The 57,671-nt window shown below is 35.3% G+C and carries 46 protein-coding genes (2 of these 46 running past the window's edge); 17 read left to right on the top strand and 29 right to left on the bottom strand.

Annotated elements, in window-relative coordinates; translation table 11 throughout:
* The 6 genes from SOM12_RS13580 to SOM12_RS13555 form a co-directional block, all read right to left on the bottom strand.
* Positions 1-2,531, bottom strand: partial view of a glycosyl hydrolase gene (locus tag SOM12_RS13580; RefSeq protein ID WP_320493805.1) — the 5' portion only. It extends 865 nt beyond the left edge of the window; only the first 2,531 of its 3,396 coding nucleotides appear in the window; it begins with the start codon at positions 2,529-2,531; the stop codon falls past the left edge of the window.
* A gap of 206 nt (positions 2,532-2,737) precedes the next feature.
* Positions 2,738-6,061 (bottom strand): glycoside hydrolase family 2 TIM barrel-domain containing protein, encoded by a 3,324-nt coding sequence (locus SOM12_RS13575; RefSeq protein ID WP_320493804.1) that lies wholly within the window; start codon positions 6,059-6,061, stop codon positions 2,738-2,740.
* Positions 6,062-6,273: 212 nt separating this feature from the next.
* Positions 6,274-7,398, bottom strand: a complete 1,125-nt coding sequence (locus tag SOM12_RS13570; protein WP_320493803.1) for a glycosylase — start codon at positions 7,396-7,398, stop codon at positions 6,274-6,276.
* Positions 7,399-7,519: 121 nt separating this feature from the next.
* The gene (locus SOM12_RS13565) at positions 7,520-9,196 is read right to left on the bottom strand and encodes a hypothetical protein (RefSeq protein WP_320493802.1); all 1,677 of its coding nucleotides are present in this window, start codon (positions 9,194-9,196) and stop codon (positions 7,520-7,522) included.
* 260 nt (positions 9,197-9,456) lie between these two features.
* On the bottom strand, positions 9,457-11,643 hold the full coding sequence (locus SOM12_RS13560; protein WP_320493801.1) for an alpha-rhamnosidase: 2,187 nt from the start codon (positions 11,641-11,643) through the stop codon (positions 9,457-9,459).
* Between the two features lie 367 nt (positions 11,644-12,010).
* Entirely contained in the window at positions 12,011-12,802 is a 792-nt protein-coding gene (locus SOM12_RS13555; RefSeq protein ID WP_320493800.1) for a helix-turn-helix transcriptional regulator, read from the bottom strand.
* Positions 12,803-12,930: 128 nt separating this feature from the next.
* On the opposite strand from SOM12_RS13555, the gene SOM12_RS13550 reads away from it, so the two are divergent.
* Positions 12,931-14,145 carry an MFS transporter gene (locus SOM12_RS13550; protein ID WP_320493799.1) on the top strand — a complete coding sequence of 405 codons (1,215 nt, stop codon included), beginning with the start codon at positions 12,931-12,933 and terminating at the stop codon, positions 14,143-14,145.
* 367 nt (positions 14,146-14,512) lie between these two features.
* On the opposite strand, the gene SOM12_RS13545 is transcribed toward SOM12_RS13550, so the two are convergent.
* From SOM12_RS13545 to SOM12_RS13535, 3 genes are all read right to left on the bottom strand, one after another.
* Complete coding sequence (locus tag SOM12_RS13545) at positions 14,513-16,093, bottom strand: sodium:solute symporter (RefSeq protein ID WP_320493798.1); 1,581 nt, start codon at positions 16,091-16,093, stop codon at positions 14,513-14,515.
* Positions 16,090-17,154: a Gfo/Idh/MocA family oxidoreductase gene (locus SOM12_RS13540; protein WP_320493797.1), complete on the bottom strand. Its 1,065-nt coding sequence runs from the start codon at positions 17,152-17,154 to the stop codon at positions 16,090-16,092. The genes SOM12_RS13545 and SOM12_RS13540 overlap by 4 nt, the downstream gene beginning before the upstream one ends.
* A 169-nt stretch (positions 17,155-17,323) precedes the next feature.
* Positions 17,324-19,840, bottom strand: coding sequence for a right-handed parallel beta-helix repeat-containing protein (locus tag SOM12_RS13535; RefSeq protein ID WP_320493796.1), 2,517 nt, complete (start codon positions 19,838-19,840; stop codon positions 17,324-17,326).
* Between the two features lie 501 nt (positions 19,841-20,341).
* Between SOM12_RS13535 and SOM12_RS13530 the strand changes: the two genes are divergently transcribed.
* On the top strand, positions 20,342-22,018 hold the full coding sequence (locus SOM12_RS13530) for a glycoside hydrolase family 28 protein (RefSeq protein WP_320493795.1): 1,677 nt from the start codon (positions 20,342-20,344) through the stop codon (positions 22,016-22,018).
* A 240-nt stretch (positions 22,019-22,258) separates the two neighbouring features.
* Here SOM12_RS13530 and SOM12_RS13525 read toward each other — a convergent pair whose 3' ends face one another.
* From SOM12_RS13525 to SOM12_RS13510, 4 genes are all read right to left on the bottom strand, one after another.
* On the bottom strand, positions 22,259-23,089 hold the full coding sequence (locus SOM12_RS13525; protein ID WP_320493794.1) for an amidohydrolase family protein: 831 nt from the start codon (positions 23,087-23,089) through the stop codon (positions 22,259-22,261).
* 6 nt (positions 23,090-23,095) lie between these two features.
* Positions 23,096-23,893, bottom strand: coding sequence for an SDR family oxidoreductase (locus SOM12_RS13520; RefSeq protein ID WP_320493793.1), 798 nt, complete (start codon positions 23,891-23,893; stop codon positions 23,096-23,098).
* A gap of 64 nt (positions 23,894-23,957) precedes the next feature.
* Positions 23,958-24,971: a zinc-binding alcohol dehydrogenase family protein gene (locus SOM12_RS13515; RefSeq protein ID WP_320493792.1), complete on the bottom strand. Its 1,014-nt coding sequence runs from the start codon at positions 24,969-24,971 to the stop codon at positions 23,958-23,960.
* 18 nt (positions 24,972-24,989) lie between these two features.
* Complete coding sequence (locus SOM12_RS13510; RefSeq protein WP_320493791.1) at positions 24,990-25,844, bottom strand: fumarylacetoacetate hydrolase family protein; 855 nt, start codon at positions 25,842-25,844, stop codon at positions 24,990-24,992.
* A gap of 364 nt (positions 25,845-26,208) precedes the next feature.
* Between SOM12_RS13510 and SOM12_RS13505 the strand changes: the two genes are divergently transcribed.
* The 7 genes from SOM12_RS13505 (at position 26,209) to fucP (ending at position 34,240) form a co-directional block, all read left to right on the top strand.
* A complete protein-coding gene (locus tag SOM12_RS13505; RefSeq protein ID WP_320493790.1) occupies positions 26,209-27,357 on the top strand; it encodes an ABC transporter substrate-binding protein in 1,149 nt (382 codons plus the stop codon).
* Positions 27,354-28,502, top strand: a complete 1,149-nt coding sequence (locus SOM12_RS13500; protein WP_095930706.1) for a CaiB/BaiF CoA transferase family protein — start codon at positions 27,354-27,356, stop codon at positions 28,500-28,502. Before SOM12_RS13505 ends, SOM12_RS13500 begins: the two co-directional genes overlap by 4 nt.
* 187 nt (positions 28,503-28,689) lie before the next feature.
* A complete protein-coding gene (locus tag SOM12_RS13495; RefSeq protein WP_320493789.1) occupies positions 28,690-29,829 on the top strand; it encodes a CaiB/BaiF CoA-transferase family protein in 1,140 nt (379 codons plus the stop codon).
* Positions 29,829-31,085, top strand: a complete 1,257-nt coding sequence (locus tag SOM12_RS13490) for an extracellular solute-binding protein (RefSeq protein WP_320493788.1) — start codon at positions 29,829-29,831, stop codon at positions 31,083-31,085. Before SOM12_RS13495 ends, SOM12_RS13490 begins: the two co-directional genes overlap by 1 nt.
* A 33-nt stretch (positions 31,086-31,118) precedes the next feature.
* Positions 31,119-32,192: a Gfo/Idh/MocA family oxidoreductase gene (locus tag SOM12_RS13485; RefSeq protein ID WP_320493787.1), complete on the top strand. Its 1,074-nt coding sequence runs from the start codon at positions 31,119-31,121 to the stop codon at positions 32,190-32,192.
* Between the two features lie 107 nt (positions 32,193-32,299).
* Entirely contained in the window at positions 32,300-32,740 is a 441-nt protein-coding gene (locus tag SOM12_RS13480; protein ID WP_320493786.1) for a MaoC/PaaZ C-terminal domain-containing protein, read from the top strand.
* 195 nt (positions 32,741-32,935) lie between these two features.
* Positions 32,936-34,240 carry an L-fucose:H+ symporter permease gene (fucP, locus tag SOM12_RS13475; protein WP_320493785.1) on the top strand — a complete coding sequence of 435 codons (1,305 nt, stop codon included), beginning with the start codon at positions 32,936-32,938 and terminating at the stop codon, positions 34,238-34,240.
* 436 nt (positions 34,241-34,676) lie between these two features.
* Here the strand turns inward: fucP and SOM12_RS13470 are convergent, their stop codons facing one another.
* The 4 genes from SOM12_RS13470 to SOM12_RS13455 form a co-directional block, all read right to left on the bottom strand.
* Positions 34,677-35,177, bottom strand: coding sequence for a hypothetical protein (locus SOM12_RS13470; protein WP_095930713.1), 501 nt, complete (start codon positions 35,175-35,177; stop codon positions 34,677-34,679).
* A gap of 180 nt (positions 35,178-35,357) precedes the next feature.
* A complete protein-coding gene (locus tag SOM12_RS13465; protein WP_095930714.1) occupies positions 35,358-36,764 on the bottom strand; it encodes an efflux transporter outer membrane subunit in 1,407 nt (468 codons plus the stop codon).
* Positions 36,765-36,782: 18 nt separating this feature from the next.
* A complete protein-coding gene (locus SOM12_RS13460; protein ID WP_320493784.1) occupies positions 36,783-39,953 on the bottom strand; it encodes an efflux RND transporter permease subunit in 3,171 nt (1,056 codons plus the stop codon).
* Positions 39,954-39,958: 5 nt separating this feature from the next.
* Complete coding sequence (locus SOM12_RS13455; RefSeq protein ID WP_320493783.1) at positions 39,959-41,113, bottom strand: efflux RND transporter periplasmic adaptor subunit; 1,155 nt, start codon at positions 41,111-41,113, stop codon at positions 39,959-39,961.
* A gap of 266 nt (positions 41,114-41,379) precedes the next feature.
* Between SOM12_RS13455 and SOM12_RS13450 the strand changes: the two genes are divergently transcribed.
* From SOM12_RS13450 to SOM12_RS13435, 4 genes are all read left to right on the top strand, one after another.
* Positions 41,380-42,429, top strand: coding sequence for a sensor histidine kinase (locus SOM12_RS13450; protein ID WP_095930717.1), 1,050 nt, complete (start codon positions 41,380-41,382; stop codon positions 42,427-42,429).
* Positions 42,426-43,157 (top strand): LytR/AlgR family response regulator transcription factor, encoded by a 732-nt coding sequence (locus SOM12_RS13445; RefSeq protein WP_095930718.1) that lies wholly within the window; start codon positions 42,426-42,428, stop codon positions 43,155-43,157. Before SOM12_RS13450 ends, SOM12_RS13445 begins: the two co-directional genes overlap by 4 nt.
* Positions 43,158-43,176: 19 nt before the next feature.
* Positions 43,177-43,470 (top strand): DUF3861 domain-containing protein, encoded by a 294-nt coding sequence (locus tag SOM12_RS13440; RefSeq protein WP_095930719.1) that lies wholly within the window; start codon positions 43,177-43,179, stop codon positions 43,468-43,470.
* A 346-nt stretch (positions 43,471-43,816) separates the two neighbouring features.
* Positions 43,817-45,046 carry a PQQ-dependent sugar dehydrogenase gene (locus SOM12_RS13435; RefSeq protein WP_095930720.1) on the top strand — a complete coding sequence of 410 codons (1,230 nt, stop codon included), beginning with the start codon at positions 43,817-43,819 and terminating at the stop codon, positions 45,044-45,046.
* A 145-nt stretch (positions 45,047-45,191) separates the two neighbouring features.
* Here the strand turns inward: SOM12_RS13435 and SOM12_RS13430 are convergent, their stop codons facing one another.
* The 7 genes from SOM12_RS13430 to SOM12_RS13400 form a co-directional block, all read right to left on the bottom strand.
* Positions 45,192-45,806 carry a thioredoxin family protein gene (locus tag SOM12_RS13430; protein ID WP_095930721.1) on the bottom strand — a complete coding sequence of 205 codons (615 nt, stop codon included), beginning with the start codon at positions 45,804-45,806 and terminating at the stop codon, positions 45,192-45,194.
* Positions 45,807-45,812: 6 nt separating this feature from the next.
* Positions 45,813-46,292 (bottom strand): TlpA disulfide reductase family protein, encoded by a 480-nt coding sequence (locus SOM12_RS13425; protein WP_095930722.1) that lies wholly within the window; start codon positions 46,290-46,292, stop codon positions 45,813-45,815.
* A gap of 104 nt (positions 46,293-46,396) precedes the next feature.
* On the bottom strand, positions 46,397-47,059 hold the full coding sequence (locus SOM12_RS13420; RefSeq protein ID WP_320493782.1) for an Imm19 family immunity protein: 663 nt from the start codon (positions 47,057-47,059) through the stop codon (positions 46,397-46,399).
* A gap of 2 nt (positions 47,060-47,061) precedes the next feature.
* A complete protein-coding gene (locus SOM12_RS13415) occupies positions 47,062-47,373 on the bottom strand; it encodes a hypothetical protein (RefSeq protein ID WP_253251847.1) in 312 nt (103 codons plus the stop codon).
* Between the two features lie 101 nt (positions 47,374-47,474).
* Entirely contained in the window at positions 47,475-48,824 is a 1,350-nt protein-coding gene (locus tag SOM12_RS13410; protein ID WP_320493781.1) for a DUF6138 family protein, read from the bottom strand.
* Positions 48,825-48,843: 19 nt separating this feature from the next.
* The gene (locus SOM12_RS13405) at positions 48,844-49,509 is read right to left on the bottom strand and encodes an SMI1/KNR4 family protein (protein ID WP_095930725.1); all 666 of its coding nucleotides are present in this window, start codon (positions 49,507-49,509) and stop codon (positions 48,844-48,846) included.
* 2 nt (positions 49,510-49,511) lie between these two features.
* The gene (locus SOM12_RS13400; protein WP_320493780.1) at positions 49,512-50,213 is read right to left on the bottom strand and encodes an SMI1/KNR4 family protein; all 702 of its coding nucleotides are present in this window, start codon (positions 50,211-50,213) and stop codon (positions 49,512-49,514) included.
* Positions 50,214-50,495: 282 nt separating this feature from the next.
* Between SOM12_RS13400 and SOM12_RS13395 the strand changes: the two genes are divergently transcribed.
* Positions 50,496-51,413 (top strand): DsbA family protein, encoded by a 918-nt coding sequence (locus SOM12_RS13395; RefSeq protein WP_320493779.1) that lies wholly within the window; start codon positions 50,496-50,498, stop codon positions 51,411-51,413.
* 261 nt (positions 51,414-51,674) lie between these two features.
* Here the strand turns inward: SOM12_RS13395 and tnpA are convergent, their stop codons facing one another.
* Entirely contained in the window at positions 51,675-52,136 is a 462-nt protein-coding gene (tnpA, locus tag SOM12_RS13390) for an IS200/IS605 family transposase (protein WP_320493778.1), read from the bottom strand.
* A gap of 325 nt (positions 52,137-52,461) precedes the next feature.
* Positions 52,462-52,935 carry a CinA family protein gene (locus SOM12_RS13385; RefSeq protein WP_320493777.1) on the bottom strand — a complete coding sequence of 158 codons (474 nt, stop codon included), beginning with the start codon at positions 52,933-52,935 and terminating at the stop codon, positions 52,462-52,464.
* A 349-nt stretch (positions 52,936-53,284) separates the two neighbouring features.
* Between SOM12_RS13385 and SOM12_RS13380 the strand changes: the two genes are divergently transcribed.
* The 3 genes from SOM12_RS13380 to SOM12_RS13370 are packed head-to-tail and all read left to right on the top strand — an operon-like array spanning position 53,285 to position 54,520.
* Positions 53,285-53,770: a hypothetical protein gene (locus tag SOM12_RS13380; protein WP_320493776.1), complete on the top strand. Its 486-nt coding sequence runs from the start codon at positions 53,285-53,287 to the stop codon at positions 53,768-53,770.
* A gap of 33 nt (positions 53,771-53,803) precedes the next feature.
* On the top strand, positions 53,804-54,202 hold the full coding sequence (locus SOM12_RS13375; RefSeq protein WP_320493775.1) for a hypothetical protein: 399 nt from the start codon (positions 53,804-53,806) through the stop codon (positions 54,200-54,202).
* Between the two features lie 45 nt (positions 54,203-54,247).
* Complete coding sequence (locus tag SOM12_RS13370; RefSeq protein ID WP_320493774.1) at positions 54,248-54,520, top strand: PrgI family protein; 273 nt, start codon at positions 54,248-54,250, stop codon at positions 54,518-54,520.
* Between the two features lie 75 nt (positions 54,521-54,595).
* On the opposite strand, the gene SOM12_RS13365 is transcribed toward SOM12_RS13370, so the two are convergent.
* The 3 genes from SOM12_RS13365 to SOM12_RS13355 form a co-directional block, all read right to left on the bottom strand.
* Positions 54,596-54,964 carry an STAS/SEC14 domain-containing protein gene (locus SOM12_RS13365; protein WP_095930732.1) on the bottom strand — a complete coding sequence of 123 codons (369 nt, stop codon included), beginning with the start codon at positions 54,962-54,964 and terminating at the stop codon, positions 54,596-54,598.
* Between the two features lie 328 nt (positions 54,965-55,292).
* Positions 55,293-57,062: a RagB/SusD family nutrient uptake outer membrane protein gene (locus tag SOM12_RS13360; RefSeq protein ID WP_320493773.1), complete on the bottom strand. Its 1,770-nt coding sequence runs from the start codon at positions 57,060-57,062 to the stop codon at positions 55,293-55,295.
* Between the two features lie 5 nt (positions 57,063-57,067).
* A protein-coding gene (locus SOM12_RS13355) for a SusC/RagA family TonB-linked outer membrane protein (protein ID WP_320493772.1) crosses the window boundary here: on the bottom strand, positions 57,068-57,671 show its 3' portion. The gene runs 2,678 nt beyond the window's last position; 604 of the gene's 3,282 nt are visible here — the last part of the coding sequence; the start codon falls outside the window, past its right edge — the gene reads right to left on this strand; its stop codon occupies positions 57,068-57,070.

The raw sequence follows: 57,671 nt of genomic DNA, 5'->3' as shown, positions 1-57,671 counted from the left end.
CCATTTCCGATTTTCCATGAAGAAGAATTGGCATTATTCCAGATTTCATCAATTACATTCTGCCATTTCTTTTGATCGGCTTCTGATTGAATTCCCGGTTGAAGATTCGGTTTTTCATCTACAAAAATGGTTGCGCCGTCTTTTAGCAACTGCAGGATTTTTTCGGCGGAAGCCAAAGATAAAATCTTATTCGGTGCCATTTTATGAATTCCAGGAAAGAATAAAGCACCGTATTCAATTCCACCTTCAAAAGTTACTTTTCCGTTTTGAACTTTCGCTCTGTTGATTAAAACATCGGCATTAAATGAATCATATTGATAGCCATTTAACGGATTAATCCATTGTGATAAATCGGTTATGTTTTTAGAATAAGTCACTTCTTTTGGCATTTTAGCCGTTGGCTGACCTTCATTTTCTAAACGGATTTTCTCGCTTTCGAGTCTTGCTGTACCAAATACATTCGGAATAAACGGAACCAAACGATCCGGCACGAAAGAACGGGAAGGAAAATCTTCACCAATAAAAACAGCCAAGTCAATTACAGGTTTTCCTTTTTGCAACTGAAATTGTACTCTTTGACAATAATCAAACCAAGCTTTTCCGGGTTTCCACCAAGTTTGGTCTCTTTGGAAAAAAGTTCCGATATCGTCTAAAGTCATTCCCGGTTTTCTATCCGTCCAAGGATTATGGACAAAAACGTGATAGAATAAACGGTTAATTCCTAAAGCATAATTTCGGTCAGCTATTGTTTTTAGATTTCCGGGATGTTCGTCCCAATCCATACGCAGAGCCGTAAAAGATTCTGCCTGAATAATATCTTTTCCGTAAATATGTCCGCCCGAAATAGCATCGACCATATCAAAAGGTTTGTCGTGTGTGGGGCTTTTCAGCCAAAATTCACCGCCCGGATAATCGACATATTTATAATGTAGCAAAGCATCACTCATCATTGTTGGCGCGACGTTTTCTGAACTTAACTTAACGTTATATTCTTTGGCAATTTCAGCGACAGTTCCATAGAAATTATCAGCTACTAAATCGGCAATTGTTTTTCGAACATCGTATAAAACTTTCTCTGAAAAATCGGCATTTTCTATCGGAATTCCCGCCATAACTGGAAGATAATCGACAAGATCGTAGCCACGTCTCTTTTTAAATTCAGCCTGAAAAACCGAAGACCAGTTTTGACTTCCACATTCCCAGCTGTCGAAATGCAGGATTTCTAAAACTTTTGAAGCCAATTCTGGACCAGCCGAACGAACTGCTTTTCCAAACCAATGATCTAGCTGAAAACGAATTAATTCTGGATTAAATTTATCTACTTCCAGTCCTTTTCCTGCTCCGCCAGTTGCATTTTCATGTCCAGTCGAAGTGTGTCCCATTCGGATAATTTTCCATTTACCTTTTGGCGCTTTCCAATTCAAGTTTCCATCAGCATCAACAAAATTCGAAATATTGATAATTTCTGATTTTTTAAATGCGTCAGAACTTGGAATTTCTTTTTCAGTAGTCTGCGGAGTCAAACGCCAAATTGCTCCAGATTTTCCTTCGTAATTATTAATCAACGATTGATTCGAAAGTATAATTTTACTGACTTTCAGATTCTGTTTCCACTTCGCAAAATCCAAATCTTCTGCTCCAGGTTCTGTTCCTTTTGGATCATAAACGAATCTGAAATATTTTGCTGTAACTGGCGTAATCGTATGCGTATTTGGGAAATCCATGTCTTGCCAGCCGTGGCGTGGTGCAATCAATCTTTCATGGAATCTAAAATTGATTCCATTATCACTCACTTCCACAATCAGACGTTGTGCTTGAAAATCTCTTCCTTTGGTTTCTATTACAATAGATTTGCAGGTAAAAGGCTGTGCAAATTCGTACTGAATCCAACCTGCATCGGCAAACTTGAAGTTTTCGTCCTTTTTAGGATCAACTAAAAAAGAAGCATCGGTATTGTTTGATGTGGTCACTTTTGGCAGTTGCATCTGCGAAGTAATTTGGTATTCTTTTATCGGAATAGCAAAAGTGGCAATGTCTTTATAATAATCTTTATAGTGTTCTGGAACTGGCAATTTTAGCGCAACTTTCTTTCCACCTAAAATTTCAGTTGAAGACCAAACAACTTTCTGCATTGACATTTCTGGTGTAATCCAAGGCCCGCCAGCAACGGCAAATCCGTCTGCTCCGTGAAAAGCCAATTTCAAACCTAAACGATTCGCTTCTTTGAAAGCCCAATGAATCATATCCCAAAATTCAGGCGACAACTGTAAAACTGGCGGATCTATCAATGGCGGATTGGCTGGTCCTTTAATCGTCATTAAATAAGCGCCCGCAATTCCGGCTTGTTTCATGGCTTCTAAATCGGCTGTAATTCCAACTTTAGAATATGCTGATTTCATCCAATACCAATACACCCAAGGTCTTGAGGATTCTAATGTTGGCTGAAAAGTGGTTTCTTTTTTATAGACTTCCTGTGCAGAGACAATGCTTGCTAAAAGGAGTATAAAAAAGAGGTGTTTTTTTTGAAACATTTTTACTGTTTTATTTTCGTTTGTAAACCCGACAGGTTTTTATTCGTTTGTTTTGTCATTTCTCCTTTCGTCGAAATGACAAACTGTATCTTTAACTTCTAATTGATTTTACAAATCTGCAAAATCTACAAAATCTGCGGGAAAAATTTACTCTCGCAGATTTGGCTGATTTAGCAGATTCCTTTTTAATTCTAAATTCTCAATTACTAATATTTAAACTTCTTCAAACTATTTTCCAATTGATTTTTTGAACCGTTAAAAGGCATCAAATAAAAACTATACTCATAATTTCCAGACTTAATCTGATATTGTTCTAATGGCTGTGCAACAATCGTCCAACTATCATTTCCTCCCACTCCCATTTGGATTAAATCGATGTTTACCGTCAAAAATCCTGGATCTTTCAAATCATATGTATGTCCTGATGCACTTAGATTTTCCTGTGTGTACGGCCATGCGCTAATACTTAGAACTTTGGTATCGTTTACTACTAAAAATCCGTTGTTTTTCTGCGGAGTGCTTAGCGCCATCCATCTGACATCGCATCTGTTTCCGTTTTCCTGTGGTTTTGGATAATGTTCGATAAAATCATTTATTGGAAGTGAATATTTACCAACAAATGAACCAAAACTTCTATCGCTGTAATTTTCCAATTCTCCTTTTCCGTACCATGAAATCTGATCGAATTTTCTTTGAACTCCCATCTGCATTCCGATTTTTGGAATGTTTGGTAATTTGTTTGATGCTTTTAAACTGTAATCTACTTTTATTAATCCGTTTGGTAAAATATTATAGATCACTTTTACGCTCGCACTATCTTTTATAACTTCGTAATCGCTTGTTATTTTAACTTCAGAAGCTGATTTATCAATTGAAATGTTAACCAATTTTGGTTTTGCTTTATACCATTGTTTCAATAACTTTTGCGATTTCCATCCACGTTTATCGTTATCTGTAAGCGGTCTTACGAAGTTTGGCAATAGCGGTGCAAAAACCTGCTCTTCTCCATTAAAAATATAAGAACTCAAAGCTCCGTTTGTTTTTCCAATTGTAATATCAAAAGTTTTTCCTTTGATTTTGAAATCTGAATCTGATTCAGAAACGTTTAGGGTTTCTTTTTTAGATTCTGGAGAAACGGCTTCTTTCTTTTTCAATACAAACTGATCTTCCGCGACAGCGTAACCTTTTGAAGCCCATAATTCATCCTTTGAAAGCTGGAATTCTATATTTAAAATATATTCGGCATCAGCTTTCATTTTTGGAAGATAAGAACTGATATCTAAGGTTGTTGATTGTCCTGCTGCTACTTTTAATGGTTTTAAAATCTGAGTTTTGATTACGTTTCCGTTTTCCAACACTTTTAAAACCGGAATATAACCTTCTAATGATTTAACCGACTGACGATTTTTAATTTCTAATTGACTTCCGTTTAAAGTCGAAATAGCTGGCTGATATACCCATTTGTTTTCAAAAATAGATCCTTTTGGTTTTCCATTAGAATCTACAATTCCTTTTGTATTGAAATTTCCATCATGGTATTTTTCGCCAAAATCTCCTCCGTGAGCAAAATAATTTTGTCCTGATCTGGAATCATATTTCACAATTCCCTGATCTTTAAATTCCCAAATACACCCGCCAATAACTCTTGGAAGCGAACGGAATTCATCCCATAATTCTTTTAAATTTCCAACTGAATTCCCCATTGCATGAGAATATTCAACAAAAATAATCGGGCGAGTATCTTTCTTTTGATCGACTAAAAATTTCGGTGTGAAAACGCCCGGATAAAAACGGCTGACCATATCAACATACGAATCATCTTGCGGATTTTCGAAACGGTATGCGTGATCAATTGTTTTGGGATATCTTGGATCAAGCGGATCGATGTAACCGTCTAATTTTGCATTTCCCTGTGCTGGTTCATAATGCACAGGACGCGTAATGTCGAAATCGTGAACCCAACCCGACATTGCAGCATGATTTGGTCCTTTTCCGCCTTCGTTACCCAAACTCCACATTACGACCGATGGATGGTTTTTGTCTCTTTCAACCATTCGAATCATTCGTTCCATATAAGCATTTGTCCAAAGCGGATCGTTGCTTAGTTTCCCTCCGATTCCGTGTGTTTCCTGATTGGCTTCATCCATTACCATGATACCGTATTGATCGCATAATTCGTAGAAATAAGGATCATTTGGATAATGACTTGTACGTATAAAGTTGAAATTAAACTTTTTAATCGTGGTAATATCTTGTTTGATATCTTCTCTCGTAACCGCTTTTCCTCTTGTTGGATGATGATCATGACGATTTACGCCATAAACGTAAGTTTCTTTTCCGTTGATGAGCATTTTTCCGTTTTCTTTTGAGAATTCAATCGAACGGAAACCAACTTTACAGCTTTTGGCTTCTGTAACATTGCCGTTTTTATCTTTTATAGAAATGACCATCGTGTATAAATTCGGCTCCTCTGAACTCCATTTTTTTGGATTTTTGATGGTTTCTTGGAAGAATCCGAAACGAACATTATCCAAACGAGGGTAACTTTCATTAATCAAATCAATCACAGGTCTTTGAAGCGGTTCTTTAAACATTGCCGTATTATTGGCATCGTACAATTGAACATTCATTGTATAATCTTTTATTTTTTCACCTGTAAGATTTTCTACTTTTGGACGCAGTTTAAAAATCGCATCTGTGTATTGTTTGTCTAATTTGGTCTGAACAAAGAAATCCTGAATACGCAGTTTCGGCTCGGCCATAATGAAAACTTCACGCTGGATTCCGCTCATACGCCAGTGATCCTGATCTTCTAAATAAGAACCATCTGTCCAACGAATTACACGAACAGAAACTACATTTTCTCCTGCTTTTAAATAAGGCGAAATATCAAATTCTGATGGTAAAAAACTATCTTCTCCGTAGCCTAAAAACTCTCCGTTTAACCAAACTTCAAAACCTGAACTTACGGCTCCGAAATGCAAAGTCACGGTCATATCTTTCCAGTTTTCTGGAACGGTAAAACTGCGTTGGTACGAACCGACTCCGTTATAATCTTTAGGTATATAAGGCGGATTTATGGGTCTAAACGGATAAACGGCACTTTTGTAAATTGGATTATCGTATCCTTTCATTTCCCAGTTCGAAGGTACTTCAATTTTATCCCAACCTGAAACGGTATTTTTATAGAAATCTTTTGAAGCTTCTTTCAAATTTACAGCATATTTAAAATCCCAATCGCCGTTTAGCATTTGGATTCGGCTTTTGGTTCTGTCTCCTTTTAAAGCGTCTTCTACACTTGCGTATGAATAAGAAGTTGCTCTTGATGGTTGTCTGTTGATACTTGTTATCGTTGGATCTTCCCAAGGAGCAAATTCGTATTTTTTATGCAATTCTGGGATTCCCGCTGGTTCTCCTGTTACGGATTGGGCGTTTATTGCGTAAGGTGTGAATAGTAAAATTACAGTCAAAAAATCGAAAGCCGAAAGTCGAAAGTTGAAAAATTGCTGAATATGATTGGTTTTAAACATTATTTTATTTTTAGTTCTTTTGTCATTTCGAGGAACGAGAAATCTTCGCACGATATTCTACAAAGATTGGCAGCCATCCTGTGCGTAGCTACTTGTGGAGATTTCTCCTTCGTCGAAATGACAAAACTGTGTCTTTATTTATTTTTGCGTAATTAAACCTGTCAGGTTTAAAACGTACTGTATCTTAATTCTTTGTACTTTGTACTTTGTACTTAATTCTTCTTCTTTTTCTCCGGCGGTGCCACAAAATTCAATTTACTTTTTCCTAAATCTTTAGACGTTGCAATGGCAATTCCTCTTTGTTCTGCTTTATTAACGGCACAGTAAAAATGATAGACAACGCCATCATGTTTTACCACAAATGATTTATGAGCAAACATATCATCGTAAGATTCAGATGATTTAACTAAATCGTCGCCTTTCCAGTCCGTCCAGTTTACTAAATCGTTCGAAACGGCAAAACGGTTAAATGCACCTTGATTCCATCCCGTCCAAAAAGCTCCAAAATAGAACATTACCCAAGTATCATTAATACGTTGAATATAGGCATCGCCCGAGATTCCTTTATGGTGATTGATTAATGGTTTTTCGCCATAACGTTTCCATGTTTTCATGTCGTTTGATACTGCCATAGCAATGCGCTCAGCACCTTTAGCAGGATTTATACTGTCGCCACGGGCATTGTAATACATGATAAAATTGTGTCCCGTCACTTTATCTTTATCACGAATCACACTGTTTTTGTACATCGTACTATTGTCCCACCATTTGGTATCTTTGTCTTTTGGAGTCAAAACTGGATTTTCTAATCTTTGAAACTCATGTGGTTTTGTCGGCGCTTCTTTGGTATATGCCATCCCGATTGATAAAACGCCCGCTTCATAACCTTTACTGTCTCCTCCAAAATAACTCATCCAGTATTTGTCATCGTATTTCTCCCATTCGTAGCTTCCGCCCCAAGTTGGATCTTGTAACGAAATATATCCTGCTTTTTGGTTGACATCCCAGTGTTTTTCGTTTTCTGAAAATGACATTACTTTTCCTAGATATTTCCAGTCCAGAAGATTGTCGCTTTCTGCCAACCAAGTTTCGTAACCTCGTCCGTCGTAAATTAAATAGGTCATATACCATTTTCCGTCTTTTCTAAATACACTCGGACAATCCATTTTGTATGAGTTGTCAGTAGGAACCATCACCAAACCGTATTTATAAGGCGTTTTGATTTCTTCGTAAATCTCCTGCATTACGCTGTCGGTAATTTCTCTTTTTTTGTATTTAGTTGCACAGCTTGTTAGGACAAGTACTGAAATGGCAATTAGTAGATATTTAATTTTCATTTTTTGGTTATATTTTGGTACGCTGATAACACGGATTTCATTTTGTTTCTCTCGCAGATTTTGCAGATTTAGCTGATTTTTTTTATCTGCTTGATCTGCCAAATCTGCGGGAAACTTTAATTTATTTTTTCAATTCTTTTAATTTAGAATCCATTACGTCTTTATTCAGTTTTACTTTTACCATTCCTGTTGGATGAAATCTTCTTTTCAAATCGATTGCATTATAGACTATTGTGTAAACGTCGTTTCCTTCTGGGATTAAACACAAAGGCGTTCTCATAATATCCCACCATTTATCAACTTTAGTTTCTATTGGTAAATAATGTGCTTCTGCCCAATTAACACCATCTGCTGATAATGAATACGCAATCATATTCGGTAAATGATGCCCCCAGCCATCTGGACCTCCGTCGAAAATAGCGATATACATTCCGTTTGGTAATTGACTCACGATTGGATTTTCTACAAACTGCGGATGCATAGTTTTAATTGGTTCCAAACCTTTGTTCATTCTTAACCAAGGCCCTTCTAAACTTTTAGATTCGGCTAAAGCTACAAACCAGCCTTTTCCTGATTTCTTTGGATAATCAGCCCATGAATTGAAAGGATACGCACCGCTGTAAAAGCCGAAGTATTTATCTCCAACTTGGTATGGAAAAAATGAAGCAACACCCTGACGTCCTTCCCAAGGCTGAGAATCTAGTCCTGGTTCCATAATAATTCCCATATCTTTATACGGTCCGCCAATTCCGTTGATTCCTTCTACAGTTGATTCACAACGCCAGATTCTTCCAAATGAATGATTTGGTTCAATTTCTTTACTAACAGTATATGCCAAATAATAGCCATACCATTTGTTTGCTTTTTCATTAAAAATTGGCATATAAGACCAAATAGCTGCACGACGATCATTCATCGGATTATCATCTTCTGTAATGGCATAAGTTCCGCTTGCTTGATAAATGGTTGATTCTCTTTTCCAGTGAATGGCATCTTTACTTGTCCAATGTCCAATTTTAGTTTTTACACGATCATAATAATAATCAACACCTTTTTCTCCTGCTCTTTCTGTTGGAAACATATGATACGTATCGCCGACTTTCACCACACGTCCGCCTTCAAAACCTCCCTGAATTCCTTCTGTTCCCGACATTCCTTCATCAATAACCGGTTTATTTTCTCCGCCGATAATTTCGAAAAGCGGTTTTTCATCTGAAAATCCTTCAACAATAAAAGTTGGATTCCAAAGTTTTCCGTCTGGAAAATTGGCGTTTCTTTGTTCTAGTTTTTCAGAAGCTTTTACAACTCCTAAAAAGGCAAATAATCCTTTTCCAAAATTTAATGTTTGTGTTCCTTTGGAGAAAGAAACCGCATAAACATTTACTGGAGGTAAACCTGTTATAGTAACCCCACTTTCTAAAATTAATTTGGCATTTTGAAGTTTATCAGCTTGAAGATATTCTGAATTTTTATCTTGAAAAACACCAACTAAAACAGTTACTGGTTCTTTAAATTTTAATTGTAATGGAGCGTTAGTTCCGTTTTTATATTTTTCTAAAGGAAGTTCAATCCCAGTCAAACCTTGCAATTCTGGAGCTAAACGAACGATATTGTGTTTGCTTCCTGAAAATACATGAGCGTATTGAGTAGTTTTGAAAGTTTTGTAATTAGATTTTACAATTTCAAATGATGCTGGTTTCCATGCAGAGGTTTGTGCTGTGGCTTGAATGCAGATTACAAGCAGCATTAGGAAAGCGGTTTTTAATTTGAAGTTGTGTATTTTATTTTTTGAAAACATTGGTTTTATTTTTTTGTTTTTTTGTCATTCCGACGAAGGAGGAATCACACTAGGAATTCCGCAACAATAGTCGACAATCTTTGCGGAGCTACTTGTGGAGATTTCTCGTCCCTCGAAATGACAAAACTGGTGTGACAATCTTTGTGGCTACAAGTGTGATTTGCTTCGCCTATTCGCTATCGCTCGGGTCTCCTTTCGGTCGGAATGACAAACTGGGTTAAGAACTAATTACTAGGCACTTATAACTAATAACTCATAACTTACAAAGCCTTATAAATTACTTTATACTCCACATTCGGTTTTACAATCAATTGATATTTATTTTTTGCTAATTCTGTAATTGTTCCAGAGTTTGTTTTAGGTTTGCTGGCACTTTCAAAAATCAATTTTCCTTCTCCTTCGCCTGCTTTTACTTTGATTTCTTTGGTACTGCAATACACGGCAACTTCTCCGTTTAGTGTTGGCACTTTTCCTTCCATCCATTTTAAACCGCCTAAGTTTGGTTTGATTTCGTATTGAGAATAACCTGGAGCAGTTGGTTTTACACCCAAATAATATTTTCCTAATAAATAAATCGGACTTGCGCCCCAAGCATGGCAAAGACTTTTCCCGTAAGGACGACCGTACATTGTTAAATGTTCCGTTCCCTTTTTGTTTGGATTGTATTCTTCCCAGAAAGAGGTTGCGCCTTCATTCAGCATTCCGCCCCAATAATCTTTCATTTCTTTTAAAACATAATCCTGTTCGCCCATCGCACACAACGCTTCCAACTCGTAAAAACGCATGTATGGTGTTGTGATTTGGAGAACTTCTTTATTGAGCAACACTTTGTTTTTTACGCTTTGTTTTTGTTCTTCATTAAAATAATTGAAGAAAATACCGAACATATTAGCATATCTGGTTACAATATTTTGCATTTTACCGTCGATACGCTGGTGTTTCATGACGTTTTCTTTTTTATCCCAAAACACATCAAATAATTTGGTTTTTAAATCATTCCCTAGTTTTTGATATTGTTTTTGGTCTTCACTTTTACCAGCGATTTCAGCGCTTACTGCCATGGCTTCCAAACTTCTTGCCAAAAGCATCTGTTCAAAACTAACCTCTCCTGTTTTTGGTAATCCGTCTGCCCAATCGATAAAAACCCAATCGCCTTCTAATGGTTCGAGGAATCCGTTTTTGTTTCTTCTTTCTAAACAGAAATCCATCAGTGATTTCATTCTTGGATAAAAAGTTTTGATGAATTTCGTATCGCCTGTGTGCAAATAGTAATCGTAAACACCTACAAACCAATACAACGAGTAATCCATTATGATATTGACGTGAGCGGTTACGGGATCTTTTCCACGAAGAGCTAACAGCGTTCGTTCTACAGAAGCCGAATCAAAGAATAAATAATAATTCATTAAATAACTTTGATAAGCGTCACCAGACCAAACCCAACGGTCGCGTTTGATTCCGTCAATAAAAAATTCACGAGATGTTAAATGCATCGTATATGCCGACACGTCCCAAATTTTATTCAATTGTTCGTCCGAAGATTTAAATGCACCACGATAATCTAATGGCAAATATTCATAAAGCATCGAAATAGAATCATATTTTACACCTGCATCTGCTTGAACCTGAACATAGCGGAATGCTTTCGATCCATCATGTGTGTAAGTTTCAGATTGTTTTCCATCAAAAGATAAATGATCTAAGGTTTCGCATTTAGCAGAATCCAACGCTTCTTCACGAGATTCACCGTAATAAAGTGCTAGTTTGCCTTTCCCTTTTAAACCGTGAATTTTAATATATCCAAAAGTTTCTTTGCCAAAATCTACTAACTGACCCACTCCAATTTTCTCTGTTTTCTTTGCACTTAAAGGTTTGGTTGTTAATTTAAATCCCGAAGGTTTATTTTCTGGCGAATTAAAATTCCAAGAACCAACAGGAACCCATGGCGTACCAGATTGTTGTGCTTTTCCAGTTTCATCGATCCAAAGTTTATCTTCGTTGGTTACTTTCCACGAAGCATCAGATTTAACGTATTGACCTGAAATATAAATAGCAGGCAATACTTCCTGATTGTAAACTTTAAAGGAAATTTTATGTTTTCCAGCAGGAACTATGATTGATTTTGGCTGTCCGTAAATTTGAACACCATCTAAAAGTAATTGAAAAGGTCCTTCTGAGAAGATTTTCACTTCGTCTGGTTGTGGAATATCTACTTCTGTTTGAAAAGTGACCAAAGCATAAGGACTATAATATTGCCAAAGTGGCGGAAATACTGCTTCGCGTTCTGTGCGTCTTACCTGCATTTTATTGCTTAACCAAACTTCAAAATCACCTGGATACCAGATCCATGTCGCTTCTTTTGGCTTTTCCTGCGCTGATGATAAAGAACAAGAAAAAAGGGCAACAAAAAGAAGTAAAGTCTTAAAAATGAAAAAGCGGTTTAGCATAGTTAGTGTATTTTGGGACTAAAGATAAGTGTTATCTTTACATTTCACAACCTGCACTATCCTGCTATTTCATAAAAAACAGTACTTTTTGATAATTTTTTAAGGGAAAAATTACGGCTTATCACTTTTTTAGTACTAAAAAAAATGATGTTAGAATTTTATGGGACGATGATGAGACGGATTCGCTATCGCAAAGACGGGGATGAAAAACGGATTTTAATTATTTACCCTTTTTTGTCATTTCGACGGAGGAGAAATCTTCGCAAGTAACTCCGTAACTAAAGTCCAATCTTTGTAGAGCTTCTCACGAAGATTTCTCCTCCGTCGAAATGACAATGATTGTGGTTATTTTTGTATAAATTATAATCTAAGCAATCATTCTCTCAGATTCATTTTCATCTTCTAAAATATAATTAGAAGGCGTTTTGCCCAAATGCTTCTTAAACATATAAATAAAAGCACTTGTAGTTTCATAACCTAAATTGAAGGCTATTTCTTTGATGGATTGTTTTTCGCCCAAACGTTTTATGGCTTCTAATAATTTTAAACGGGTACGCCAGTCGCTGAAATTCATCCCTAATTCTTTGATGAATAAACGGGATAAAGTTCTCGTACTCATAAAAGAAATTTCGGCGTAATATTCAATCGTGTTTTTACTGGCAATATCATCCATTAAAAGCTCTACAACTTTTTGAAGTCTTTCGTGATTGGTTGTTGGCAAGAAAGTCGCACTTGGTTCGATTAAAGCCAATTCATCCAAGAAAACAGAAATGATTCTTTTTTGTGGTGGAGTCAGATTTCCTTCGATTCCAAAAGAAATGATTTTAAAAACCAACTGCTTTAAAAACATCGGAATATCAAACGAAAAACTATTTGTTGGCAATCCTTCCATTGCAGACGGATCGATAAAAACGCTGTAGTAATTCACGTCTTTTTGAAAAGTAACCTGATGTTCTACTCCTCCTGGAAGCCACAAACCCTGCAACGGATTCACAACCCAAATATGATTGCCCACTACAACGTTCATCACGCCACGTGTTGCATAGATCAACTGACCTCTTGGATGCGAATGCGAAATACACATTTCGTTGGTCACCATTTCGGTATAACCAATAACAGGAATCGATGGATCAAGTCTGTATCCATGTTCCTGCGCCATCCGATATGTCCGAATCTGGTTATTCATTGTCCAAATATAGCAATTCTGACATTACTATTCTTTTAATCTTTGCAAAAAATAATACAGCTGTTGTTTTTAAACTTAATTTAAAAATCAAAAAATACCACATGGACACTATTAAAGCAAATCCTGACATAGTTAAAAAAACCACTTATTCGATCTTATTCATCATCAGTTTTTCCCATTTAATTAATGATCTTTTACAGGCTGTTGTTCCTTCAATTTATCCGCTTTTAAAAGAAAATTTCAGTTTAAGTTTTACTCAAATTGGTATTATTACTTTGACTTACCAAATGGTTGCCTCTATTTTACAGCCGTTTGTGGGAATGTATACCGATAAAAACTCAAAACCATATTCACTGATTGTGGGAATGTGTTTCACAATGATTGGACTTTTCTTTGTTTCTATCGCTTCGAGTTTTATCAATTTATTATTATCCGTAAGTTTAATCGGAATTGGATCTTCAATTTTCCATCCTGAATCTTCACGTGTGGCGCATTTGGCTTCGGGCGGAAAAAGAGGTTTGGCGCAGTCTATTTTTCAATTGGGTGGAAATGCAGGAAGTGCTATCGGACCTTTATTAGCTGCTTTTATCGTTATTCCGCACGGACAATCTTATATCGCTTGGTTTTGTATTATCGCGTTAGTTGGTGTTTTTGCTTTGTATAAAATTGCGATTTGGTATACTGCACATTTATCGGAAAGAAATGCCAATAAAGCTTCTCACCAAATCGAAACGCATCATTTGTCTAAAAACCGAGTAATTGCTTCACTGATTATTTTATTGGTTCTGATTTTTTCTAAGTATTTCTATATGAGCAGTATTACTAGTTATTATACTTTCTTCCTTATAGATAAATTCCACATTACGATTCAGCAGTCACAAGTATATTTATTCTTGTTCTCAGGTGCTGTTGCTGCAGGAACTTTGATTGGCGGACCAATTGGAGATCGATACGGAAGAAAATATGTAATCTGGGTTTCTATTCTTGGAGTTGCTCCGTTTACTTTGATGTTACCTTACGTTTCTTTATTCTGGGTTGGAACTTTATCTGTAATCATCGGATTGATTCTTTCTTCTGCATTCTCAGCAATTCTAGTTTATGCTACTGAATTATTGCCTGGAAAAGTTGGACTTGTTGCGGGTCTTTTCTTCGGATTTGCTTTCGGAATGGGCGGTTTAGGTTCTGCTATTTTAGGAAAAATTGCCGATGCTACAAGTATTGAATATGTATTTAAGATTTGTGCGTTTCTGCCTTTGATTGGGATTATTACTGGATTCTTGCCTAATTTGGAGAAGAAAAAGAAGATTGAGAATTAATATTTAATCTCGCAAAGTCGCTAAGACGCAAAGTTTTTATTTTTAATTTAAGATTTTAATTTCGTCCCGATAAATCGGGATGAAAAATAATAGAAAGCCCAAAAGGCTTTAGCCAAAATATCTACAATTTTGGCTAAAGCCTTTTCTATTCTTATTACATACACCTCCAGTTAAAACTGGAGGCAATTCATAAAAAACTTTGCGTCTTAGCGCCTTTGCGAGAAAAATTTTATCTGTGTATTTATAATCTTATTGAAAACATAGCCCGTGGTTTCAACCACGGGAAACGTATTTTGGCAAACGTAATGTTATACATTGCGTTCCCGTGGTTAAAACCAAGGGCTATATTTGAAATTCTTTGAATTTATTAATTTCCATTAAAAACCAAATACAAAATCAAAATCACTAACCCCAACAAACCAAACAAAAGCTTTACTTTTTTACTAGTTTTAGGAATATCCGTTTCATCTGAAACATTCACTTCAGGATTTTTATCGCTTAAAGAAATAATAACAGCTGCAATTAAAAGCACAGCAAAAATGTAAAACGAAATCAATAAAAAGTGAGGCCAAGCTGGATATTTATCGGCAGGGAAAATCCATAGATATAAAACTCCAACAAATAAACTAAAGGCAGAACCCCAAGAAAGTGTTGCATTTACAGCTTTTTTAGTAGTGCGTTTCCAGAAAACACTCAAAAGGAAAACAACAGATAGTGAAGGCGCCAAGAAACCTAAAACAGCTTGAAAAATGTTGAATAGATTCTGCCCTTTTATATTGTCAATTGCAACGGCAATCAGAATTGCAAATACACATCCGGCAGCAATTGTTAATCGGCCAATTTTAATCTGATCCTGAATCGTCGCCGTCGGGTTGATTTTCTTTACATAAATATCATTCGTAAAAACAGTGCTCAAAGCATTTAAAGAAGAACCAATTGTTCCCACCAAAACGGCAATCATCACACAGATTACCAAGCCGTTCATTCCGCTTGGGAAAAGATTCGTAACCATGGTCATATAAGCTAAATCAGAATTGCTTCCTAATTCTGGATATAACGCATAACACAAAATTCCGGGAAGAATAAACAACGGCAATGCCATTACTTTTAACCATCCAATAAAGTTTACGCCCAATTGTCCCTGCTCCAAATTTTTAGCTCCTAAAACACTCTGGACCATCGATTGATCTGTACAGAAAAAAGCAACAGCTGCTACAGGATATCCCAATAAAATAGCCGGCCACGGATAGTGGGCATCATCTGAAGGACGGACTAAATTCCAAAAGTTAGAAGGGGTTTTCGCTATTAAAACATCAATTCCACCCAGTTTTTGCAAACCTAAAAACGAAAGCGTCAGCGAAACTACAATTAGCAGAATCATCTGAAAAACATTGACTTTAGCAATCGCTTTTAATCCTCCCGCAAACGTAAATATCCCTGAGAAAATGACCAAAACCGTAACACTCTGCCACATTGGGATTCCCAAAATCTGACGTACTAAAACGCCTCCGCTGAATAATCCTAAAGACAACCAGCTTACTAATATTTTTACCAAAGCGTACCAAGCTAAAATATTCTGTGTGCTGTCGCCATAGCGTTTTCCCATATATTCGGGCATTGTACTTACTTTACTCGCAATATATCTTGGCGCAAAAACCATTGCCAAAAGCAGTAAAAATACAAAAGCATACCATTCGAAATTTCCCGCTACAATTCCCGTAGCGTAACCAATACTCGCAAAAGCCAATAACGACGAAGGCCCAACATTGGTTCCCCACATATTAAACCCGATGCTGTACCAGTTTAATGAATTTCCCGCCAGAAAAAGCGTTTCGTTTTTCTTTCTCTGTTTCATACTTACCACATATCCAATGACCAATAAAGCCACTAAATAACCCGCAACAATTACAAAATCGAGCGTGGTTAATTTATCGTAGATACTGTTCATAGTCCGTATTCGTTAAAAATATCGGCAATTTTAACCGGCATTCCAGTTTGCAAAGATTTGTCCATTGCTTGTAACAAAGCCACAGTTCCGATACCTTCTTCCATGTTTGGATAAGCTTCAAAACCTTGCTCAATACTATCTGCAAAATATTCTAAATAATTCTGATATTCTCCGCCGTGATGACTTTGCCCTTCAAAACGGAAATAATATTTTATCGTGCTATCACCCCAAGTAATTACTTTTTCTTCACCAGTTTTATCTGTAACGGCATAACGCAATTCATGGTAATCGGCCTGACTTGCTCCTTCTGTTGCTCTTAAAATTGTACTCATTCCGCTGTCACGTTGCGCTGGCTGAGTTGGCGAAGTATAAACACCGCTAACACGTGCAATTCTTCCATCAGTTGCTTTAAAGATAAAATGCATCGTATCTTCATTTTTTAATCCCGCTGATTGTCCGTTACTGCTGATCATTCCGTAACCCATTACTTCCTGAATATTTGGCAAATACCATCTAATAAAATCTACAGGATGACTCAAACCTCCGTACAACCATTTAAACGATTGCAAAAGCGACCATTCTTTCTTCAAAAACCATCTGTGATCGGCATGATATTGTGCTTCAATCGTAATTAAATCTCCAATTAAACCTGCTTCAAAATCAGCTCTTTGTCTTTTGGCTGGTTCGAAGAAACGGGAACTTTGACCAATAAAAACTTTCTTTCCTGTCGATTTGCTTAATTCTAAAAGCTCTTTTGCATCCGAAAGATCATCAATAAAGGGTTTAGTACAAACTACATGTTTTCCGTGTAACAAAGCTTGTTTCACATGTTGTGCATGCAGATGATCTGGCGTATAAATGGCGATAATATCAATTGATGCATCGTTTAATAAATCGTCGTAATTGGTTGTGTACGAATGAAAATCGAATTCTTTTGCTCGCTGTTTACACAATTCTTCGTTTCGGTCGCATATCTTAACGAGTTCTAGTTTCGAACTTTCTATAGCAGCCGACATTGTGCTTCGTCCTTCTCCAAGTCCCAGAATGGCTATTTTTAACATGAGGTGTGGTTATTTTAGATTGTTGATTTTAGATTTTTTTTCTTGCCACAGATTAAAAGGATTAAAATGATTTTTTTTAATCTGTGGAAATCCTTTTAATCTGTGGCAAAATATTTTTTAGCATTCAAACCCGACAGGTTTTAAAAACCTGTCGGGTTTATTGTGCGTATTATTTTTTTGCTTCTACTTCTACTTTATTCAAGAAAATCCATGTTTCATTCGATTTTGTGCCTTCAATTCCCGATTGATATTTTTTCATTAAGTCATTCCAATCGTCTACTCTTGGATTATTTTGTGTTGTTTTTGGATTTAGTTTATCCAAGTTTTCTCCTTTCGGAATACTGATTACCAAGATTAATTGTCTGTCTTTTTTAAAGACTTGCAATTGCTGAAAATCGGCATTACAGAAACCTTTGGCAACTTCTGGCCATTTTTCGAATTGCGTTTTATGATAATCGACATATTCTTTTTGCAACTTTTCATCAGCAGGAAGATTTGCTGTTAAAACCACATTTTCCCAATCAGATGCTGGTTTTGAATCTTTACATCTTTCGAAGTTTTGGAAATCATAAACCAAATCTTCATAGATTTTAATTTCTAAAGACGGGAAAGCGCCCGCCAGTTTTCGTTTGGTTCTTTCCGGCTGATTCATTTTTCCGTAAATCACCAAATGATTTTTCCATTGGTATAATTCCTGACCTACAATTCTAAAACCTGTTAAAGTCGATTTGATTTTTTCGATATCAAACTCAGAACCTATCAATTCGATGGCATATGGTTTTGGCATTTCCTGCAATCCCCATTTTTCATCAATAACAACTTCTTTTTCTAAATCTTTATATGGCGCTCTGATTCCTGCATTGTCTTTAATTTTGGAACTTACATACGGATCGTTATGTTCCCAAATATTCCCTTTTGGACCGTTATGATTTTTAAGGATTTTCTTTTCGGCAATCCAATTATTTTTTATCGTAAAACCTTCACTTCCTTCATCGGTATATAAATACAACCATAAAAACGGATCGTGCGCATACGGGCTGTTGTAAACTTTGTCGATATAATTTTCTTCAATTCGGCTTCCTGGTTGTGCAGAAAGCGTATAAATTCCTGCAACATCATGTAAATGTTTGGCATAATGATGAATTTTATTTCCAAGAATTTTATTGTTCTGCATCACGTTTGGCGTATGTGTCCAACCCCAGCCCATTGCCATTCCAGAATACGATACATCCGAAATTTCGTTGTGTTCAATTGTAATGTTTCGAACAAAACCAGCGCTGATTCCCAAAGTTCCCCAATCTTCATTGGTAACGTTTGTAATTAAATTATCCGAAATCACTTCATCAGAACACATTTCTCTTTCATCTTTTATAATTAAAGGCAAATGCGCTTCAAAAGCTTCTTCAGAGAAAACTCCAACGTTAATGGCACTTCCGCCAATATCTTTAAATAAATTCCCTTTTACGGAATTATGATTTGTTCCTTTATTTAAGTCTAAACCAGTCGAAGCCAGATGCTCAAAACGGCACGATTCAAACTGAATATTATTGGCATAATTTACTTCAACCGCTGCACGAGGTCTTCCTACCCAGGCTTGATTTTCTAAACTTGCCTGATTTGGCGTTCCTGGAATTTTAAGTTTATAAGCATCCAACAAATACATACCAGATTGCAACGGCACATGACCTTGCTGTGAAGGACGAAGCCAGTTGCTGTATTGAAACGAAATTCCTTTAAATTGAAAATGATGAACAGGAGAATCGATTGTTCCTTTTACTTCTACTAAATTTTCTAAAACAGGAGCCGTAACGACAACCGAATTGATCTCTTCTCCAGCTCTTGGAATATAATAGATTTTAGCATTCTTCTTATCCAAATACCACTCTCCCGGTTCGTTTAAAAGCGAAAAAGCATTGTTTAAGAAATAAGCTGAGTTTCCGTTGTTTTTAGAAATCCACGGCGCTGGCCACGGATGTTCGCTTTGAATACGGCTTTCTGGCTCTTCAAACGAAAGTTTAGCACTATCTTTCTGAACTTCAATATTTTTGATTCGGAGATTCGCATTCGACCACCATTGTACAATAAACATTTCCATTCCTGGTTCGAACTTTACCGATTTATCTTTAAACGGAACCCAACAAGTTTGTTCCTGATGATTCCACGATAAAATGCGTTCCATTGTAGTTCCCGCAGTATTTTTGGCTCTTACGGCTTTTTTGCCATTTACCCATAATTGCCTGTAATCAATTAGGTTTCCTGCTTTTTTAGGCGCATCAGCTACCCAAACAGCACCTTTTTTTAGTCCGTTGATAACCGTTGTCGATTTCGTCCAGTTTTTAATTTCGATTCCACCGCTTATAATGGGTCTTGCATTTACATCGGCTTCAATTGTTGTTGGACTATCGGCAGTTCCAGAATCTTCTGGTCGTACAAATAATGGTTCGTTTAAATAATACGTTCCGTTCATTACTATGATTCGGATTCCGTCTTTTATCGATGGATCTTTTAAACGGCGAAGTTCTCTGGCTTTTCGCATGGCCATATGAACCGTCGCGAGCGGACTTGATTTTGTTCCGAGGTTCGAATCTTTTCCTGATGGTGAAACCCAGATTTCAGCTCCACTTGCCGAAAGCGAGAATATCATCAAAAAAACGACTAGTAATTTGTTGAAAGTAATTAAACGCATTATTTATAGTATTGATTTTTTTCTTAAGCTAAAATTACGAGGCATTTATTTAAAGCGCTATAATTTTTACAAATAATTGTATTTTTAACACTTTTACCAAATAACAGGGACAATTTAGAAGAATATAAAATTACATGTATCCTGTACCCTCCTGCAATATTGTCTTTAAGACCAAACGCTTAAAAAATTGGTTTTCTATTATTTTCTGATTTGGCAAACAAAAAAAGTTAAATTCACAAAAAATCTGTGATAAAGTCTATAAAACTATCATTTCATATTATTTTTTTAATAGATTTGTGTAATCGATTACATTGAATATTTCAAATTAAAAATGCATAATTTATTTATTGAATAAAAATTTACAGCATAAAAAATTGAATTACCAGTAAATCGAAAAAAAGTTCATACGACGCTAAAAGCACTAAGATGCTATGTTTCTCACTTGAATCTTAGCACCTTAGCCACTTAGAACCTTAAAATACTAACTATAATATAATACGAATGAAAACTAACCGAATTAATCTTTTATGTATTGTCCTAGCCTCTTTTGCTTTAAGTTTCAATACAGTTTCTGCACAAAAATCTGCTGATACTTATAAAAATATTGAGTTTAAAATGGCTGAAGTCCAAGAACCTGTAATTCCGAATTACAGTGTAAATTTAAAAGACTTTGGAGCAGTAAATGGCGGTTATGTTTTAAATACAAAAGCTTTTGCTGATGCTATAGATGCACTTTCTAAAAAAGGCGGTGGAAAATTAATTATTCCTCCTGGGATTTGGCTGACGGGACCAATTATCTTAAAAAGCAATATCGAACTTCATGCTCAAACTGGCGCTTTAATTAAATTCTCAACAGACAAAAATTTATATCCCATTATCGAAACCAGTTTTGAAGGTATAAATACTTGGCGATGCATCTCTCCTATTTATGGTAAAAACTTAGAGAATATAGCTTTTACTGGAAATGGTGTTTGGGATGGTTCTGGTGAGGCTTGGAGACAAGTGAAAAAGAGCAAATTGACAGACGAACAATGGAAGAAATTTGTTGCTTCTGGAGGAGTTCTTAACGAAAAGAAAGACAGCTGGTATCCTTCTGAACAATATTTAAAAGGTGCTAAAGGTGCCGATCAGAACATTCGTCATGATTTGAAAACTAAAGAAGATTTTGAAGCAATTCATGATTTTTTGCGTCCGGTTTTAGTTAGCATTCAAAACAGTAAAAGAGTCATGTTTGACGGACCAGTTTTTCAAAATTCTCCTGCTTGGAATATTCACCCTTTATTAATTGAAGATTTAATTGTTCGAAATATTACTGTTCGCAATCCGTGGTTTTCTCAAAACGGTGACGGACTTGATGTAGAATCTTGTAAAAATGTAGTAATTGAAAATTCAAGTTTTGATGTTGGAGACGATGCGATTTGCATTAAATCTGGAAAAGACAAAGACGGACGTGACAGAGGTGTTCCCTGCGAAAATATCATTGTAAAAAACAATATCGTTTATCATGGACATGGCGGTGTTACGGTTGGAAGCGAAATGTCAGGCGGTGTAAAAAACCTGCATGTTTCCAATTGTACTTTTATGGGAACGGATGTTGGTCTTCGTTTTAAAAGTACTCGCGGACGTGGTGGTGTTGTAGAAAATATTTATATCTCAGACGTTTTTATGACTGATATTCCCTCTCAGGCGATTTCGTTCGATTTGTATTACGGCGGAAAATCGATTGCTGAAACTTTAGCCGAAGGCGGAAATACGGTAAGTACAAAAGCAATTCCAGTAAACGAAGAAACGCCTCAGTTCAAGAATATCGTAATCAAAAATATTACAATCAAAGGCGCTCAGCAAGCGGTATTTTTACAAGGTCTTCCTGAAATGAATTTAGAGAATATTGAAATCACAAACCTGATCGCTAAAGCGCAAAAAGGATTTTCTATAATTGATGCTAGCGGAATTAAAATCAGCAATGCGCAACTGGATATTGAAGCTAAAAATGCCTTCGAAATTTATAATACTAAAAACCTTTCGTTGAAAAATATCGAGTTTAATCCTGCTTCTTCAAATGCAATTACGATTAATGGCGAAGCGAGTAAGAATATTGATTTAAGCGGTTCTTCAGCTAATTTTTCTAAGACGACTACTATTGATAAAAACGTTCCTAAAAAAGCGGTGAAATTTTAATTTTTTTTGTGTGTGAAATGCCAAATGTAAAAAGTTAGATGTTTTATAAAATGGAAAAGAGGATGTTCAAAATGAACATCCTCTTTTTTTTGCGCTTTATTTGTCATTTCGACGAAGGAGAAATCTTCACGAGAAGCTCGACAAAGATTATACTTTCATTGCGGAGTTACTTGCGAAGATTTCTCCTTCGTCGAAATGACAAACTATGCATGCGTTAAGTATAGTAGCTATTGATTGTACTCATAATTTATAAAACTCATTCGCATTTTCAAACCAAATCTTATTCTGGTCTTCAACAGAAAACTTCGAAATATAATCTTCCAAAGTTTTTACCACTTCATTATAATCAGAAGCTACATTTAAAACTGGCCAATCTGATCCATACATTAATTTATCAACTGAAAAATTTTCAAAAATTACATCTAAATACGGTTTTAAATCTTCTGGCTTCCAGTTTTTCCAGTCGGCTTCTGTTACCATTCCTGAGATTTTACACCAGACATTGTCGTATTTTGCAATTTCTTCAATGCCACTTTTCCAAGTATAAATAGTTTCTGATTTAATATCTGGTTTGGCAATATGATCAATTACAAATTTTTGGTCTGGAAAATCTTTTACCAAGCTTATTGCAGCTGGTAATTGACGTTCGAAAATCAAAATATCGTAAGTATAATTGAATGGTTTTAAAGCTTGAATTCCATTTCTGAATTCTGTTCCATACATAAAATCATCCGCTTCACCTTGAACAACGTGCCTGAAACCTTTCAGTTTTTTTTGATCTGAAAAGAATTGCAAACGTTCTTCGATATTCTCATTTCGCAAATCTACCCAGCCGACAACTCCTTTTATGAAATCATTTTTAGAAGCCAAATCCAATAAAAATTGAGTTTCTTCCTCGGACTGACTTGCTTGAACAGCAACACAGCCTTCAAACTTATTGTCGCTTAATAATGGCTGTAAATCTTCTGGAAGGAAATCTCTTTGGATATTTTGCATGCTTTCGTCGATCCAGCTGTCTCGAACGGGATCAAACTTCCAAAAATGCTGATGGGAATCTATTCTTTTACTCATAATTTCTTAGTTAACATCGCTGATTAAAGCGCGGTCTAAATGTACGTAACCTCCATCCACAAAAACAAATTGTCCCGTAGTATGCGATGATTTTTCTGAAATGACGAAAAGCGCTGTATCTGCAATTTCTTCTGTTTTGGTCATACGACTTTCTAACGGAATACTTTTATTGATCTTATTCAAAACAGTTTCGCCATCTGGCAATGTTTTAATCCAATCTTCGTAAGCAGGCGTATAGCTTTCTGCAATAATAATCGCATTTGAACGAATTCCGTACTGAATCAAATCTACTGCCCATTCTCTTGTTAAGCCCAAAACACCACCTTTCGCAGCAGCGTAACCTGAAGTTCCGCCCTGTCCTGTTAAAGCTACTTTTGAACCGATATTCAAAATATTTCCTTTTGATTCTTTTAAGTACGGAAGTGAATATTTAGCTAAAAGAAAATAACTCACTACATTCAATTTCAAAGAGTTCATAAAATCTTCGTAACTTGAATCTAATCCTGCACCGTCATTAACGCCGACATTATTTATGATGGCATCAATTCTACCGTATTTTGCTCCAATTACTTTTACAGCATTTTCTATCGCAACAGGATCTGTTACATCAGTTTGCACAAATAGTGAATTAACACCTCTTTTTTGAAGTCTTTCCACATATTCAAAACCTCTTGCATTTCTATCAACTAAAACCGGAATGGCACCTTCATCTGCTAATCTATTAACGATCGTTTCTCCAATACTGCCTTCTTTTCCAGCCGAGCCAGAAACGACAATTATTTTATTTTTTAAGTTTAAATCCATTTTTCTAGATATTAAAAGTTAAACCCGACAGGTTTTAAAAACCTGTCGGGTTTATTTGTAAAATTTATTCTATTTCAATTAACGCCTTAATCACATTATTCTTCGGATCGATCAGATTGCCAAAATCAGTAATCATTTCATCAAAACTTGTTCTGTGTGTGATATATTTTTTAGGATCGATTTTACCTTCTTTCAAACATTTCATTACATATTCGAAATCTTCGATTGTCGCATTTCGGCTACTCATTAAAGTCGATTCTCTTTTATGGAAATCAGGGTGACTAAAACTTAACTCGCCTTTTTGAAGTCCGACTAAAACAAATCTTCCGCCATGCGAAATATAATTAAAAGCGCTGTTCATCACTTTCTGATTTCCAGTTGCATCAATTACCACATTTGCCATATCACCGTTTGTCAGTTCAGCTAATTTTTGAGCAACATCATCGTTTAACGGATTAATCGTTTCATCTGCATTTAGTTCTGTTTTACAGAAGTTTAATCTGTAATCGTTAATATCCATTACAATTACTTTTGCGCCCGCAATTTTAGCAAACTGAATCAAACCAATTCCGATTGGTCCTGCTCCCATTACCAAAACGGTATCAGTTGGTTTTACTGCTGCTCTTCTAACTCCGTGCGCTGCAATTGCTAACGGTTCAACCAAAGCCAGTTCATCATAATCTAAACCTTGACCGTGCAGTAAATATTGTTCTGGGATCGACACATATTCAGCCATTCCGCCATCAATATGAACTCCGAAAACTTTGATATTTACACAGCAGTTTGTCAATCCGTTTCGGCACGCAACACATTTTCCGCAGTTGAAATACGGAATAAAAGTCACTTTATCTCCCGGCTTGAAACCTTCAGCATTTCCTTTTACATATTCTGCTGCCAATTCGTGACCTAAAATTCTTGGATATTCAAAATAAGGCTGAGTTCCGCCAAAAGCGTGAATATCAGTTCCGCAGATTCCGATTCTTTTGATTTTCAATAAAACTTCACCCTCTTTTGGTTCTGGAATACTGGTTTCTTTTAGTAGAAATTCCTGCGGTTTTTCGCAAACAATATATTTCATTTTATACTTTCTTAATTTTTATTTTTGATATGCTACAGCTTTCTGTTTGCTTGTTCCTAAACCTTCAATTCCTAATTCAACAACATCGCCCGCTTTAATGTAAATCGGATCTGGTTTTATTCCTAAACCAACACCCGGAGGCGTTCCAGTACTGATAATATCACCCGGAAGCAAAGTCATAAACTGACTTAAATAATGTACTAAATAAGGAATTTTGAAAACTAAATTTAAGGTATTGCTATCTTGGTATTTTTTACCGTTTACCGTTAGCCACATCTTTAAATTGTCTACATCTGCGATCTCATCTTTTGTAGCCAAAAATGGTCCAAGAGGCGCAAAAGTGTCACTTCCTTTTCCTTTTGCCCATTGTCCGCCGCGCTCCAGCTGAAAAGCTCTTTCGCTATAATCGTTTAATAAAGCATAACCAGCAACATAATCTAAAGCCTCTGCTTCTTCAACGTAACTTGCTTTTTTTCCAACTATAAAAGCCAATTCAACTTCCCAATCTGTTTTTTCACTATTCTTTGGAATAATCAAATCATCATCTGGCCCGCACAAAGAAGTTGTCGATTTAAAGAAAATAATCGGTTCTGTCGGAATCGGAGCATTTGTTTCTTTACAATGATCGACATAATTTAAGCCAATACAGATAATTTTTGAAGGACGAGCAACAGGAGACCCCAAACGTACCGAAGCATTAACTTCTGGCAAAGTTGGATTGTTTTCTAATGCTTTTTCTAATTTTTCTAATCCGTTTTCTTCAAAGAAACTTTCGTTAAAATCGGTTACAATCGAAGAAACATCATATCTCTTTTCTCCAATTAAAACTCCAGGTTTTTCTTTTCCGATTTCTCCAAAACGTATTAATTTCATAATCGTATATTTTTAATTGTTAGTTTATATTTCATGGTAATTCTTCATTTATAAATTAAAAATTCTTCAAAAGAACAAAACAAAATTAATAAATGTAAAAAATACAATTACAAAAATACTTTTTAAAAATTAATATCCGAGATATATTTTATTTTCCATTAATGAAAATGACTAAACTTTAAATTTTTATAACATTTTTTAGACGGTTTGTAAAAATTATATCACTAATTGTCCTTTTCTACAAAAAGATTCTTTAATAAATAAAGGATTTCTTGTGCATTTAAATCTTATTTCTACTTTTGTAATTGTATTTTTTACATTTATTATTTCAAACGATTTCATTACCCAAAATTCCTATATAAAAATGATAAAATTAAAAGGCATAACTTGGAATCATACAAGAGGTTTGCTTCCTATGGTTGCCACATCACAGCGTTTTACAGAACTACATCCTGATGTTGAAATTTCTTGGGAGAAAAGAAGTTTACAAGAGTTTGCAGATGCTTCTATTGAAGACTTAGCCAAAAGATTTGATTTACTGGTAATTGATCATCCTTGGACAGGTTTTGGAGCACAGACCAAGGCGATTCTTCCGTTATCTGATTATTTGTCAAACGAATATATTAAAGATCAAGAAAATAATACTGTTGGAAAATCGAACGGAAGTTATGTTTTTCACGATAAATTATGGGCGTTGCCAATCGATGCCGCAACTCCGGTTGCCTCTGCCCGATTGGATCTTTTAAAAAAAAACAATTTAGAAGTTCCTAAAACTTATGATGATTTATTGGCTTTAGCGAAAAAGGGTTTAGTCGCTTTTGCTGGAATTCCGGTAGATGTTTTAATGAGTTTTTATATGTTTTGCTGCAGTTTGGGTGAAGCTCCTTTTCTTTCGGAAGAAAAAGTGATTTCCGAAACCACAGGAATCAAAGCGCTTCAAATGTTTAGAGAATTAGCACAATTAATTGATCCAGCTAACTTCAACCGTAATCCAATTCAAGTTTACGAAGCAATGGTGAATTCAGACGAAATTGCCTATTGTCCGTTCGCTTATGGCTATTCTAATTATTCTCGCATTGGCTACAGCCAAAACCTTTTACATTTTTATGATTTGGTAAAATTGAATGATAATCCGATGATTTCTTCTTTGGGAGGAACTGGATTAGCGGTTTCTTCATTCAGCGAACATATTGATACTGCTATAAAATATGCTGAATTTACTTGTTCATCTCAAGTTCAACAGAATATTTATACCGATAATGGCGGTCAGCCAGGACATTTACAAGCTTGGAAAAGTGAGCGAATTAATGGTGTAACTCACGATTATTTCAAAAATACACTTCCTGCTTTAGAACGCGCTTTCCTTCGTCCGAGATATTACGGACATATGTATTTCCAAGATCATGCTGGAGATGTGGTTCGCAATTATTTGATGAATGGCGGAGACGAATTAAAAGTATTGGAAGAAATGAATTCGCTTTACGCGGAATCTCTAAAAATCCAAACCGTATGAGACCTTTAGAAGGATTAGTTGTTCTGGAATTCTGCCAGTTTTTGGCAGGACCTTCAGCTGGTTTAAAATTGGCTGATTTGGGCGCACGCGTCATCAAAATCGAGCGTCCTGTAAAAGGTGAAGCTTGCAGACAATTGAGCATCAAAGATTTATTTGTAGACGATAGCAGTTTGCTTTTTCATACGATAAACCGAAATAAAGAATCTTTTGCAGCCGATTTAAAAAATCCTGACGATTTAGTTTTAATCAAAAAACTAATCGAAAAGGCGGATATTATGACGCATAATTTCAGACCCGGAGTGATGGAAAAAATCGGTTTAGATTTTGAAAATACGCTTTCTATAAATCCACAGATTATTTACGGAACCATTACAGGTTACGGAAATGAAGGTCCGTGGGCAAAAAAACCGGGACAAGATTTATTGTTACAATCGCTTTCTGGATTAAGCTGGTTAAGCGGACGCAAAAGTCAAGGCCCAGTTCCGTTTGGATTGGCTGTAGCCGATTTAATGTGCGGGAATCATTTTGTACAAGGAATCTTAGCAGCACTTCTAAAAAGAGCTAAAACCAAAAAAGGAGTTTTGGTAGAAGTGAGTTTGCTAGAATCTATTCTCGATGTACAATTTGAAGCGATTACTTCTTTCTTAAATGATGGAGGCCAATTACCTGAACGCGGCGATATTAAAGGAAGTGCACATGCTTTTCTGAGTGCTCCTTATGGAGTTTATCAAACGCAGGATGGTTATTTGTCTCTTGCCATGGGTGATTTACTTTTTATTGGAAAAATATTAGGATTGGATTTAAACGCTTTCGCTGATAAACATCTTTGGTTTGAAAAACGCGATGAAATCAGAACAATTTTAAGCGAAAGAATTCAAACCCAAAATTCTGATTATTGGATCGAAATCCTGCAGAAAGAAGGGATTTGGTGCGGAAAAGTGTTCAATTACGAAGAATTAGATAGTCAATCTTTTGTAAATGAATTACAATTGAAACAAACCGTAAAAAATACTGACGGCGAAACTTTGGTAACAACCAGAAGTCCAATACAATTGGATGGAGAAATTCTGTTAAGCGAAAAAGCAGCACCAAAAGTAGGACAAGATAATTTAAGCATACACAAAGAGTTTATTCAAGTTAAATGATACGCAACAGCTTAAATCAAAATCTGTGCAAATCTGCTTTAATCTGCACAAATCTGCGTGAAAAAATCTATGCGCTAAAAGTATTTCACGCAGATTTAAAAAGATTTTAGCAGATCAAATTAGATTTTTAATTGTTGAATAAAAACGATTAAACACATAACCGATTAAACGGTTAAACATAAAAAAAATGAAACCATTAGAAGATTATTTAATTGTAGATTTCAGTCAGTTTCTTTCGGGTCCGTCGGCGAGTTTGCGTCTGGCCGATTTGGGAGCGCGCGTCATAAAAATTGAAAAACCGGGAACGGGAGATATCTGCCGTACTTTATATACTTCTGATTTGATTATGAACGGCGAATCGTCTGTTTTTCATACCATCAACAGAAACAAAGAATCTTTTGCAATTGATTTTAAACAGCCAGAGGAACTTCAAAAACTAAAAAAATTATTAGCGAAAGCAGATGTTGTGATGCATAATTTCAGACCCGGCGTTATGGAACGCATTGGTTTAAGTTATGATGACGTAAAAAGCATCAATCCAAATGTGATTTATGGATCAATTTCAGGTTTTGGAGAACATCCCGATTTGAAAGATTTACCGGGACAAGATTTGCTTTTACAATCTTTAACCGCTTTAACTTTGTTAAGTGGCAATCAAGAAGATGGTCCAGTACCAATGGGATTGTCTATTGTAGACATGCTTGCCGGAGCGCATTTAGCACAAGGAATTTTAGCCGCTTTATATAGAAAAGCAACTCATAATATCGGAGCACAAATTCAAGTCAGTATGCTAGAATCGGCATTTGATTTTCAGTTTGAAACTATTACGACCTTCTTTAATGACGGAGGCGAATTGCCAGTTCGAACCAAAACCAATAATGCTCACGCTTATTTGGGCGCGCCATACGGAATTTACAAAACTAAAAACGGCTATTTGGCATTAGCAATGGGGTCGATTCCCGTTTTGGCTTCTTTGCTAAAATGTGATGCTTTACTGGCTTTCCCAGAAAATAAATTTACGCTTAGAGACGATATCAAAAATATTCTTGCCGATCATTTGCAAACGCAGGAAACACAATCTTGGTTAGATATTTTAGAGCCCGCAGACATTTGGTGCGCAGGAGTTTTAAACTATCAGCAGCTATTTGCTGAAGATGGATTTAAGGTTTTAAATTTTACCCAGCAAGTCGAAATGTTGGATGGCTATACTTATAAAACTACACGCTGTCCGATAAAAATTGACGGCGAATATCTGACTTCAGGAAAAGGTTCGCCAAAACTGGGTCAAGACAACGAGAAAATTATTAAAGAATTTATTGACTGTTAATGGAAAAAATTAGAATCGCCGTTCGTAAATTCGATCCTTTCGAAAGTACACTTCGAAAATTATGGGATGCATTTTCACTTCAAAACAATATACAAATTGAAGCTGAAATGATTCCGTTGGAACTTCATGATTTGTATGAAACTACCATTTCAGATAAAGGTTTAAAAGAAGGAAAATGGGACATCGCCCACATCAATACCGATTGGATTTTTGATGCTGTAAACGAGAATGCGGTTCTTAATTTGTTTTCGTTAATTGGAGAAAATCCACCAGAAAATTATCCTTTCGGATGGCATAAATCGCTTTTGCATTTGCAGAAACTAAGTAATGGCATTTTCGGACTTCCTTTTCACGACGGTCCAGAATGTTTGATTTATCGAAAAGATTTATTCGAAAACGAAACAGAAAAAGAGAATTTTAAAAAACAGTTTGGTTACGAACTTGCTACTCCGAAAACTTGGCAGGAATTCGCCCAAATTGCCACATTTTTTAATCGTCCCGAACAAAATTTATACGGTGCTGTTTTTGCCAATTATCCGGACGGACATAATATGGTTTTTGACTTCTGTCTGCAGTTATGGACACGTGGCGGTTCTCTACTAAACAATAAAAATCAGATTGACATTCATAATGAAGCAGCGATAAAGGCATTAGATTTTTATCGAAAAATGGTCAATGACAAAAATGCTGTTCATCCAAAATCACATGAATTTGGTTCCGTTGAAGCAGGTTTGGCTTTCGCCGAAGGACAAGCGGCAATGGCTATCAACTGGTTCGGATTTGCTTCTATGGCAGAAGTGATTGAAGAATCGAAAGTAAAAGGAAAAATCGATATCACTTCTCTCCCATCTGATCCGGGTCATAAAACGTCTTCTTTGAATGTATATTGGCTTTATACTATTGGGTCTGGAAGCAAACACAAAAAACTGGCTTACGATTTTTTACGTTTTGCTACAACACCCGAAAGTGACAAATTATTGACTACAGAAGGCGGAATCGGATGTAGAAAATCAACTTGGAAGGATGCAGAAATTAATACTTTGATTCCCTTTTATCATAAACTGGAAATGCTTCATGAAAATGCATTAACATTACCTCAAACGCCAATCTGGCCAAAAGTTGCTGAACTTATTGATAATACAGTTTTAAAAGCCATTGAAACGGATATTTCTTCTGAAATACTTTTAGAAGAAACTCAAAAGAGAATTAGAGAATTAAGTCAAGGAACAACACTACACGGCTCTGTCAAAAATTAAACTTGGCGGGCTTAATTTCAAAATATAGAACAAATGAATATTCCCTATAAACCTTTACTTCCCCAAACAGAACAGCCCATTGTGATTATTGGAGCGAGCGGTATTGTAAAAGATGCGCATCTTCCTGCTTACGAAATGGCTGGTTTTAAAGTTTTTGGTATTACCAACAGAACGATTTCGAAAGCATACGATTTACAGAAACAATTCAAAATCGATCATGTTTTTGAAAGTGTTGCCGATGCAGTAAAAAATGCGCCATCAAACGCTGTTTACGATATTACCGTTTTACCAGATCAATACATTGAAATTCTGGAGCAACTGCCTAACGGCGCCGCGGTTTTGATTCAGAAGCCGATGGGAAATGATTTGGCTCAGGCACGCGAAATTGTAGCGGTTTGCGAAAGAAAAAATCTAGTTGCTGCCATCAACTTCCAATTGCGTTTTGCATCCTTTGTAAGCGCTGCGAGATATTTAATCGATCAGGGAATTATTGGCGAATTATACGATTTAGAATTCAAAGTAACTGTAAACACGCCTTGGGAATTGTTTCCTTTAATTAAAGAGCATCCAAGATTAGAGATTCTTTTCCACAGTGTTCATTATATTGACTGTATTCGATCTTTTCTGGGAAATCCGAAAAGCGTAATGGCAAAAACAGCCAAACATCCGCTTAAGAAATTATCATCGAGCCGATCTACTATTATTTTAGATTATGGCGAAGATAAACATGTTGTGATTAATACGAATCATGATCATCATTTTGGTCCAAAACACGAAGAAAGCTACATCAAATGGGAAGGAACAAAGGGCGCTGTTAAAGCAAAAATGGGCTTGTTAATGAACTATCCTGACGGTTTACCGGACGTTTTTGAGTACGCGCTGCCAAAAAAAGATAACGAAAATGAATACGAATGGACTGAAGTAAAACTGGAAGGTTCTTGGTTTCCAGAAGCTTTTATTGGCGCAATGTCCAATCTGATGCGTTACAAAGAAGGTTCTGACTCAACATTATCTGCAAGTGTTCAGGATGTTTTAGGCACAATGAAGGTTGTAGAAGCTTGTTATGTAAGCAGTAAAAATGGCGGCATTTCTTTTGATGAAGTGTAATTAAAACACTATATTTCAAAACCAAAAAACAAAATTTAAGTCCACTTTCAAAACAAACCTGATTTTGAAATCTATTTGAAAGAGCTGACAAATAAAAAGAATAAATTATGTACTTTAAATCGACTTTTTTCGAAGATTATCAAATCGACGATAAACGAATAACTTTAGGCAGAACAATTACAGAAACCGATTTCGTAGTTCATGCCGGACACACGGGAGATTTCTTCCCGCACCACATGGATGAAGAATGGTGCAAAACACAGCCTTTCGGACAAAGAATTGCCCACGGAACTATGGTTTTTGCCATCGGAATCGGATTAACTGCTTCAGAAATAAATACAGAAGCCTTTTCTAGAGGATACGACAAAATGCGATTTGTAAAACCTGTTCATATCGGCGACACCATCCATTCTGAAATTACGATTTCTGAAAAAGGAGAAGCCAAAAATCCAGAAATGGGAACTGTAACAGAACATGTAGAAATCATTAACCAGCGCGGTGAAGTCGTTTTGGTATGTGATCATTTACTTTTAGTAAAGAAAAAATAATTTTTCTTGAAGTGACAAAGAGGCAAAGTTGCAAAGTGACAGAGGTTTCTAAACTTTGAACCTATGAATCTTTTGCCACTTCGAATTCGATAAAAACAAAGAAGATTGTCACAAATCGACAAAATTTTAAAAAACTTTGAACCTTTGTCTCTTTGTCACTTTGAACCTAAAAAATAACAAAAAACTATCTAAACAATGCAAATTACAAACCAAGCCGGCGATCAACACGAAGTGCCGACAGAAGGCGGAAAAGGAAATCAGTACCTTTTGCCTTTTATTCTCGTTACATGCCTATTTTTTCTTTGGGGAATGGCCCACAATTTAGATTCAGTTTTAATTCCGCACTTGAAAAAAGCGTGCGAATTAAACAATCGCCAATCTACTCTAATTGATACTTCTGTATTTTTTGCTTATTTTATTATGGCGATTCCAGCGGGAATGCTGATTAAAAGGTTTGGCTATAAAAACAGTATTATTACAGGATTGTTAGTTTTTGCTGTTGGAGCCTTTTTATTTGTTCCTGCCGCTAATACCAGAACTTACGAATTATTTTTATTCGCTCTATTCGTAATTGGCTGTGGATTAACCATTTTAGAAACTAGCGCAAATCCTTATGCGGCGATTTTAGGGCCAGCAGAATCTTCTTCTAAAAGACTAAATTTAGCAGCTTCTTTCAACGGATTGGCAGCCATGGTTGCTCCTATTGTAGGTTCGTTGTTTATTCTTTCAGGAACCAATCATACGCCAGAACAAATGGCAGCAATGCCTGAGGCTGAAAAAGCGGCCTATTTATTAGGCGAAGCGGCTTCTGTAAAAATGCCATACATCGTTTTGGGAAGCATTTTGGTTTTGGTTGCTATAATATTTTACTTTGTACAACTGCCTTCAATGAAAGCTACTCATACAGAAGCTGAAATTAAACCAGGTTTTTTCTCTGTTTTAAAATTCAGACATTTAAGCTGGGGAGTTGCGGCTCAATTTTTTTATGTGGGTGCTCAGGTTTGTATCACAAGTTTCTTTATTCGTATCGCACAGCAAGGTGCTGGGTTAGACGAAAAAACGGCTGGATATTACTTAGGAATCTATGGTTTCCTTTTTATGGCGGGACGTTTTATTGGAACATTCTTTTTACGTTTCGTAAAAGATTACGTTTTATTGTCAATCTACTGCGTAATGAGCGTTTTACTATGCCTAGTAGCGATTTACGGTTCTGGAATTGTAGTTATTTATGCTCTTGGAGGAATTGGGTTCTTTATGTCAATTATGTTCCCTACGATTTTCTCTTTAGGAATTAAAGGCTTAAAATCGAATACAGAAACAGGTTCTTCTTGGTTGGTAATGTCGATCGTTGGAGGTGCCATTATTCCGTACGGAATGGGAACTTTAATCGACATGAATCATGACGATATTCAATCAGGATATATTATCCCATTAGTCTGTTTCTTGATTATTCTTTCTTTTGGAGCTTTTGGACATAAGGTGAAAGCGGTTTCTGAATAGTTTTTTAGCCACAGATTATTTGGATTAAAAAGGATTTTTTTTTAGCCACAACCCGAGCGATAGCGAACGGGCGAAGCAAATTGCACGAATTAGCACAAATTTATTTTAATGAAAAATTTAAATATCAATTGCCTCCAGCTTTAGCTGGAGGTTTTTTGTTTGGTGTAAATAAAACATACATCCAAATAAAGCTCCGGAGGAGCGAAATATTTATAGCAAATAAATAATCCCTGCACAAGGAAAAAGCTCCAGAGGAGCGACATATTTATAGCACCGGAGAAGCAACAAAACACACAATACTTTTCCCGCGGTTGAAACCGCGGGCTATATTTGAAATATATAATCGATATATCTTTACCGTGGATAATATAACTTCATCAATGACATAAAATCAAAAAAGCCTCCAATTGGAGGCGTTTTCTTTTAGTCATGTTTATTAATGGTTTTTGCCATTACCGTGATCGTGGTTCTTGTCTGACTTTTGTTTGGAGTTATTATTTCCTTTGTTTTTTCCTTTATTGTCTTTATCATTTCCGTAATGATTTCCGTTGTTGCCTTTTGGTTTTTCTCCTCTATTTTTTTGAGGTTTTCCGTGGTAACCTTTCGGATATTCGGCTCTATGTTTTGTGTGATAGTAATAAGGAGAATCTCCTCTGTAATCAGTCAAAACTACTTTGTATCCTGAATATAAATCATAACTTCTATATCTTGACGGAAGTCTTTTTTCGCGCATCCATTTTCCGCCATTATCGTAAATAAATACGCTCTGATTTACATCATAATATACATCAATGTCTGGTAGGTAATAATACCTGCTGTCGTCATAACCTTGTGGCCCCCAATTAGGCGGTGTTCCGATGTTTACATTTACAGATACCTGTGCTTGAGCAAAAAATGCACTCATAAAAAGCACTGAGGCGAATACTAACTTTTTCATGTCTTTAGAATTTAAATGTTAATCTTAATAGATAATAATCGAAATTAATGCCAAAAATTTGCGTGTTAAGCATTCATTATACAAAATTACTAAACTAATCGACGAAGAGTGCTTTTTAAACGATATACATTTCAAAAAAACGTCTCAAAAAATTGAGACGTTTTTTATCATTATAAACAATTATTTCCAACCACCACCCAACGCTCTGTACAAATTAATAACAGCTTGTAATTTTTGAAGATTATCATTAACTCCGTTCAATTGTGCTGCTAAAAGATTTTGCTGTGATGTTAATACATCTGTATAGTTAGTTGCAGAACTATATTCTAAAAGTTCTTGCGTAAAGTCTACTGCTTTCTCTAAAGCTGCAATTTGTTTCGCTCTAGAATCTTCTTTTTCAACAGCCATTTGATACGCATACAAGGCATTTGAAACTTCCTGACCTGCTACTAAAAGACTTTGCTGGAAGTTATTGTATGCTTGTAATTGTTGTGACTGCGCTGTAGTCAATCTCATTTTATTTAAGCCATTATTGAATAAAGGCTGTGTTAATCCTCCAATAATCGAATAAAAAATAGAATGGCTGAAGAAATCATTCAATTCTAAATTTGAAAATCCTGTGCTTGCGGTAAGCGTCAGACTTGGATAAAAATACGTTTTAGCCAAATTAGTCGATTCAAAAGCAACTCTGAAATTAAATTCCGCTTGACGGACATCTGGACGATTATTCAATAACTGAGCAGGCATTCCGATTGCAATTTTTTCAGGAATAATCTGTGTTCCTAAAACGCCTCTATCAATTGGCCCAGGCCCTTGTCCAAGTAAAATATTTAGAGCATTTTCGGTTTCACGAATGCTTTGTTTCAAGTCTGGAATTAAAACTTCTGCTGCATGCTGATTGGCTTCACTCTGAACAACCGCTGCTCCAGTTACAATTGCACCTTCTTTTAAAGCTTTAATCGTTTCAACGTTTTCGATACGAGTTTTTAACGTTTCTTCCGTAATTCTTAGCGATTCATCATACGATAATAACAAGAAGTAATTATTGGCAATATCGGCGATCAACTGCGTTTGAACTGCTTGTTTTGCAGCATCGGAAGCTAAATAGGTTGCCAAAGCGGCTCTTTTAGAACTGCTTAATTTTCCCCAGACATCAATTTCCCAAGAACTGCTTACACCTAATTTGTAAGTTGTAGTCAGGGTATTAATATTGATTCCTGCTGGAAAGTTTAATCCTGCCTGAGATTGTTTATTGTGCGTTACATTCGCATCCAATTGCAATGACGGGTAATAAGCCAATTTACTCTGGCGTAAAGAAGCTCTTGCCTGAACAATATTCTCAATTGCATTTTTCAGATTTAAATTCTGTTCTAATCCTTTTTGAATTAAAGCATTCAGTTTTTCATCTTTAAAAACGGTATTCCAAGGCATATCTGCAATTGTAGTTGAATCTGTAGAAGATTCATCGCGATACAATTGATCTGTTTTTAAAGTAGTGGGGCGTTCGTATTTCTTGGTAACAGAGCACGCACTAATCAGTGCGGCTGTTATTACCAGTAGAATATATTTATTTGAACTATTCGTCATTTTTCTTGTAATTAAATTTTACTCTTTGTGAGCTTCTATTAAATGAATTTCGTCTTCATCGTCGTCTTCATCATCATAACCATCTTTCGCTGGACCGCTTATTTTTTCTTGCAAGTTTTGGAAAATGATAAACAGAACCGGAATAACAAATACTCCCAAAATAGTTCCAATTAACATACCTCCAACGGCTCCAGTACCAATCGATTTATTACCAACAGCTCCAGCTCCAGAAGCAAACATTAATGGAACCAATCCTAAAATAAAGGCAAATGATGTCATCAAAATTGGACGTAAACGCGCTACAGCTCCTTCAATTGCAGATTGTACAACTGGCAATCCTTTACGCCTTCTGTCCAAAGCAAATTCGACAATCAAAATACCATTCTTCGCCAGAAGTCCGATAAGCATGATTAAGGAAATCTGCAGGTAAATATTACTATTTAATTTGAAAATAATCGAAAACAAATAGGCTCCTGCCAGTCCAAACGGAATTGATAATAATACGGCAAATGGCAGAATGTAACTTTCATACTGTGCACTCAATAAGAAATAAACGAAAACCAAACATAAAATAAAGATGAAAATCGTCTCACTTCCTGATGCTAATTCCTCACGCGTTAAACCCGAGAATTCGTAACCATAACCTGCAGGAAGATTCTCTGCCGCTACTTCCTGAATTGCTTTAATTGCATCTCCAGAACTGTAACCTGGTTTTGGCGCTCCTGTAATCGAGATTGACGTAAATAAGTTAAATCTCGAAATAGATTCTGGTCCAAAAACTCTTGTCATTTTTACAAACTCGGTAATTGGCGCCATATTTCCTGCGCTATTACGAACGAATATCTTGTTCAATCCTTCTGTATTCGCTCTAAATTCTGGCGCTGCTTGAACCATTACACGATATTGTTTTCCGAATTTGTTGAAATTCGAAGCGTACAATCCTCCATAATAACCTTGCATCGTTGACAGAATCGTATTTATAGAAACTCCCGCATCTTTCGCTTTCGCTAAATTAATATCCATCATATACTGAGGGAAACCAGGGTTAAACGGCGTTGTTGCATATTGAATTTCTGGACGCTCAGATAATTTAGCTAAGAATTCATTATTCACTTTATAGAACTCAGAAGTCGTGTGTCCACCTTTATCCTGCAATTGGAATTCAAATCCACCACTTTGTCCAAAACCTTGAATGGTTGGAGGCGAAATGAAGAATATACTTGCCTCACGAATACCGCTTGTTTTAGCAAAAAGCTGTCCGATTACATCATCAACGCTAAGATCACGCTGATCCCAAGGATATAATTTTACAATAACCATACTGTAGGCACTACCAGCTCCAGCGGTAAAGTTCTGCCCCACAATACGAAGTGTATTTTTAACGCCTGGAATTGTCTTTGCAATACTATCTACTCTTTTTGCAATAATATCTGAACGTTCCATCGAAGCTGATGGCGGCAAACTAATGTTAGCAAAAACAGTTCCCTGATCCTCTGAAGGAACGAAAGCTGAAGGCGTAGTTTTCATCATATAAACCAATGCCGCACCAGCAACTATAATAGAACCTAATGCAATCCATTTTTTTACAGAAAGGAAACTTACTGAACGTTTGTATCTAGCGGTAACGTTATCGAACGCCACGTTAAATGAAGTATAGAAACGCTGTAAATAGCTTTTATGTTTATGATCGTCAGCATGCGGTTTCAATAAAAGCGCACACAAAGCCGGACTCAAAGTCAAGGCATTTACTGCCGAAAGAATAATCGCAACGGCCAGTGTAATACCAAACTGTTTGTAGAAAACTCCTGTAGATCCTCCAATAAAAGTTACCGGAATAAATACCGCGGCCATTACTAATGTAATCGAAATAATTGCTCCAGAAATCTCGTCCATCGCATGAATTGTCGCTTTTTTAGCCGATTTATATCCGTGATCGAGTTTGGCGTGAACGGCCTCGACGACGACAATCGCATCATCGACCACAATACCAATGGCAAGAACCATCGCAAAAAGCGTCAATAAGTTGATCGTAAATCCGAATAAATTCAGGAAGAAAAACGTTCCTACAATCGCAACCGGAACTGCAATTGCTGGAATTAAAGTTGATCTAAAATCTTGAAGGAAAATAAACACCACGATGAAAACCAATATAAAGGCTTCAACCAAAGTATGAATTACTTTTTCGATAGAAGCATCCAAGTTTTCGTTAACGTCCACCATAATAGTGTACTTCATTCCTTTTGGAAAACTTTTTGCCGCTTCTTCAATCAATTTTTTAGAATTGATAATTACATCACGAGCATTAGATCCAGGCGTCTGGCTAATTGCCATCGCAGCCGATTCTACACCGTTTGTTTTAATTGTTGACGAATAACTTAAAGATCCCAATTCTACTTTAGCCACATCTTTAAGTCTCAGCATCTGTCCATTCCCAACAGATTTTATAACAATGTCTCCAAATTCCTCAGCACTTGTTAAACGTCCTTTATATTTAATTACATATTGAAATGCCTGATTTCCATTTTCACCAAATTTACCTGGTGCCGCTTCGATATTTTGTTCGGCTAAAGCTGCCGAAATATCACTTGGAATCAGTTTATATTGTTGCATTACATCTGGTTTCAGCCAGATTCTCATCGAGTAATCTTTTGCACCAAAAACGGTTACATCTCCTACCCCAACAACACGCTGAATTTGCGGTACAAGGTTAATCTTTGCATAGTTTTGAAGAAACGTCTGATCGTAAGCTTTATCATCACTGTATAAAGAGAAAATCAATAAGTTACTACTCTGACTTTTGGTTACTGTAACCCCTGCTTGAGTTACCTCTACTGGCAATAAACTTGTTGCTCTAGAAACCCTGTTCTGAACGTTTACCGCTGCTAAGTCTGGATTGGTACCTACTTTAAAGAAAACTTTAATAGAAGCATTACCATCATTGGTTGCTGTAGAAGTCATGTAAGTCATGTTTTCTACACCATTAATTTGTTCTTCCAACGGAATAACGATACTTTTCAGTACCACGTCAGCATTGGCTCCTGTATAGCTAGCTGCAACGTTTACAGTTGGAGGCGCAATATCTGGATATTGCGATATCGGTAACTCAATTAGGCCTAAAACACCTAAGATGACGATAATAACAGATATTACCGTCGAGAGTACGGGTCTTTGTATAAATTTTTTAAACATTTTTTTTATTTTAAATCGGCGTAAACTGCTTCTTGGCTTTGATTATTAGGTTTAATTTCAGTTCCTTCTTTTAATGAGGCAACTCCTTCTAATACAATTTCATCTCCAGGATTTAAACCGCTTGAAACTACATAGTAATTACCTGCAGAATTGTCAAGTACTGTGATATTTGCATTTCTTGTTTTCTTGTCTTTACCTACAACTACTGCAAACATTTTATCTTGTAGTTCAAAAGTGGCACTTTGAGGAATAATCAAAGCTTCTTTTACATCCGTCGGAATACGAACTGTTGTACTGCTTCCGCTTCTGATAATTCCTTTTGGATTTGCGAAACGTGCTCTAACGTTTACCGTACCAGTTTCTGTATTGATTAATCCGTTTACCGTTTCGATATTTCCTTTTTGATCGTATAATGAACCATCAGAAAGCAATAAAGAAACTGCTGGCATACTTTTAATTTTTTGATTTAACGAACCTCCTGCATCTTTAGTAAAATTGAGCAGTGCTTTTTCATTCATTGCAAAATAAGCGTACACGTTACCAATGCTCGAAACTGTCGTTAGAGGTTCTGCAGTATTAGAACTTACCAAACTTCCTAAACGGAAAGGAATCGATCCTACAACTCCATTTACTGGACTTGTAACTGTTGTATATCCTAAATTAACTTTAGCATTTACCAAAGCAGCATTTGCTTGCGCTAACGAAGCCATAGCAGACTCGTAAGTATATTGAGCCGATTCTAAATCGTATTTGCTGATAATTCCTTTTTCAACCAACGGTTTTACTTTGTTCACAGCCAATTTTGCTGTACTTACCTCTGCTTGAGCACTTTTAATACTTGCCGTTGCAGTACGAACTTGCTGCTCGTATTCTGGAGCGCTGATCTTAAACAATGGCTGGCCAGCTTTTACCACTGCTCCTTCATCCACATAAATCTTATCGATATATCCTTCAACTCTTGGGCGGATTTCTATATTTTGCTGTCCTTGTATACTAGCCGGAAAATCGCTGTTTAACGTAGCTGATTCTGGCTGTAATGTAACAGTCTTGTATTCTTTAATCTGCGGAGCTCCTCCGGCTTGTGCCGATTTGTCATTTTTACCGCAAGAAGCGATAATAAGTGATGCTGCAAGAATGCTTAAAAATGATTGCTTATTCATCTTGAAAAATGTGTAATTTATCTATTATATGACAACAAAAGAACTAAAATATAACATGCAAAAATTTTCAAATAGACGAAGAGCCCGATATAATCGATAAAGGTAAGATGACAACCGATGGATTTTTTTTAAATATTAAACAAGTGTTTAATTTTTATCCCGTCGGCTCTAAAATGCTTTTTAGAGACTCTAAATCGGGGTTTAGCGATTGCCCAATTTTCATATCCAAATAAAATGTAATATTGCCCTAAAAATCACAAATTATAATGGCACCGAACTTTTTTAGACCTTATTTATTTACTGGACTACACATTCTTGGCTGGTCTCTATTAGGGTATCTTATGCTGTTTTATATTCCACTGACTTGGAATGTTGTGCTTCCGCAAGCATTCTGGCTTTGGCAGAGTATTATATTGTTTTTATTAATGATTCTTTTTTATTCTACAGCAAAAAAAATAGTTCCAAAAACCATCATTAAAGACAATACTTCGGCATTCTTAATTTGGGCATTTGCTGCGATTATTGCCATGCAATTAATTGCCTATTTTTATACCTCACAAACCGATCTTCATACTCAAATTAGCAAGGCTATTGGTTTTAAAAAATATAAAAATCCGTATTTTGATAATTACGTATTTACTTTGACATTATTGGTTTTAGGAATAAGCACCAGTTGGGCAATGCTAACGCATTGGCAAAAAGCAGCACAGCATAAACAGAAACTGGAACAAGACAAAACAATGGCAGAATTGGCCATGCTGAAAGCGCAAATTAATCCGCATTTTTTCTTTAACTCTTTGAATAGCATTTATTCCTTGACTTATACTGATATCGAAGATTCTAGAAATGCGCTACATACTTTAAGCCGAATGATGCGTTACTTGCTTTACAGCACAGAAGGCGAACGAACTACATTGCTTAAAGAAGTAGAATTCTTAAAAGATTTTATCGCTTTGATGAAACTTCGTGCCAATAGCAAATTGACTATTACCACAGAAATCCCCGAAAAACTGCACGATTATCCAATTGTTCCGATGTTATTACTACCTTTAGTAGAAAATGCGTTTAAACACGGTGTTCATGCAACCGATAAAAGTGAAATACACATTAAACTTTCGCAAAATAATACACATCTAGAATTTGAAGTAGAAAATACTTTTTTCGAAAAAACATCGGTTTCAGATGAAGGCGGAATTGGTTTAACCAACACCAAACGCAGATTGCAATTGATTTATCCAAATCAGCATTATATATCTTTTGGAGTTACCGATCACGGAACATATAACATTAAACTCAAAATAACTTTAGAGCAATGACCGTATTAAAATGTATAGCAGTAGATGATGAACCATTGGCTTTAAAACTGGTAGAAACGTTTATACAGCAGACTCCTTTTTTAGAATTAATAACAACTTGCGATAATGCTGTAGACGCAATGGGCATCATTAGAGAAACAAAACCCGATTTGGTTTTCTTAGACATTAATATGCCTAATTTGACTGGAATGGAATTGGCAAGACTTCTTCAAGATCAAGCTGGACCACTGCCTAAAATCGTTTTTACAACAGCTTACAATCATTATGCAATTGAAGGCTATCGCGTAAACGCTGTAGATTATCTTTTAAAACCTTTCAGTTACGAAGAATTTCTACGTGCTTCAAGCAAAGTTTTGCAATTAACCGAAGAAGCCAATAATACCTTTACAACAATTGCTGCAGATGACGAATTTATCTTCCTGAAAGTAGAATACCAATGGGTTAGAATTTCTCTAAAAGACATCACTTACATCGAAAGTTTAAAAGATTACGTAAAAGTACATCTTGAAGATTCTCAAAAAGCTTTAATGTCTCTTATTTCGCTTAAAGCATTAGAAGAAAAACTTCCATCATCAAAATTTATGCGTGTTCATCGTTCGTTTATTGTTTCGCTTGACAAAATAAGTGCTATTAGTAAAAACTCCATTTTTATAGATAAAATAGAAATCACAGTCGGCGAACAATACAAAGAAGCTTTTAAAACATTGGTCGAAAAGTGGCTAAAATAAAATTAGAATTACAAATATCATGGAAAAAAGATCAAACAAATATTATCTTACTTTAAGCCTTAAGGAATATTCAAATGGTGAAACCGAACCAGCAAAAGAACTCGGAATCGAATTTGATAATCACGATGAAATATTCGGAATTATCGAAAGAATAAAATCTAAGAACATTTTCGCAAACGAATCTGAAGCAGTTCAATTTGCTTTAGGATTAAAATTATTTAGCGAAATCAAATTAAAAAACCGCAAAAATCCTCTTTTTGAAGAATTAAATGAAGTTTTTCCAGTCTTCATGAAAAAATTAAAGAGTCTTTAAAATTCTCTTTAAAAATAAGACTTCAGCCCTATTTTTATTGAAGTTTTGAATGTTAAATTTCTGCTAAGAAAAAAACAATACAATTCGTACTGGCAATATTTTGTCACAATTTTCCGTTCCAATTAGGCATGTCCCACTAAATGCTTTTTCCAAAAGAAGTTTAATTTCTGTTTTTGAAATTCTTCTGCTTCATATAAAATGGCATAAGCATTTAGGCATTCTTAATTGAAAATAGAACCGAGAATTTCGTTCGAAACTGACCATTTCAAATTAACGAATCTCTACCTCTTTTTCGAAATGTTCGATAATGCAAAAATTATTTTTTAACCATTAAAATGAAAGCATTATGATAATTCAAAAAAGTATTTTCCTTCTGGCCACCATTCTTGTTTTTGGCAGCTGTTCGAATAATGACAATACTGATCCAGGCACCGACCCAGGACCAACTGGCCCACCTGTAGAAACGGGTACAGCCAACACTACTTATCAGCCCGCATTTTCTGGACAAACACGAGCAGGAAGTATTCAAACTACCACAGAATATGAAGCTAAAATAATCACCAGCGGTTTAAGCGCTCCTTGGGGAGTTGCGTATCTTCCTGACGGACGTCTTTTGGTAACCGAAAAAGCAGGAAAAATTAAAATTGTAACCCAAGCAGGAGTTATTGGTGAGGCATTAACAGGCGTTCCTGCTGTAAATCCTGCAGATCAAGGCGGATTATTAGGTATTTGCCTAGATCCAGCATATGCCACTAACCGAATGATTTATTGGGCTTTTTCTGAAGTTGTTGCTGGGGGAAATATTACCGCTGTCGCGAAAGGAAAAATATCTGATAATGAAACTGCAATTGAAAACGTAACAGTTATTTATCGTTCGAATACGCCAAACGCAAGCACGCTGCATTACGGAAGCCGCATTGTATTTGACAAAACTGGAAATTTATTTGTAAGCATTGGAGAAAGATCTGTTTTACAAACTCGTCCGTTGGCGCAAGCTGTAACGAGCAGTTTGGGTAAAATTGTACGCATTACAACAAGCGGACAAGCAGCACCAGGAAATCCATCTTTTACACAAACGGGGGCTTTGCCAGAACTTTATACTATTGGTCATAGAAATCCGCAGGGCTTGGCTGTTCATCCAACAACGGGTGACTTATGGCAAAGTGAACACGGCCCAAGAGGTGGTGATGAAATTAACCGAATTACAGCTGGAGCAAATTACGGCTGGCCAACAATTACTTACGGAATTGAATATAGTGGTACGAAAATTGGAGAAGGTATTACACAACAAACTGGAATGGAGCAACCGGTCTATTATTGGGATCCTGTAGTGTCACCAAGTGGTATGACTTTCTACGCCGGAAACCGTATTCCAGAATGGCAAAATAACCTTTTTATTGGTTCATTGAGCGGCATGCATATTATACGTTTAGCTTTTAAAGACAATAAAGTAGCGGGTGAAGAAAGAATATTAGCAGGACAAGGTCAAAGATTTAGAGATATTACGCAAGGAAAAGATGAAGCATTATACGCCGTTACCGATCAAGGAAGACTTTACAAAATTGATAAAAAATAGAAAGTAAACTTGTTCACCATACATGCCAAAAAAACGCCCCATATTTGGGGCGTTTGTATTTTATGTTTTTTTTTGTTTCAGGTTTCAAGTTTCAGGTTTCAGGTTAAACGCAACGGAATAAAACATGAAACTTGAAACAAAACAATTAAGCTTTTGCTTTTCTTTTTACTGTACAGCCAATTTCTTTAGTTTGTGTAATTGCTGGTTTTTGACCGCTTTTAAGTGATGCAATTACATCTTCTGCATATTTTATTTTCTGCGGATTATTTCCTTCTGGATCATTGTCGATTGCTCCAACATATTCTACCACATTTCCTTTTGAAGTTTTAGAAACGATAAAGATGTGAGGCGTACGTTTTGCACCATATTCATCAGTGATTTTTTGTCCTGGATCAAATAAATATGGGAAAGAATATTTTTTCTCTTTGGCCAAATCCTGCATTTTTGCAAAAGTATCTGCATTAGAAGCCTCGGGATCATTTGGATTGATTGCAATTACAGGATATCCTTGAGATTTGAATTTTTTATCTAAATCAATAATTCTCTGCTCATATCCAATAGCATAGGGACAAGTGTTACACGTAAAAACAACAATATATCCTTTTGCATCTTTAAAAGATCCAAAAGAAACGTCTTTGTTGTCCACATTTTTCAGTTTGAAATCTGGAGCTGCATCGCCCGCTTTAAGTGTTACAGCATTTTGTGCATGAGATAGAAAAGCAGAAAATGCTAATGCTAGTAATAAGATTATTTTTTTCATAATGGTTTACAGTTTTTTATATTCAGTTAATAATTGTTCGTAGGTAAATTCGCTTTCAACAAATTTTCTTTTATCATTTTTAATAAAAAGCGTAGCTGGAATACTTCCAGACCAGCTCGGATCAATTCTATCAATAAACTCTTGTGGATTACTTTCGTTTAAAAGAAAGACTTCATTCTTTAAATTTTTCCTTTTCACAAACGGAATTACATTCGATTGCAATTTGGATTTAAAATCTAAGCTGACCAATAAAACAGCTACTTTCTCTGATTTATGTTCTGCTCCCAATTTCTCGAAATGTGGCAATTCTTTTATACATGGCGCGCACCAAGTTGCCCAAAAATTGACTACATAAGTGCTGTCTTTTCCGTTTTTAATTCTTTCGTTGAGCTGATTTATATTTAAAAGCTTTACGTTCTGATTGTATCCTTTTACGGAAAAAAGCAGAAACAGAAGAAAAGAAATTTTTAAAAGTTTATTTTTCATAGACCTTTTGATCTTAAATTTAATTTGTTTCTTACAAATATAAACTAATGCTTAATTAGATTTTGTTAATGAAAATTTAATGATGCTTTAAGAAACAAAGTTGCTTATCGTTGCTCATTTATAAAGGAAAACAAAATCTTATTTAATATTGTTACCTCTTCTTTATAACGTGGATAATCTGTTATGTTTCTTACGCTATGATTTTCCGTATTTGTCAATCCAATGTCATTTACTTCTAAAAATGGAGACTGCATTACCAATCCATTTAAAATGCAGTCTGAGATATATTCTGAATGTGCTTCAAACTTTGGAATTGCATTTAAATGTTTTACCATTATTGGTTTTAAAACAGCTATTTCATTTTCTTGTATTCCTGTCATTGGAAGAAAAAGAAGAAACAGATTAGGATATTTTTCAAAAGCCAATAATTCATCCAAAGTAAAAAACCAAGCTTCAAAATGTCCTCCTAAATTTCCTATGTAAATATCATTCAGAAAAAAATTGATTTCATATTCGGCAAACTCAACTGCAAAATTTAAATTATCATTTATTCTGCCTGCAACATATCTTGGATTTTCTTCTATATCATCATAATTAAAAAATATCCTTTCCCATTCATAAGCTTCTGTTTCATTAATTTCTACAACTTCTAGAGCTTCATCAATATTTACTTCTTCTTTCTCATCAAAACCTCGTGACCAGCAGAAATAATACTTCCAGAAAAAGGTATTATGGCTGAGTTCTTCGATTTGTATTATTGCATTCATAATTACAAATTATCTTGAGGTGTCCACATTCTAAAAAATTTAAATATTTTAGAGTATTCTTCCCGTGGTACAAATGCTATACAAACTTCTCGGTTATCTAATGCCGACTCGGTTAAAATAATATGGTCCGGTTCTTTTCCTGCATTTATAAATTCTGTTTCAGAAACCACGCAGACCACTTTTTTAAATATTCCGTTTACCCATTTCTGCATATTTTCGTTTTGCTCAAATTTTCTAAAACAAGCCAAAGATGCGTGGGCAGTTATTACCGGAACCAATTTGTCTGGAACGTCCTGTTTTACTAAAATGTACATTTTCATATTAATCTTATTTCCTTTTTGAGTATTATATCTATACTGCAAATATTTCTAACTACTTTTTCGTTTGATCTCAGGTTATAAACTACTGAAATTATTTAAAACAACTTTTCAAATAGTATTTTTTGTTCGTCTGATAATTGTCTGGCAATTTTAGCAAAATCTTTACTTTGCCCAAAAATCGTATACATAATGCTTTCCCAACAATAATCTGCCATTTCCTGAGGATTATCTCCACTATTTGAATATTCATTTAAATCTTCTTCAGTAAAATAATACGAAATGAAATTCTCCTTGCTATCCAACAATAATTTCAAGCTATTCTCATTTGAAAAATGAGAAATGAAAGTCTTATTATGCGGATGTTCCTGCATGGATAAAACAGCATTGATAAAGACTTTTATAGATTTTTCGGTTATGCCGAACTTCTCCAAAAATACAGGCGTAAATTTGACCTGAAGAGACTGATGTTCGCCATCTACTGTTTTATAATACTCAATTAGCGTATCAAAATATTTTTCTTTTTGTAATCCTAAAGCAAAAACAGCAAAAGTCGATGGCATCGCACAATTCTCGTCTTCAAGATTGTTGTACCATTCGTATTCTTTTTTAGCCAGATTAATATATTCTAAAATATCCTTGTGAAGGTTCGAATATTGAACAGCTCCAGCAAAAAGATAGTTCTGCCCACATTTTGGAAGCCCTTTTATTGCAAGCAACTCTTTGTTTTTAGATGAAAATGCGATTTCATAGCTTTTAGGAAAATCCGTCTTCAAAAGATTATTTACAAAGTGTAATGCTTTTCTATAACTTTCTTCTGTTTCTGTAATCAGTTTTATATTGATTGTTGCAAAAACATCATTGGCTTTAGCTGTTAAATCTTTGTCTTTAAATTCTGTAAGTTCTTTTGGAAGCTTTCCTGTTCCGTTTTTCTTTAATTGAGCTACTTCGTCAGACCCCAATTCTGTTACAACATCAAAATATTCGTTTACAGTAACTGTGGCATAACTTGGTCCGTATTTAATATGAGAAACGGCAATATAGCATATAAAACTTAAAAGCTCTTTTTGCACTTCCGTCAATATGGCTTCTGGAATCTCTTCTGTTGTTTTGGGTATAAAAATCTTGTATTTGCCTTTTTTTACTCTTTCAAAACTATTAAAAACCAATTCGTCTGCTTGCAATCCTAATGTATAACGATAACTATCAAATCCAGTAAGTTTTCTAAGTTTTTCGACAAATGAAATATAAAATTCTTTTGAGAAAGGTCTGGTCTGGAAAAAATATTCAATTATGGATGATAATAGAAATTTTTCACCCGAATCTAATACATAAGGATTTGGATACGATTTATCAATTGTAACTGTATTGTTATCAATCGCTTCAATGAATTTTTCTAAAAGCGCTTCGTTGCCATCTATTTTTACTAAATAGTTTAATTCTCTCATTATATTTTATTCGTTTTTCTTATAATTTCTTTAAATCCGTTTCGATTCGTTTTTTCGAAAGCAGAAAAGTTTTTAAATCCATTTTTCCTTTTGATTTATTGTCTTCTAGTTCCTTTAATTCAAGGCGGAGTTCTCTGTATCGAATCTCATTTTCTGATAGTTCTTTTTCAGGATAAAGCACATCCAGCTCATCTTCTACATTTGTGTTTTTATTCAAGATTTCTTCTAGCGAGTTTCCTAAAAACACCCAACAGTCATCATCATATCCAAGATTTCCAGCAGGAATGAGAATTATCGGGAAACCCTCGTTTTCTCTGAGATCATAAGCATAAAACTTCCCTCCACCATTAAAAGCTATTGGAAGAAATGCCGGCGCCCAAATTGGAAATCCGTAATTTATATACATCTGGCGAATTTCTTCTAACGAAAAAAAGCCAAATTCACGTTCGCCATTTATAATTCCACCACCGTTTGAATACTGCAAAAGTTCGATATATTCTTTCGGAAGCCTTAGCTGTTGAGGAATAGGGAAATATTTTGGATCTCTACCATTTGGATACAAACTCTCGATATCAGGAAAATTGTCAAACTCATCTTTTGAAAATAATTTGGTAAAGAAATCTTCTGAAACTGATTCTGTTAAAGCCGATTGTTTATCGAAAAAAGTAAATTTACTGAACCACATATTTATTCTGTTTCATCATCTTCATAAGCATCTTCATCATCATACGAAAGATATGACCAATCGATATCAATATTCTCCAGAATGGCATCAAACCGTTCTTGATTGCTTGATCCAATAAAAGCTCCCGTACAATTTTTTTCTTGATCGAATGACAAACTGATTACAGCATAAAAATCATCTGTATATACCTTTTGGTTTTCTCTACTGATTTCAGGAACAAGTGCATAATTTTCTTCAATCAACTTTACAATTTCCAAATCAATTTCTCCAAAATGATTTCCATTAAATTGAAGTCCGCCCAATGTACCGTTGAAAACTGCCATTAGTAGAAAAAAGTTCTCCGTTGTTTCAGTTTCAATTTCCCAGTCTGATTTTTCGATTGTATCGTAATTGCCGTAAACTGGAGGATTCTCCTCTGATAAATCTTCCTTTTTAATTCCCCAAAAAGCTACATTTTGATTTTCTTCGTAAAAAACCAGAAAATTATCATCTGAAAATCCGATTTCATTTTCAGGTTTCAAAAGTCTGTTAAAACTGTAATTAAGATTTTCTTCTTTCCCTAATTCCAAATAGTATTCTTTGAGTTTTAAAGGAAGTTTAATCTCTAATGTTTTCTCAAGATCGAGGATTTGATTTTCTGAAAATCCGTAGTTTTCATTTTCAGACAAATTGAAGAGGCGTTTAATTTTTTGAATGTAATTCATTTTGGCTGTAGATTTAATCAAATGTGAAAATACACAAAAACAGTGTAAGATTGCAACTACTTAATACTAGAAGTTTATTTTTTTTAGAAGAATAGACAATTCGTAAAAATTGTTTTTTTTCTAGTCACTTTTTTTTGACTAATTGACTGGCGATGATATTCGGCTGAACTTTGCAGTAAGTTAAAAAACTCGGGAGTCATTTTAAAAATTTCTATGAAAATACTGTCGCTACTATTAATCTTGATTTGCAGTGCCAGCTGCCAGTCACAAACAAATTCAAAAATGAGTGAAGACAAAACAAATCCGCTACTGTGTGATCCTGTTAGCGGAATGTGCGAGATGCCTGTTGGCGAAAAATCGAATGAAAAAACGGCTATTCCAACGGAAAATAAACCTGTAAAAATTATTTATTATACCGATCCTATTTGTTCTTCTTGCTGGGGAATTGAACCTCAGCTTAGAAAATTAAAACTTGAATATGGCGATTATTTTGAAATTGATTACCGAATGGGCGGCTTATTACCCGATTGGAGTTATAACAGTGGCGGAATAAGCAAACCTTCTGACGTTGCACATCATTGGAATGAAGCGAGTTTATATTACGAAATGCCCATTGACGGAAATGTTTGGATTGAAGACCCGTTAGATTCTTCTTATCCTTCTTGCATTGCTATGAAAGCGGCTCAAATGCAGAGTAAAACAAAAGCGGTTTCTTTTATGCGTATTCTTCGCGAAAAGCTTTATATCGATAAAAAGAACATCGCCAAATGGGAAAACATAGCAGAAGCAGCAAAAATTGCTGGTTTGGATGTTCAAAAACTAAAAACCGATTATGAAGGAGAAGCCAAAAAGCTTTTTCAAGAAGATTTAAATTTAGCCAAAACGCTTGGAGTACGAGGTTTCCCAACCTTATTTTTAGCCGATGCTGATAATAACCAATTAACGGTTTACGGTTCTAAACCTTATGCCTCTTATGAAAATGCTTTATTAGCATTATTTCCTGATGCAAAAAAGAAAACCATTAAAAATGAAACTCCACTAGATTTGTTTGAAATTTTCCCAACATTAGCTCCAAAAGAGTATGCTGTAATTTTAGATAAATCGACTTCTGAAGCTACGTCTATTCTAGAGAAATTATATCAACAAGATTTGTTGGATAAAAAGACAATTAAAAATGGTTCGTTATATATTAAAAAATAAATAAAAGAATATTGAAATCATGTTCCATCGGAACATTTGGTTGGTAGAAAAAAAAATAAATAGATGGTTCGTTTCGTCCCGTAGGGACGTTTGATTGATTATCATTTTAAATTAATCTCAATTTATCAAACGTTCCTACGGAACGTAAAAAATGAATGATTGTTAATTTTCTACCGATGAAATGTTCCGATGGAACATATGGGTCGTAATATATACAAACATGCGCGTTTTGGGTCACCTCATCTGAACGTTCGTTTGACGTTATAAAATTGGTTCTTTAAAAATGTATTGATTATCAAATTCTACTTCAAAAGCTTTCAGCTGTTTCTGGTATTCTTCTAAAAATGTTTCTTTTTTATGATGCTGTTCTTGATTTTGAATGTACCGAATGACATTCGGCACATGGCTTCTTGAATATGAAAAAGCGCCATACCCTTCTTGCCATGAGAAATCAGCAACCAATTTTTCATCTTTAATCCATTTGCTAGTTTCTGTTTTTATATTTTGGACTAGCATGGAAATGGATTGTGTAGGACGCATTCCTATAAAAATATGCATATGATCTGGCATACTATTAATGCATAACATTTTATGATTATTGGCTTGAATTATACCCGTAATATATTGATGTAATTTGTCTTTCCAATCTTTTGCAATTAATGCTTTTCTGTATTTTACTGCAAATACAAATTGTATATGCAATTGTGTGTATGTATTTGCCATAACCAACCAAACGTTCCTACGGAACGAAAAAAATAATCCATCATTAAAAGTTCTACCGATGAGATGTTCCTAGCGGAACATTTTTTCTCTTAGTGATATAAATTTTAAACATTCTATTTTTTCGGATAGCTACTAAAAGTCATATGAGTGTTAGTTTAAGACTAAAAAATGTTCCGTAAGGAACATTCTTCGAATCTTATAAATCAAGAAATTTTAAAAATTTCAATCCATTATCATAAAAAAAATGTTCCGCTAGGAACATCTCATCGGTAGAAAAAAAAATGTTTAATTAGTTGTCGTCCCGTAGGGACGTTTGATTGGTTTATTAAATTTCCCTCAAAATCAAATCGGCTACAACATCTATTGCCTGATTAATAATCTCTTCTGGATTTCCTTTAAACTCAAAACGTTTGGCAATTTGTATTTCGCCAAAAATGATATGGATAAAAATAGTTCCAACAGGTTTAGACTCGCTTTCGCTTCCGCCAGGTGTAGTTAATCCCGTTAAACCCACACAGATATCCGAATTAATGTAACGGTAAAAGTTCTGAGCCATTAACTTGGTAACTTCTGCAGATTCGGCACTATATTGTTCAATTGTTCCCCACGGAATATGAAGCAAATCTTCTTTCATAGACGAATGATAACAAACCATTCCTCCTATAAGAATTCTTCCGGAATTAAAAACTGTGGAAAATTCATAACACATTTTTCCTGCCGAAGCGCTTTCTGCAAATGCTATTGTTAAATTCTTTTCTATTAAAGCCTTACAACATGCTGTTACCTTATCTGATGCCATATTGATTTAAATTTAATTGCACATTAATCTCATTTCAAATGTAGATTGTTTAAACACAAGTGCCTTACATAATTTCTTACAACATTTATAATATAAATAACTGTTAATTATGCAACTATAATGTTTTTTTCTATAAGGTTTTTGATCTATTTACAGGGTAATTTTGTAAATACAGCTTTTCTTAGTGACTTTATAAAAGTACAAGCCAGAAAAAATTAAAAGCCGAAAATAGGTTATTTAAAGAAAAGCTACAGACACGGATTACAGTGAAAACTGTAAAAGATTTAGGAAGGTCTTCATCGTGAAGATTCAATATTGGAAATAAATAACAAATCAAAAAAACACTATTATGGAAAAGCAACATAACCATGATTATGGTCAATTTGATCCTGATTATATCGAACAAAACACACTTGTAGATGGTTCTTATTCTAATGAAGATGAATTTAAACAAGTTCTGAAACATGATGAACGAGAATTTGGCGAAAGCGATCCCGATCATTACGAACAAAATACGCTAGTTGATAATGATAATTATGCACGAGATGAAGATCCGTATCAATATCAGGAAGAGTTTATTGAAGATCCTACGCATCTAAAAGGCGATTTTGAACCCAATACTACTATTCGTTCAGAAAACATTCCGAATGAGGAAAGAATCATCAACGAAGATGATGCCATTACAAATGACGGTACAGAAGACGACTTAAACGATGAATATGATCCTGATTTAGATTACGAAAATAATCGTGAAAAAGAGGAAGATTTGGATAAGGATGAAGAATTGAATGATTTTGACGCCGAACATTATCCTGAAAACCATCCTAGAGAATAGCAAAAATTATCGTAAATTGTAAAGCATTAATTTATGTCTATAGCAGTTCAAATTGTCTGGCTTTTTGTATTAGCAATTCCGATTGCCTGCATCAGCTGGACTGTCACACATGAAGAGATTTTTAGAGAACCGCATGAATGGTGTGTCAGACATTCTAAAAATGACAAATTTATACTGTCAAGAAAGTTTTTCTATCTTCTCACCTGTGAATATTGCTTTAGCCATTATGTTACAATTGCCTTTCTGATTATTTGCGATTATAAACTTTTGTTAAATGATTGGAGAGGATATATTTTGGCAGGGTTTTCTCTAGTTTTTATGGCAAATGTTTATATGAGTCTTTTTGCTCTATTGCGCCAAGCTATAAAAAAGGAAAAGGTCGAAATTGAGAAAATTGAAAGTGAAACTGATACTGAAAACAGTAAAAATTGAAAATTAAAAAATAACAAATAAGTATAATTAAAATTAATTGGCATTATGGAGAATTTGAATTTTATAGACCCATTATTACACGGAATTAAACCTGAAAGTAAACCGTTAAATCTGTCAGTAAAACAAATGGTTTGTGCTGGTGTCGGTGCTCTTGTTGCAGCGGCAGTTTTAAAGCAAACGGGACATAAAAAAGTAGGCGCTGTTGTAGGCGGTCTTGCGTTACCAATTTTAGCATCGGCTTGTTATAAAAAATACAGTCAGGTATCTAAAGAAAAAATTGATGCGCAGGCAAGCAGCGGTATCGAATACAATCATTAAACGTTTAAATAAACTATCATAAAAAAGAGCGCTTATTACTTTATAAGCGCTCTTTCTATTTTTGATTAGATTGAATTAAGAAATATTGCCTTCAACCCAATTTAATGCTTTATTAAAATCAGCCTTTTTATAACCACGAAATTCACCTGGAACAATATAGCTAAATCCGTTTGTAAAGGAGATAATTTCTTCTGTATCGGTAACAATTGCAGCTCTATTCCATTTTCCTAAATGCTTAAGTCCCAAAAGCCCATCTTCTAGCCATGCGCCTGGTGTAAAATTTTTAATGTCTGTATCTAAGACCAATAAAAAATTAATTTCATTGACTTGTTTTACCAAATGCTCAACCGCTGGAGTTACTGTAGTCAAAAAATCTTCTTTTGTTACTTCTGCCAATGCTCTAAAGGCAACAATATTATCTGTGGTATCAATTTGATGTATCATGATTTTTATTCTTTTTGAGTTATTTTATACTGTTCATTTTTAAACATTTTAAGAATGTTCAACACATACTCAAATATACTCATTATCAATCAGATAACACTTACATTTAACTATTCGTTTATTATATTTTTTTAAGATGCTAAGGTTCTGAGATACTAAGATGCTAAGATTTATATACTTTATGTTCGATGCACTGCAGTGCATCTCTAGATTTAAAAAAAACTTAGCATCTTAGTATCTCAGAACCTTAGCGTCTTTAAAAGAAAAAGCCTGCTTTTTTGAAGCAGGCTTTTTGAAAAAAAATAAAAAAATAAACTAACACACAAACTTAATTGTATCCTTGATTTTGTTTGAATTCCTTAGTTACGTCGATAGTGGACTGCGGAATTGGGAAAACTCTTCTGTATGGTTCTGAAGCTGGTTTTGCTGTTCCTGGAAGATCAAATTTCCCGAAACGGATCATTTGTGGTCTTCTGTATAATTCCCAGTATAATTCGAAACCAATTTCGTTATATAAAACAGTCTGATCGATTGCAGTCAAAGCTTTTCCTGGTGTGCTTCCGTATAGAGATTCTCTTTTTCTGCTTGTACGCAATTTGTTTAAATCATCCATTGCCTGACCCGTATTTCCTTTTCTGAAATAAGCTTCGGCTCTCATGGTATAAATTCCTCCTAAACGGAATAAAGGAATATCAACATTACTGTTTCCGTTTCCTCCTTCTGGATCAAATTCATATTTAAAAATACGTGCTCCTTGATTGATCTCGTTCTGAGCAAAAACTGCCTGAGCTGGATTTTTGAAAGTTAACGAAGGCGTAAAATCCATTCTTGTTGTTGTACTTTTTTCCATGTATAACGGAGAAACTTTAATGCGTCCGTTAACCATTTCTAAAGAACCAGACGATAATAAGATTGGTCCGTATTGCGGTCCAAATTCAATTCCTCTATTAAAGTGGAACCAAGGTAAATTAGCACTTTTAGGAACAATATCTGTTGCTGGAACGCTTACATCTGTTCCGTCGTTTTTAAACCAAGTTCCGTCAGAATATTGGTATTTCTGTTGAAATCTCGGATCATCATGATTTCCATTCCATGTTGCAAAAAACTCAGGAGTTGTACAAGCCGCATTTGTTCCTCTATTGGCTGCAGATGTTCTCTGGTTACGCTCCATACATACATAAGCAAAACTGTTAGAACCGTTTCTGATGTAATCTATCTTCTGAGAAATAGCAAAAATCAACTCTTTTCCTTTATCATTGTCTCTTGCGAAGTTTTTAAAATAATCACTTTCTAAAGAATACTTTCCAGAATCAATCAATAGTGAAGTATAATAAATTACACGATCCATATCTGTTCCTGTACCGGTTGCCGCAGCTTCAGTAAAATTAAAGCTTGAAGATGCATTGAAACGATCTTTAAAAACCGCACGATTCAAATACATAGTTGCTAAGAATCCATAAGCTGCTTCTCTTGTAAATCTTCCGTGATGTGTTTGCTGTGTTCCCATTTCTGCTAAATCTGGCAGAAGAGCTTCAACATCTTTTATCAATTGATCGATTTGCGTATCGGCTTTTAAAATCTGTAAAGGCGCATTTGGGTTCATCGGATCTCTGTAAGGCGCTTGTCCGTACAAATCTAATGTGGTGTACAAATAATACGCTAAAAGACCTTTCGCTTCCGCTAAAAACAATTTTTTCTCGGGAATTGAACTTTCTTCAACTGATTGAATTGCAGTTAACGAACGTGTAATTCCGTTTGTCAATTTATTCCAGTTATCCACTACAACAGCATTATCCGATTTCCATGTAAACTCATGCATATCTCTCCATTTTCCGCCATCTCCCCAATCACTTCCTCGTGTTGGCAAAATTGCTTCGTCTGTCGTATATTCCTGCAAAGAAAAAATACCTCCGTGATCTACAAAAGTTCCGTCTCCCAAACGGTCGTAAGCAGCTGCAAGAGCTCCGGCAGGGTTTGAAGCATCTTCTCCTAAAACCTCATCCAAAACAACTTCGTCAAGGTTGGTACAGCTTGCAAAAAGCCATATAAAAGAAAATATTGCTAATGTTTTTATATTAAAAATTGTATTTGTCTTCATAATAATTATAGTTTTAAAGTTGCTCCAAAACTGAATGTTCTAGAAGTTGGATAACTTGCATAATCGATACCAATAGATTGATTTCCTCCGTTTGATTTCGGACTGTTAATTAACGGATCGTAACCTGTATAGTTTGTAATCGTAATTAAGTTCTGACCTGTTATGTAAAGCGTTAATCCGTTGATCCAGTTTAATCCTTTCAAGTCAAAATTGTAACCAATACGAGCTGTATTTAATCTAATAAAATCTGATTTTTCTAAGAAAAGAGTTGACAAAATTGGTGAGTTTGCAGCATTTGCTCCAGACTCATAATAACCTGTTGCCACGTTACGGTCTGATGCTAAATTGTTTATGTTTAATGCATTTAAACCTGTATTATTTAATAAATAACCACCTGTTTGCCCGATGATAGAGAAAGAAAACGTAAAGTTTTTATATCTCATATCACTATTAAATCCGTAGTAGAAAGTTGGAAGTGCTCCTTCAATAATAACTCTATCACTATTATCAATTACACCGTCTCCGTTTTGATCTTTAAAGATATTCCCTCCATTTGCATCAAAACCAATGTGTTCCAACAAATAGAATGATCCCGCTGCATATCCGCTT

The organism is Flavobacterium sp. CFBP9031 (assembly GCF_034044945.1).
Taxonomy (GTDB): domain Bacteria; phylum Bacteroidota; class Bacteroidia; order Flavobacteriales; family Flavobacteriaceae; genus Flavobacterium.
This window is presented reverse-complemented; position numbering and strand designations above follow the sequence as displayed.

Excerpts from the sequence above, each read along its gene's own strand:
- SOM12_RS13575 (WP_320493804.1), bottom strand. The coding sequence starts at position 6,061 with ATGTTTAAAACCAATCATATTCAGCAATTTTTCAACTTTCGACTTTCG.
- SOM12_RS13570 (WP_320493803.1), bottom strand. The coding sequence starts at position 7,398 with ATGAAAATTAAATATCTACTAATTGCCATTTCAGTACTTGTCCTAACA.
- SOM12_RS13565 (WP_320493802.1), bottom strand. The coding sequence starts at position 9,196 with ATGTTTTCAAAAAATAAAATACACAACTTCAAATTAAAAACCGCTTTC.
- SOM12_RS13560 (WP_320493801.1), bottom strand. The coding sequence starts at position 11,643 with ATGCTAAACCGCTTTTTCATTTTTAAGACTTTACTTCTTTTTGTTGCC.
- SOM12_RS13555 (WP_320493800.1), bottom strand. The coding sequence starts at position 12,802 with ATGGCGCAGGAACATGGATACAGACTTGATCCATCGATTCCTGTTATT.
- SOM12_RS13550 (WP_320493799.1), top strand. The coding sequence starts at position 12,931 with ATGGACACTATTAAAGCAAATCCTGACATAGTTAAAAAAACCACTTAT.
- SOM12_RS13545 (WP_320493798.1), bottom strand. The coding sequence starts at position 16,093 with ATGAACAGTATCTACGATAAATTAACCACGCTCGATTTTGTAATTGTT.
- SOM12_RS13540 (WP_320493797.1), bottom strand. The coding sequence starts at position 17,154 with ATGTTAAAAATAGCCATTCTGGGACTTGGAGAAGGACGAAGCACAATG.
- SOM12_RS13535 (WP_320493796.1), bottom strand. The coding sequence starts at position 19,840 with ATGCGTTTAATTACTTTCAACAAATTACTAGTCGTTTTTTTGATGATA.
- SOM12_RS13530 (WP_320493795.1), top strand. The coding sequence starts at position 20,342 with ATGAAAACTAACCGAATTAATCTTTTATGTATTGTCCTAGCCTCTTTT.
- SOM12_RS13525 (WP_320493794.1), bottom strand. The coding sequence starts at position 23,089 with ATGAGTAAAAGAATAGATTCCCATCAGCATTTTTGGAAGTTTGATCCC.
- SOM12_RS13520 (WP_320493793.1), bottom strand. The coding sequence starts at position 23,893 with ATGGATTTAAACTTAAAAAATAAAATAATTGTCGTTTCTGGCTCGGCT.
- SOM12_RS13515 (WP_320493792.1), bottom strand. The coding sequence starts at position 24,971 with ATGAAATATATTGTTTGCGAAAAACCGCAGGAATTTCTACTAAAAGAA.
- SOM12_RS13510 (WP_320493791.1), bottom strand. The coding sequence starts at position 25,844 with ATGAAATTAATACGTTTTGGAGAAATCGGAAAAGAAAAACCTGGAGTT.
- SOM12_RS13505 (WP_320493790.1), top strand. The coding sequence starts at position 26,209 with ATGATAAAATTAAAAGGCATAACTTGGAATCATACAAGAGGTTTGCTT.
- SOM12_RS13500 (WP_095930706.1), top strand. The coding sequence starts at position 27,354 with ATGAGACCTTTAGAAGGATTAGTTGTTCTGGAATTCTGCCAGTTTTTG.
- SOM12_RS13495 (WP_320493789.1), top strand. The coding sequence starts at position 28,690 with ATGAAACCATTAGAAGATTATTTAATTGTAGATTTCAGTCAGTTTCTT.
- SOM12_RS13490 (WP_320493788.1), top strand. The coding sequence starts at position 29,829 with ATGGAAAAAATTAGAATCGCCGTTCGTAAATTCGATCCTTTCGAAAGT.
- SOM12_RS13485 (WP_320493787.1), top strand. The coding sequence starts at position 31,119 with ATGAATATTCCCTATAAACCTTTACTTCCCCAAACAGAACAGCCCATT.
- SOM12_RS13480 (WP_320493786.1), top strand. The coding sequence starts at position 32,300 with ATGTACTTTAAATCGACTTTTTTCGAAGATTATCAAATCGACGATAAA.
- fucP (WP_320493785.1), top strand. The coding sequence starts at position 32,936 with ATGCAAATTACAAACCAAGCCGGCGATCAACACGAAGTGCCGACAGAA.
- SOM12_RS13470 (WP_095930713.1), bottom strand. The coding sequence starts at position 35,177 with ATGAAAAAGTTAGTATTCGCCTCAGTGCTTTTTATGAGTGCATTTTTT.
- SOM12_RS13465 (WP_095930714.1), bottom strand. The coding sequence starts at position 36,764 with ATGACGAATAGTTCAAATAAATATATTCTACTGGTAATAACAGCCGCA.
- SOM12_RS13460 (WP_320493784.1), bottom strand. The coding sequence starts at position 39,953 with ATGTTTAAAAAATTTATACAAAGACCCGTACTCTCGACGGTAATATCT.
- SOM12_RS13455 (WP_320493783.1), bottom strand. The coding sequence starts at position 41,113 with ATGAATAAGCAATCATTTTTAAGCATTCTTGCAGCATCACTTATTATC.
- SOM12_RS13450 (WP_095930717.1), top strand. The coding sequence starts at position 41,380 with ATGGCACCGAACTTTTTTAGACCTTATTTATTTACTGGACTACACATT.
- SOM12_RS13445 (WP_095930718.1), top strand. The coding sequence starts at position 42,426 with ATGACCGTATTAAAATGTATAGCAGTAGATGATGAACCATTGGCTTTA.
- SOM12_RS13440 (WP_095930719.1), top strand. The coding sequence starts at position 43,177 with ATGGAAAAAAGATCAAACAAATATTATCTTACTTTAAGCCTTAAGGAA.
- SOM12_RS13435 (WP_095930720.1), top strand. The coding sequence starts at position 43,817 with ATGATAATTCAAAAAAGTATTTTCCTTCTGGCCACCATTCTTGTTTTT.
- SOM12_RS13430 (WP_095930721.1), bottom strand. The coding sequence starts at position 45,806 with ATGAAAAAAATAATCTTATTACTAGCATTAGCATTTTCTGCTTTTCTA.
- SOM12_RS13425 (WP_095930722.1), bottom strand. The coding sequence starts at position 46,292 with ATGAAAAATAAACTTTTAAAAATTTCTTTTCTTCTGTTTCTGCTTTTT.
- SOM12_RS13420 (WP_320493782.1), bottom strand. The coding sequence starts at position 47,059 with ATGAATGCAATAATACAAATCGAAGAACTCAGCCATAATACCTTTTTC.
- SOM12_RS13415 (WP_253251847.1), bottom strand. The coding sequence starts at position 47,373 with ATGTACATTTTAGTAAAACAGGACGTTCCAGACAAATTGGTTCCGGTA.
- SOM12_RS13410 (WP_320493781.1), bottom strand. The coding sequence starts at position 48,824 with ATGAGAGAATTAAACTATTTAGTAAAAATAGATGGCAACGAAGCGCTT.
- SOM12_RS13405 (WP_095930725.1), bottom strand. The coding sequence starts at position 49,509 with ATGTGGTTCAGTAAATTTACTTTTTTCGATAAACAATCGGCTTTAACA.
- SOM12_RS13400 (WP_320493780.1), bottom strand. The coding sequence starts at position 50,213 with ATGAATTACATTCAAAAAATTAAACGCCTCTTCAATTTGTCTGAAAAT.
- SOM12_RS13395 (WP_320493779.1), top strand. The coding sequence starts at position 50,496 with ATGAGTGAAGACAAAACAAATCCGCTACTGTGTGATCCTGTTAGCGGA.
- tnpA (WP_320493778.1), bottom strand. The coding sequence starts at position 52,136 with ATGGCAAATACATACACACAATTGCATATACAATTTGTATTTGCAGTA.
- SOM12_RS13385 (WP_320493777.1), bottom strand. The coding sequence starts at position 52,935 with ATGGCATCAGATAAGGTAACAGCATGTTGTAAGGCTTTAATAGAAAAG.
- SOM12_RS13380 (WP_320493776.1), top strand. The coding sequence starts at position 53,285 with ATGGAAAAGCAACATAACCATGATTATGGTCAATTTGATCCTGATTAT.
- SOM12_RS13375 (WP_320493775.1), top strand. The coding sequence starts at position 53,804 with ATGTCTATAGCAGTTCAAATTGTCTGGCTTTTTGTATTAGCAATTCCG.
- SOM12_RS13370 (WP_320493774.1), top strand. The coding sequence starts at position 54,248 with ATGGAGAATTTGAATTTTATAGACCCATTATTACACGGAATTAAACCT.
- SOM12_RS13365 (WP_095930732.1), bottom strand. The coding sequence starts at position 54,964 with ATGATACATCAAATTGATACCACAGATAATATTGTTGCCTTTAGAGCA.
- SOM12_RS13360 (WP_320493773.1), bottom strand. The coding sequence starts at position 57,062 with ATGAAGACAAATACAATTTTTAATATAAAAACATTAGCAATATTTTCT.